Source organism: Actinophytocola sp., assembly GCF_036378875.1.
Classification (GTDB): domain Bacteria; phylum Actinomycetota; class Actinomycetes; order Mycobacteriales; family Pseudonocardiaceae; genus Actinophytocola.
Window position 1 is genome coordinate 115,050 of sequence record NZ_DASUVO010000003.1, and the last position, 56,781, is coordinate 171,830.

Annotated in this window: 52 protein-coding genes and 1 pseudogene (2 of these 53 running past the window's edge); 21 read left to right on the forward strand and 32 right to left on the reverse strand. The window is 69.0% G+C overall.

Going from position 1 to position 56,781, the window contains the following annotated elements; genetic code table 11:
* Positions 1-2,876, forward strand: the 3' portion of a protein-coding gene (locus VF106_RS01625; RefSeq protein ID WP_330837712.1) for a leucine-rich repeat domain-containing protein. Its footprint begins 2,632 nt before the window's first position; 2,876 of the gene's 5,508 nt are visible here — the last part of the coding sequence; the start codon falls outside the window, past its left edge; the stop codon is at positions 2,874-2,876.
* Here VF106_RS01625 and VF106_RS01630 read toward each other — a convergent pair.
* Complete coding sequence (locus tag VF106_RS01630) at positions 2,873-3,553, reverse strand: SRPBCC family protein (RefSeq protein WP_330837713.1); 681 nt, start codon at positions 3,551-3,553, stop codon at positions 2,873-2,875. The genes VF106_RS01625 and VF106_RS01630 overlap by 4 nt on opposite strands.
* Positions 3,550-4,113 (reverse strand): ArsR/SmtB family transcription factor, encoded by a 564-nt coding sequence (locus VF106_RS01635; RefSeq protein WP_330837714.1) that lies wholly within the window; start codon positions 4,111-4,113, stop codon positions 3,550-3,552. The genes VF106_RS01630 and VF106_RS01635 overlap by 4 nt, the downstream gene beginning before the upstream one ends.
* 153 nt (positions 4,114-4,266) lie before the next feature.
* On the opposite strand from VF106_RS01635, the gene VF106_RS01640 reads away from it, so the two are divergent.
* Both VF106_RS01640 and VF106_RS01645 read left to right on the forward strand, forming a co-directional pair.
* Positions 4,267-4,938 carry a YqeB family protein gene (locus VF106_RS01640; protein ID WP_330837715.1) on the forward strand — a complete coding sequence of 224 codons (672 nt, stop codon included), beginning with the start codon at positions 4,267-4,269 and terminating at the stop codon, positions 4,936-4,938.
* Complete coding sequence (locus tag VF106_RS01645) at positions 4,935-5,912, forward strand: hypothetical protein (RefSeq protein WP_330837716.1); 978 nt, start codon at positions 4,935-4,937, stop codon at positions 5,910-5,912. Before VF106_RS01640 ends, VF106_RS01645 begins: the two co-directional genes overlap by 4 nt.
* On the opposite strand, the gene VF106_RS01650 is transcribed toward VF106_RS01645, so the two are convergent.
* Complete coding sequence (locus VF106_RS01650) at positions 5,839-7,005, reverse strand: MFS transporter (RefSeq protein ID WP_330837717.1); 1,167 nt, start codon at positions 7,003-7,005, stop codon at positions 5,839-5,841. The two genes, VF106_RS01645 and VF106_RS01650, sit on opposite strands and share 74 nt — an antisense overlap.
* Positions 7,006-7,099: 94 nt before the next feature.
* On the opposite strand from VF106_RS01650, the gene VF106_RS01655 reads away from it, so the two are divergent.
* Together VF106_RS01655 and VF106_RS01660 are read left to right on the forward strand one after the other, a co-directional pair.
* A complete protein-coding gene (locus VF106_RS01655; protein ID WP_330837718.1) occupies positions 7,100-7,603 on the forward strand; it encodes an Lrp/AsnC family transcriptional regulator in 504 nt (167 codons plus the stop codon).
* A gap of 111 nt (positions 7,604-7,714) precedes the next feature.
* Positions 7,715-8,536 carry a hypothetical protein gene (locus tag VF106_RS01660; protein ID WP_330837719.1) on the forward strand — a complete coding sequence of 274 codons (822 nt, stop codon included), beginning with the start codon at positions 7,715-7,717 and terminating at the stop codon, positions 8,534-8,536.
* On the opposite strand, the gene VF106_RS01665 is transcribed toward VF106_RS01660, so the two are convergent.
* The 6 genes from VF106_RS01665 to VF106_RS01690 all read right to left on the reverse strand — a co-directional run bounded on the left by VF106_RS01665 (position 8,496) and on the right by VF106_RS01690 (position 15,334).
* Positions 8,496-9,908 carry a pyridoxal phosphate-dependent decarboxylase family protein gene (locus VF106_RS01665; RefSeq protein WP_330837775.1) on the reverse strand — a complete coding sequence of 471 codons (1,413 nt, stop codon included), beginning with the start codon at positions 9,906-9,908 and terminating at the stop codon, positions 8,496-8,498. The genes VF106_RS01660 and VF106_RS01665 overlap by 41 nt on opposite strands.
* Positions 9,909-9,961: 53 nt before the next feature.
* Positions 9,962-11,263, reverse strand: coding sequence for an MFS transporter (locus tag VF106_RS01670; RefSeq protein WP_414638831.1), 1,302 nt, complete (start codon positions 11,261-11,263; stop codon positions 9,962-9,964).
* Between the two features lie 68 nt (positions 11,264-11,331).
* On the reverse strand, positions 11,332-12,510 hold the full coding sequence (fxlM, locus tag VF106_RS01675; RefSeq protein WP_330837721.1) for a methyltransferase, FxLD system: 1,179 nt from the start codon (positions 12,508-12,510) through the stop codon (positions 11,332-11,334).
* A 9-nt stretch (positions 12,511-12,519) separates the two neighbouring features.
* Complete coding sequence (locus VF106_RS01680) at positions 12,520-13,296, reverse strand: ABC transporter permease (protein ID WP_330837722.1); 777 nt, start codon at positions 13,294-13,296, stop codon at positions 12,520-12,522.
* 169 nt (positions 13,297-13,465) lie between these two features.
* Positions 13,466-14,458 carry an ABC transporter ATP-binding protein gene (locus VF106_RS01685; protein ID WP_330837723.1) on the reverse strand — a complete coding sequence of 331 codons (993 nt, stop codon included), beginning with the start codon at positions 14,456-14,458 and terminating at the stop codon, positions 13,466-13,468.
* A gap of 210 nt (positions 14,459-14,668) precedes the next feature.
* Complete coding sequence (locus VF106_RS01690; protein WP_330837724.1) at positions 14,669-15,334, reverse strand: PadR family transcriptional regulator; 666 nt, start codon at positions 15,332-15,334, stop codon at positions 14,669-14,671.
* Positions 15,335-15,390: 56 nt separating this feature from the next.
* On the opposite strand from VF106_RS01690, the gene VF106_RS01695 reads away from it, so the two are divergent.
* A complete protein-coding gene (locus VF106_RS01695; RefSeq protein ID WP_330837725.1) occupies positions 15,391-16,086 on the forward strand; it encodes a histidine phosphatase family protein in 696 nt (231 codons plus the stop codon).
* A gap of 311 nt (positions 16,087-16,397) precedes the next feature.
* Positions 16,398-16,676 carry a hypothetical protein gene (locus tag VF106_RS01700; protein WP_330837726.1) on the forward strand — a complete coding sequence of 93 codons (279 nt, stop codon included), beginning with the start codon at positions 16,398-16,400 and terminating at the stop codon, positions 16,674-16,676.
* A 147-nt stretch (positions 16,677-16,823) separates the two neighbouring features.
* On the opposite strand, the gene VF106_RS01705 is transcribed toward VF106_RS01700, so the two are convergent.
* Both VF106_RS01705 and VF106_RS01710 read right to left on the reverse strand, forming a co-directional pair.
* The gene (locus VF106_RS01705) at positions 16,824-17,744 is read right to left on the reverse strand and encodes a LamG-like jellyroll fold domain-containing protein (protein WP_330837727.1); all 921 of its coding nucleotides are present in this window, start codon (positions 17,742-17,744) and stop codon (positions 16,824-16,826) included.
* A gap of 14 nt (positions 17,745-17,758) precedes the next feature.
* A complete protein-coding gene (locus VF106_RS01710; RefSeq protein ID WP_330837728.1) occupies positions 17,759-19,810 on the reverse strand; it encodes a PQQ-dependent sugar dehydrogenase in 2,052 nt (683 codons plus the stop codon).
* Positions 19,811-19,919: 109 nt separating this feature from the next.
* On the opposite strand from VF106_RS01710, the gene VF106_RS01715 reads away from it, so the two are divergent.
* The 8 genes from VF106_RS01715 to VF106_RS01750 all read left to right on the forward strand — a co-directional run bounded on the left by VF106_RS01715 (position 19,920) and on the right by VF106_RS01750 (position 27,682).
* The gene (locus VF106_RS01715) at positions 19,920-20,726 is read left to right on the forward strand and encodes a DeoR/GlpR family DNA-binding transcription regulator (RefSeq protein ID WP_330837729.1); all 807 of its coding nucleotides are present in this window, start codon (positions 19,920-19,922) and stop codon (positions 20,724-20,726) included.
* 112 nt (positions 20,727-20,838) lie between these two features.
* On the forward strand, positions 20,839-23,331 hold the full coding sequence (locus VF106_RS01720; RefSeq protein ID WP_330837730.1) for a LamG-like jellyroll fold domain-containing protein: 2,493 nt from the start codon (positions 20,839-20,841) through the stop codon (positions 23,329-23,331).
* A gap of 115 nt (positions 23,332-23,446) precedes the next feature.
* A complete protein-coding gene (locus tag VF106_RS01725) occupies positions 23,447-23,944 on the forward strand; it encodes a YbaB/EbfC family nucleoid-associated protein (protein WP_330837731.1) in 498 nt (165 codons plus the stop codon).
* 8 nt (positions 23,945-23,952) lie between these two features.
* Entirely contained in the window at positions 23,953-24,258 is a 306-nt protein-coding gene (locus VF106_RS01730; RefSeq protein ID WP_330837732.1) for a hypothetical protein, read from the forward strand.
* Positions 24,251-25,321: a hypothetical protein gene (locus tag VF106_RS01735; protein ID WP_330837733.1), complete on the forward strand. Its 1,071-nt coding sequence runs from the start codon at positions 24,251-24,253 to the stop codon at positions 25,319-25,321. The genes VF106_RS01730 and VF106_RS01735 overlap by 8 nt, the downstream gene beginning before the upstream one ends.
* A gap of 2 nt (positions 25,322-25,323) precedes the next feature.
* Complete coding sequence (locus VF106_RS01740) at positions 25,324-26,073, forward strand: hypothetical protein (RefSeq protein ID WP_330837734.1); 750 nt, start codon at positions 25,324-25,326, stop codon at positions 26,071-26,073.
* Between the two features lie 137 nt (positions 26,074-26,210).
* On the forward strand, positions 26,211-26,696 hold the full coding sequence (locus VF106_RS01745) for a gluconokinase (RefSeq protein ID WP_330837735.1): 486 nt from the start codon (positions 26,211-26,213) through the stop codon (positions 26,694-26,696).
* Positions 26,696-27,682 (forward strand): o-succinylbenzoate synthase, encoded by a 987-nt coding sequence (locus VF106_RS01750; RefSeq protein ID WP_330837736.1) that lies wholly within the window; start codon positions 26,696-26,698, stop codon positions 27,680-27,682. The genes VF106_RS01745 and VF106_RS01750 overlap by 1 nt, the downstream gene beginning before the upstream one ends.
* Here VF106_RS01750 and rbsK read toward each other — a convergent pair.
* Together rbsK and mgrA are read right to left on the reverse strand one after the other, a co-directional pair.
* Positions 27,675-28,550: a ribokinase gene (gene rbsK, locus VF106_RS01755; RefSeq protein WP_330837737.1), complete on the reverse strand. Its 876-nt coding sequence runs from the start codon at positions 28,548-28,550 to the stop codon at positions 27,675-27,677. The genes VF106_RS01750 and rbsK overlap by 8 nt on opposite strands.
* Positions 28,547-29,590 carry an L-glyceraldehyde 3-phosphate reductase gene (gene mgrA / locus VF106_RS01760; RefSeq protein WP_330837738.1) on the reverse strand — a complete coding sequence of 348 codons (1,044 nt, stop codon included), beginning with the start codon at positions 29,588-29,590 and terminating at the stop codon, positions 28,547-28,549. The genes rbsK and mgrA overlap by 4 nt, the downstream gene beginning before the upstream one ends.
* Before the next feature lie 40 nt (positions 29,591-29,630).
* Here mgrA and VF106_RS01765 point away from each other — a divergent pair, with 40 nt between their 5' ends.
* Entirely contained in the window at positions 29,631-30,215 is a 585-nt protein-coding gene (locus VF106_RS01765) for a DUF1361 domain-containing protein (protein WP_330837739.1), read from the forward strand.
* Here VF106_RS01765 and VF106_RS01770 read toward each other — a convergent pair.
* Positions 30,212-30,628 carry a DUF6319 family protein gene (locus VF106_RS01770; protein WP_330837740.1) on the reverse strand — a complete coding sequence of 139 codons (417 nt, stop codon included), beginning with the start codon at positions 30,626-30,628 and terminating at the stop codon, positions 30,212-30,214. The two genes, VF106_RS01765 and VF106_RS01770, sit on opposite strands and share 4 nt — an antisense overlap.
* 173 nt (positions 30,629-30,801) lie before the next feature.
* Between VF106_RS01770 and VF106_RS01775 the strand changes: the two genes are divergently transcribed.
* On the forward strand, positions 30,802-31,704 hold the full coding sequence (locus VF106_RS01775) for a hypothetical protein (protein WP_330837741.1): 903 nt from the start codon (positions 30,802-30,804) through the stop codon (positions 31,702-31,704).
* On the opposite strand, the gene VF106_RS01780 is transcribed toward VF106_RS01775, so the two are convergent.
* From VF106_RS01780 to VF106_RS01790, 3 genes are read right to left on the reverse strand one after another with little or no spacing between them, the layout of a single operon-like run.
* On the reverse strand, positions 31,701-32,342 hold the full coding sequence (locus VF106_RS01780; protein ID WP_330837742.1) for a LysE family translocator: 642 nt from the start codon (positions 32,340-32,342) through the stop codon (positions 31,701-31,703). The genes VF106_RS01775 and VF106_RS01780 overlap by 4 nt on opposite strands.
* Positions 32,339-33,001: a DUF998 domain-containing protein gene (locus VF106_RS01785; RefSeq protein ID WP_330837743.1), complete on the reverse strand. Its 663-nt coding sequence runs from the start codon at positions 32,999-33,001 to the stop codon at positions 32,339-32,341. The genes VF106_RS01780 and VF106_RS01785 overlap by 4 nt, the downstream gene beginning before the upstream one ends.
* A gap of 48 nt (positions 33,002-33,049) precedes the next feature.
* Positions 33,050-33,802, reverse strand: a complete 753-nt coding sequence (locus VF106_RS01790; protein WP_330837744.1) for a TetR/AcrR family transcriptional regulator — start codon at positions 33,800-33,802, stop codon at positions 33,050-33,052.
* A gap of 103 nt (positions 33,803-33,905) precedes the next feature.
* Between VF106_RS01790 and VF106_RS01795 the strand changes: the two genes are divergently transcribed.
* Entirely contained in the window at positions 33,906-34,856 is a 951-nt protein-coding gene (locus VF106_RS01795) for an efflux ABC transporter ATPase subunit, DrrA-related (protein WP_330837745.1), read from the forward strand.
* Complete coding sequence (locus VF106_RS01800) at positions 34,849-35,625, forward strand: ABC transporter permease (RefSeq protein ID WP_330837746.1); 777 nt, start codon at positions 34,849-34,851, stop codon at positions 35,623-35,625. The genes VF106_RS01795 and VF106_RS01800 overlap by 8 nt, the downstream gene beginning before the upstream one ends.
* 60 nt (positions 35,626-35,685) lie before the next feature.
* On the opposite strand, the gene VF106_RS01805 is transcribed toward VF106_RS01800, so the two are convergent.
* The 10 genes from VF106_RS01805 to VF106_RS01850 all read right to left on the reverse strand — a co-directional run bounded on the left by VF106_RS01805 (position 35,686) and on the right by VF106_RS01850 (position 48,743).
* Positions 35,686-36,408, reverse strand: a complete 723-nt coding sequence (locus VF106_RS01805; RefSeq protein ID WP_330837747.1) for an NPP1 family protein — start codon at positions 36,406-36,408, stop codon at positions 35,686-35,688.
* Positions 36,409-36,542: 134 nt separating this feature from the next.
* A complete protein-coding gene (locus VF106_RS01810; RefSeq protein WP_330837748.1) occupies positions 36,543-39,083 on the reverse strand; it encodes a glucosidase family protein in 2,541 nt (846 codons plus the stop codon).
* Between the two features lie 32 nt (positions 39,084-39,115).
* Positions 39,116-39,958, reverse strand: coding sequence for a carbohydrate ABC transporter permease (locus VF106_RS01815; protein ID WP_330837749.1), 843 nt, complete (start codon positions 39,956-39,958; stop codon positions 39,116-39,118).
* Positions 39,949-40,974, reverse strand: coding sequence for a carbohydrate ABC transporter permease (locus tag VF106_RS01820; RefSeq protein ID WP_330837750.1), 1,026 nt, complete (start codon positions 40,972-40,974; stop codon positions 39,949-39,951). The genes VF106_RS01815 and VF106_RS01820 overlap by 10 nt, the downstream gene beginning before the upstream one ends.
* Positions 40,975-41,051: 77 nt before the next feature.
* Positions 41,052-42,353, reverse strand: coding sequence for an ABC transporter substrate-binding protein (locus VF106_RS01825; RefSeq protein ID WP_330837751.1), 1,302 nt, complete (start codon positions 42,351-42,353; stop codon positions 41,052-41,054).
* Positions 42,354-42,829: 476 nt separating this feature from the next.
* Positions 42,830-43,807, reverse strand: a complete 978-nt coding sequence (locus VF106_RS01830) for an SMP-30/gluconolactonase/LRE family protein (protein ID WP_330837752.1) — start codon at positions 43,805-43,807, stop codon at positions 42,830-42,832.
* A gap of 9 nt (positions 43,808-43,816) precedes the next feature.
* The gene (locus VF106_RS01835; protein ID WP_330837753.1) at positions 43,817-44,467 is read right to left on the reverse strand and encodes a histidine phosphatase family protein; all 651 of its coding nucleotides are present in this window, start codon (positions 44,465-44,467) and stop codon (positions 43,817-43,819) included.
* Positions 44,464-45,519, reverse strand: coding sequence for a phosphotransferase family protein (locus VF106_RS01840; protein WP_330837754.1), 1,056 nt, complete (start codon positions 45,517-45,519; stop codon positions 44,464-44,466). Before VF106_RS01840 ends, VF106_RS01835 begins: the two co-directional genes overlap by 4 nt.
* A gap of 338 nt (positions 45,520-45,857) precedes the next feature.
* Entirely contained in the window at positions 45,858-47,018 is a 1,161-nt protein-coding gene (locus VF106_RS01845; protein WP_414638828.1) for a S8 family peptidase, read from the reverse strand.
* Positions 47,019-47,132: 114 nt separating this feature from the next.
* Positions 47,133-48,743: an acyl-CoA synthetase gene (locus tag VF106_RS01850; protein ID WP_330837755.1), complete on the reverse strand. Its 1,611-nt coding sequence runs from the start codon at positions 48,741-48,743 to the stop codon at positions 47,133-47,135.
* 157 nt (positions 48,744-48,900) lie between these two features.
* Here VF106_RS01850 and VF106_RS01855 point away from each other — a divergent pair, with 157 nt between their 5' ends.
* Positions 48,901-50,547, forward strand: coding sequence for a bifunctional 3'-5' exonuclease/DNA polymerase (locus tag VF106_RS01855; protein WP_330837756.1), 1,647 nt, complete (start codon positions 48,901-48,903; stop codon positions 50,545-50,547).
* A 295-nt stretch (positions 50,548-50,842) separates the two neighbouring features.
* On the opposite strand, the pseudogene VF106_RS01860 reads toward VF106_RS01855, so the two are convergent.
* From VF106_RS01860 to VF106_RS01875, 4 genes and pseudogenes are all read right to left on the reverse strand, one after another.
* Positions 50,843-52,033: pseudogene (locus VF106_RS01860) on the reverse strand (IS30 family transposase).
* Positions 52,034-52,200: 167 nt separating this feature from the next.
* Positions 52,201-53,364, reverse strand: coding sequence for a lactate 2-monooxygenase (locus tag VF106_RS01865; protein ID WP_330837757.1), 1,164 nt, complete (start codon positions 53,362-53,364; stop codon positions 52,201-52,203).
* A gap of 48 nt (positions 53,365-53,412) precedes the next feature.
* Positions 53,413-54,423 carry a tetratricopeptide repeat protein gene (locus VF106_RS01870; RefSeq protein WP_330837758.1) on the reverse strand — a complete coding sequence of 337 codons (1,011 nt, stop codon included), beginning with the start codon at positions 54,421-54,423 and terminating at the stop codon, positions 53,413-53,415.
* A 17-nt stretch (positions 54,424-54,440) separates the two neighbouring features.
* Positions 54,441-55,664: an NAD(P)/FAD-dependent oxidoreductase gene (locus VF106_RS01875; protein WP_330837759.1), complete on the reverse strand. Its 1,224-nt coding sequence runs from the start codon at positions 55,662-55,664 to the stop codon at positions 54,441-54,443.
* Positions 55,665-55,773: 109 nt separating this feature from the next.
* Here VF106_RS01875 and VF106_RS01880 point away from each other — a divergent pair, with 109 nt between their 5' ends.
* Complete coding sequence (locus VF106_RS01880) at positions 55,774-55,986, forward strand: hypothetical protein (RefSeq protein ID WP_414638829.1); 213 nt, start codon at positions 55,774-55,776, stop codon at positions 55,984-55,986.
* Between the two features lie 7 nt (positions 55,987-55,993).
* Here the strand turns inward: VF106_RS01880 and VF106_RS01885 are convergent, their stop codons facing one another.
* On the reverse strand, positions 55,994-56,781 hold the 3' portion of the coding sequence (locus VF106_RS01885; RefSeq protein WP_330837761.1) for a glutamate-cysteine ligase family protein. It continues 691 nt past the right edge of the window; 788 of the gene's 1,479 nt are visible here — the last part of the coding sequence; its start codon lies beyond the right edge, outside the window; its stop codon occupies positions 55,994-55,996.

Below are 56,781 nucleotides of genomic sequence, written 5' to 3' on the forward strand. Positions count from 1 at the left end.
CGCCGTGGTTACGCCGGCTCACCGGCCTCACCACCCTGTACCTGGACAACAACTCGTTGACAGATCTGCCGGACTGGATGTCCGAACTCACGAACCTCACCGCACTGTGGCTCAGCCGTAATCCACTTTCGACCATCCCCGTCCCGCTGGCGGCACTGACACAGGTCACCTCTCTGGCGCTGGCGCGGTGTCAGCTCACCGAGCTACCCGAGTGGTTGGGGAACCTCACCGGACTGACGTGGCTCTACCTCGAACACAACTCGCTGACCACGTTGCCGGACTGCATCGCCGATCTCGCGGGCCTGACGACGCTGTGGCTGGAAGGCAACGAGCTGACCACGTTGCCGGACAACGTGTGTGAGCTCACCGGCCTCGTCTCGTTGCGCCTCGGCGACAACCGACTGACGGCCTTGCCAGCCAACCTCGGCGCCCTGACCGGTCTCAAGGAACTGAGGGTCGAGGACAACCAGCTGACCACCCTGCCGAGCAGCGTCGCGGGACTGACCGGCCTGACCGGGGTGGTGATCAGCAACAACCGGCTCGTCGAGCTGCCCGAGTGCTTCGCCCGGCTCACCAGGCTGACTGACCTGCAGGCCAACAACAACCTGTTCACCACGCTCCCCGACTGGCTGACCGAACTGCCGAACCTGACCGAGATCTCCGTGAGCGCCAACCCGCTCGTCAGCCCTCCCCCGGAGATCGCGGCCGCCGGGTCGGCGTCGCTGATGGCGTTCCTCAGCGACCGTGGGAAGGGCAGCTCGAAACAGTGGGTGTCGAAGCTGCTGATCGTCGGGGAGGGCGGTGTCGGCAAGACCTCTCTCGTGCGTGCGCTCGCCGGCGAACCGCACGACCCCGAGGAGAAGTCCACACACGGGCTGATGATCAAGGAACTCCTCGTCACGCACCCGGAGGAGTCCGTCAACATGCGACTGTCCGCATGGGACTTCGGCGGGCAGCAGATCTACCACGCCACACACCAGTTCTTCCTCACCAACCGGTCGCTCTTCCTGCTGTTGTGGAACTCCCGGGCCGGTTGGGAGCAGGGCAAGCTGCGGTACTGGCTCGACATCATCACCGCCCGCGCGCCGGAGTCACCGATCGTGCTCGTGGCCACGCACGTCGGCGACCGGCCCGTCGACCTGCCGCTGTACGAGCTGCGGCAGGAGTACCCGAAGATCGTCGACAGCCTGGCCATGGACAACGCGACTCGTGAAGGGGTCACCGCCCTGCGCGAGCGGCTGGCCGGGGAGGCCGCGCGCCTGCCGCTCATGGGGTCGGAGTGGCCGACGTCCTGGCTCGCCGCGGCCGAGGCGGTACGCGGCGCGCGGGAGAACCACGTGACGCCAAGCCGGCTGTGGCGGATGATGGCCGCTGCCGGGGTCCGCGACAGGACACTCCAGCGCTACATCGCGGTCGCGTTGCACCAGCTCGGCGACATCCTGTACTACAGCGACGATCCCGAGCTCTCGGAAACCGTTGTGCTGCAACCGTCCTGGGTCAACGAGTACATCAGCATGGTGCTCGACAGCGACGAGGTCGCCCGCTCCCACGGTCTGCTGAAGCGCCCGCACCTCAACGAGCTGTGGGCGGACCTCGACCCGGGACTGCGGAACCACTTCCTCGGCATGATGGACCGCTACGACCTGTCCTACCGGATCCAGGGCGGCCAGGCCGGCGACGTCAGCCTCGTGGTCGAACGTCTGCAGTGGAACCCACCCGAGTTCCAGCCGGAGTGGGACGAGATCGGACAGCGACCGAACACCCGGGAGATCCGGGTCCTCTACCAGCTCAACACCATGCTGCCCGGCATCCCCACCTGGTTCATCGCGCGGTCGCACCGGTTCAGCAAGAAGATGCACTGGCGCACCGGCGCCCTGCTCGGCCACGGCGACGGGCGGCACCTCGCGCTCGTCCGAGCGGACACCCACCGCAACATCGTCGAGCTGGCCGTGCGTGGACCCGCGCCCGACGTGTTCTTCTCCATCCTCGACGACGGGCTCAACCTGACGCTGGAACGCTTCCCCGGCCTGCAGATCACCCGCCAGGTGCCGTGCCGGTGCGCACCGGGCTGCCAGGAGCTGTTCGACTACAGGGATCTCCGCGCCCGACTGGAACGCACACCGCCCAAGCACACGATCGAGTGCCGCAAGTCCGGGGACGACATGTCCGTGCCGGAACTGCTTCTCGGGCTCGCACCGTCCGAACGCGACACGAAGCGGATGAGCACGGAGCAGATCGCGACCGTCCTCACCGAACTCTCCGAGCGTGTCGAGGAACAGGGCGCGTTCGCGCAGCGGCAGTTCCTCAAGATGCAGCGGCAGCTCCAGGTGCAGCAGGAAGCACGGTGCCCCAGTGTCTTCGCGATCGTGCAGACCAGGAAGAAGCTGACCGGCAGCGCCTACGAGCTGCGGCTGTACTGCGAGGAACCCGGCGCGTGGCACCGCCTGCCGGAACCGGCGGGCTGCTACCCGATCACCCAACCAGCGGAGTGGTTCCGCAAGCTCGGCCCGTACGTGCAGCACCTCATCAAGGGCCTCAAGCACGTGGCCCCGCTGGTCGGGCCGGTGCTCGGCATCGCCGTCGAGAAGCTCGACTCGCAGGTGAAGGCCGACGCCGACCTGATGAAGGAACTCGTGAGCCAGCTGCCCGACGAGGTCAAGCACAAGGTGGAACCGACCAAACTGGACGATGCGGACACCGCCCCGGCGGCCCGGGCGGCGAACGACGCCGACTACCGCGCGCTCCAGTCCATGCTGGACAAGCTCGACCCCGCCCGTTCGTGGGGCGGCCTGTCCAGGACGGTGACACCGGAGGGCCTCACGCTGTACCTGTGCGCCGATCACCTCGCCGGCTACCGGCAGCCCGCCGCCGGTTAGAGCTGCGGGCCGTACCGTTCTGCCCACCACGTGCGCCAGCGCTCGGTGAGATCGGCCAGTTGTTCGTCGGTGAGGCCGTAGGTCGACAGCACGGCCATCGCGACACCGTCCGGTTTGGCTTCGGTCGGCTCGCAGCTCGCGACGACGAGAAGCCCGTCGCCCCACGCGTCCACGGTGACGCCCACCTGGTTGTCGGCTCGGTACCAGACCTCGGTCTTGACGTCCTCACCGACGAGGTGGCCGCCGCCCAACTCAAGGTCCTGCTCGAGATCCCGCCCGGACTTGTTGTGGCTGTGGAGGAAAACGGTCCGACGCGGTTTGCCGGGCTGCCGCTCGACGGCGAAGCGGAGCTGGTTGAGGAAGACGATCCAGCCCTCGGTGATGTCCTCGTAGTAGGCGTCCCAGTCGGGATTGACCCCCTTCGGCGCACGGGTGAGCGTGACGCGCGTGCCGTCACCGTGCGGTTCGAGGCGGATGAGCTCGCCCTCCTGCACGCCGAGCGTGTGTGCCTCGGGATCCTCCGAGTGGTGGTTGAAGTAGATGAGGTCGATCTCCTCGTCGAGACCCTCGAACTCCCAGCCGTGCCAGTGGCGGATGGTGTCCCTGTCCCGCAGCGCACGCCAGACGGTGTCGACCGGCGCGGCGATCGTGACCTCGATACGAGGTGGCTCGTTCATGTCTCTCCTCGGGGTTCCGGATGTCCGCCGACGACCACGCGATAAGGCCGTCCGCCAGCGGTGTCGAATCGGGCCACGACGGCCTTGAGTGCCTCGGCCAGCTCGTCGGTGAAGGCGTGCACGTCTTGTGGCGTCCCGAACCGGACGGTCGTCTCGACGGTGAACGTGAGCAGGCGCTTGCCGGTGTCGGCCGCCGCGGACTGCATGCGCGCGACGTCCCGCACGGTCCCGGCCGCGACGGCGACGAGGTGTTCCGCGGCGTACTGGTCGTGGATGTGGGTGAACTCGTCCTCGATGACGGTTGGATCCACGACGAGCGCGCCGGGCCGTGTGCGGAAGACCCGCTCGACGAAGCCCCGCCGCGGCCGCTCCTCGACGAGCTCGATGAGCCGGGCGTCCTCGAGCGCGCGGAGGTGGTAGTTGACCCGCTGCCGGGGCACGTCGAGCACGGCGGCGAGCCCGGTCGCCGACGCGGGCTCCCGAAGCAGGGAGAGCAGCCGCCGCCGGATCGGGGACAGCGCCCGCCGGACCTGCTCCGGCTCGTCGAGGTAGGTGGCCACGGTCACATCATCGCAATTGACAGATTTTTTTGTCAATATGCCCGTGTGGGCACGAAACCGCACTTCGGGGTGGCTGAACGCGTAACTCGCAGGGGCCGAACGCGCGACTCGCGGGGGCTGAAGGCGCGACTCGCGGCTGGCACACTGTCCGCCGTGGGGGAAGACGAGATCAACGAGAGCAAGGGCGTCCTGGTCGTGCGGTGGGCCGGGTTGCCGGTGGCCGGCGCACTGGTCGTCCTGCTGCTGAAACTCCTGGTGAGCTGGCTGTTGACGCTGCCATGGGCGCCGTACCGAGGGCTGCTGAAGCTGGTCGACTCGATCCCGGAGCCGTGGGCGACGCTCGGCGCGCTGGCCGTCGGGGCCGCTGGCGGGCTCGTCCTGTCGGTGATGGCGCACGGCGAGCGGCTGGCGGTGGCGGTGTCCGCGGAGCGGGTCGTGCTGGAGGGCGACGGGTACGCGGGGTCGTTCGACCGGGACGACGTCGCGGCGGTGTTCGTCGACAAGAAGCACCTGGTGCTGCTTGGCCATGACACCGGCGAACTGGTCCGCCGGCCGTCCGAACTGGACGTCGCCGGGCTCAAGACCGTGTTCACCAGACACGACTACCCGTGGCGGGACGGCGACCCGCATGCCGGCGAGTACCGTCGGTGGGTGCCGGACATGGAAGGCCTGCCTCCAGGCGCGAACGCGCTGCTGGCCGTGCGGGCGAAGAAGCTGGGCTCGCTCGACGACACCGAGGCCAAGGAACTGCGGGCGGAGCTGGTGAAGCTGGGCGTTGTGGTGCGGGACAGCAAGAGCAAGCAGTACTGGCGACTGGTCCGATGAGCGACTGGCATCGAGTCCGGGCTCATCTGCGCCAGCACCGGTACGAGCTGGCAACCGAGTTCCCCGCCGGGTTGGCCGACACGCCGCTGCTCACCCGGCCGTCATGGGTGCCGCGCGCCCCGATTCCGTTGTCCCGCCTGGACATCGAGTTCCGGCCGGCCCTCGACTGGGACCTGCCGGCCGCGTCCGGGCACCCCGAGTACCCGAGCTACTCGGCGGCCATGGCCGCACTCGACGCGCCGACCGTGTTCGAGAACCGGCCGACGTGGCGGCTGACCGACGCCGACCTGGCCGGGCCGACGCCGCGGCTCGTGTTCGGGGACGGCTGGTACTTCGACAGCATCGACACCGGGGAGGCGGCCGCGCACGAGTACGCGGCCGCCCGGCTCGACGGCACGCCGACCCCGCTGCGGGACGCCGTCGGCGACCCGACCGACCTGACCCGTCGCCCGGCCAACATGGCGATCAGCGCGCTCACCATCCGGCGTGGCCAGGAAGGTGACGTTTTCCTGCTGCACTGGCGCGACCCGGCGAAGGTCGGGCACGCGGGCGGGCTGTACCAGGTCGTGCCGGTCGGCGTGTTCCAGTCCTCCGGCCCCGACGACTTCGACCTGTGGCGCTTCCTGTTGCGCGAGTACGCCGAGGAACTGCTCGGCGAACCGGAGGTCGAGGCGCCGGACTACGAGACGTGGCCGTTCGCCGTGGCCATGACCGCCGCGCTGTCCTCCGGCGACATCAAGGCGGACGTGCTCGGCCTCGGCGTCGACCCGCTGACGTTCGCGACCGACCTGCTCGTGCGGGTGGTGATCGACGCACCGGTGTTCGACGAGCTGTTCGGCGCACACGTCGCGGTCAACGAGGAGGGCGCGGTCACGACGCACCCGTTCACCTCCGACGCGATCAGCGGCCGCCCGATGCAGGCAGCGGGTGCTGCGCTGGTTCGGCTGGCACTCCCCGACGCGCCAGGACGATGACCGGCAGCACCGCGATCACCCCGCCGACGACCGCCACGAGCGAGTAGCCGCCCAGCCCGAACAGCAGGCCGGCACCGAAGCTCGCGAACGCGGACGAGCCCCACACCACGGCGTCGACCGCGCCCTGCAGCTGGATGCGTTGGTCCTGGGGCAGTTCCCGGCTCAGCGTGGCGGACCCGCCGACGAAGACGAGGTTCCAGCCGTAGCCGAGGAGGAACATCGCGACCGACAGCCCACCCGGCTCCCCAGCACCGAACGCGGCGATCGCGGACACCAGGAGGAACCCGATGCCGAGGTAGGTCGTGACCCTGCCACCGAAGCGGTCGGCGAGCCGCCCGGACACGGGCGCCAGCGCGAACATGCCCACCATGTGCGCGGAGATCACCAGGCCGAGCACCTCGAGCCCGTGGCCGGCCATGTGCAATGGGGTCATGGTCATGACCGCGACCATCGTGAGCTGCGCGCAGACCATCGACACGAGTGGCGCCAGGACCACCGGCGTCCGCAACGTGGCGAAGGAGGTGCGCCGGGCAGGCGGTGCGGGTGTGCGGCGCAGGAGGGTCGACGCGAGCAGAGCCACGGCCGTCATGACCACCGCGACCAGGACCGGACCGGCCAGCGCGGGCAGCCCGAACGTGGTGGACAACCTGGCGCCTGGCGCGATCAGCGAGGGCCCGACGATGGCCCCGACCGTGCCGGCCCAGACGATCAGTGACAGCGCGAAACCCTTGCGGTGGGCGGGTGCCAGCTCCGCCGCGAGGTATCGGGACAGCTGCGCGCCGCCACTGCCCAGGCCCAGCAGGAACATGCCGAACAGGAGCAGGACGAGCGACGTGCTCGCGGCAGCGGCGAACGCGACCAGCGCACCGGCGATCGCCGCGCCATACAGGCCGAGCAGGACGGTCTTGCTTCCGTGGCGGGAGATCAGCTGCCCCGCCGTCAACGTGCCCACCGCGGTCCCCAGCACCCCGGCCGCGTTCGGCACCCCACTCCAGCCGGCGCCGGCGGCCCGGTCCGCGATGAGTGTCGCCGCCGTGCTGGCCCCCGCCATCGCCGTGTTCATCGCCGCCACCGCGGCGAACAAGGATCTCATTGATCCGAGCCTAGGCAGGGATCACCGCTGGTTGAACGGCTTTCGGCAGGCATATGGTCGACTCGACCAGCACTTCGGAAGGAATGATGGCGCGATGACCTTTCGTTCGGAAAAGGCCCTGGACGCCGTCGACTGGCGACTGCTGACCGAGCTGCAGTCCGACGGCCGCCTGTCGTTCAAGGAGCTGGGCCGGCGGGTGAACCTGTCCGCGCCCGCGGTCGCCGAACGGGTGCGCCGGCTCGAGGAGACCGGGGTGATCGCCGGCTACCGCGCCGACGTCGACGCCCGGCGCTCGGGCTACCCGATCCTCGCGTTCGTGCAGATGCAGTGCAGCCTGGGCAGCTGCCTACTCAAGACCAGCACGGCGGCCGACTACCCGGAGATCGTCGAGGTCCACAAACTGAGCGGCGACCACTGCACGATGATCAAAGTGCGAGCGGCCTCCCTCGCCCACCTGGAGGGCCTGTTCGAACGCCTGGGCAAACACGGCGAGATGCGCTCCTCGGTGGTGCTGTCCACCCAGTACGAAGGCCGCGCGGTCGAGCCCCCGGTGGAGAACTTCCTGCACGCCACCCAACCGGAGGGCTGGTCCCGCTAGCGCTGTGACCGACTAGGTCGCCCGGACGCCGGGCGGCCGCCAGTCATCCACTCTGACCTGCCGGTTATTTTCTATTGTGCCAAGTGGCAAAGTAGATATACAGTCCCTGCCGTGGACGAACCGCGGAAGCGGGGGCGGCCCAGGAAGGACCCCGCGGCCCTGGTCCGGTGGACACCGCCGGAGGGGTGGTCGCGGCTGGTCGCCTGGCTGTCCCCCGAGGAGAAGAAGGCGCTCAAGCACGTGGCGGTCGAGGCGGAGGTCTCGGTGGCCGACCTGGTGCGGGCGCTGGCGAGCGGGTTGGCGAACGGCGTCATCACGCACGAGGAACTGACCGGGCAGGTCGCGAAGGGGAGGGCGGTCATGGAGAAGATCCCGACACTGTTCGAGCGGGACGAGCGGTTCCACGTGGTCGACCGGCCGCGTGCCGAGTGCGCGTGGGTCTTCGAGGGCGCGGGGGTCGGCACCGAGAAGCTCGACGGCACCAACGTGCGCCTGACGATCCGTGGCGGCCAGCTCGTCCGGGTCGAGAAGCGGCGCAACCCCAGCAAGGCGCAGAAGGCCCAGGGCATCGTGGACGGCTGGTACGTCGACACCGTGGAGACAAGCGGCGAGGACAAGTGGATCCTCGCGGCCGCCGCCAATACGGACGTATCGGGTTGGCCGGACGGCGAGCACCCGTGCGAGGCGCTCGGTCCCCGCATCCAGGGCAACCCGCTCGCGCTGGACGACCACGTGTGCGTGCCGTTCGACCTCGCGGCGCCGACGATCACCGAGGTGCCGCGCGGCTACGACGACCTGCGGGAGTTCCTCGACGCGCTGGAGAGCCGGTACTCGCCGGGTCACCTCGCGGAGGGGATCGTGTTCCACCACCCGGACGGTCGGCGCGCCAAGATCAAGCGGAAGGATTTTCCTCGGAAGCGCGCGGTGGCGTGATCGTGTAGAGGGCGTTGAGGAACTCCACCAGCAGGCGTTCCCGCAGTTCCGGGGTCGCGGCGGCGAGCATGGTGTTGATCTCGGCCATGCGTTTCGGCGCCGCGACCTCCGTCAGGCCGGCTCCCGCCAACAGAGCCGCGAACTGGTCCGGGGTGAGTGCGTCCGGGTCGAGTTCCGCGATGGCCGCCGTCACCTCGGGGGCGACCGTCACCGCGCCTCTGCGTCTGGCCGCCGTCACCGCCGCGGCCAGGTCGGCCAGCAGCGGTTCCTCCGCGCCGTGGTTGGCCGCCGTCACGGTCAGGTGCAGGTTCGGCGGGGACGACTCGAAACCGAACTGCGGCTGCAGGTACCAGCCGCGCTCGGTCATCTCGTCGGCGACGGTGAACACGTCGAATTCCTCGGTGGACGCCGCGACGGACAGCAGTGTCGACTGTGGACTGCCCTGGATCGCCAGCCCGTCGATCGCGGCGATGCCCGTCGTCAGCGCGCGCATCGCCGCCAGCACACGGGAAGCCAGCTCCCGGTAGCCGTTGTCGCCGATGTGGTTCAGCACCGCCCACGCCGCCGCCAGCGGGCCGCCCGACCGGGTGGACTGGAGCGTCGAGTTCAGCATCGTGTAGCCCGGCCACGAGGCGCTCGCGAAGAACTGGCCGCGCCGCAGCTCCGCGTTCGCGTGCAGCAGGACCGACGTCCCCTTGGGACAGTAGGCGTACTTGTGCAGGTCCACGGACAGGCTGGTGACGCCCGGCACGGACAGGTCGAAGTCGGGCACGTCGACGCCGAGTGCACGGAAGTAGGGCAACACCCAGCCGCCGATGCACGCGTCCACATGGCACCGGACGCCGCGTGCGGCCGCCGCGGAAGCGATGGGTGCCACCGGGTCGATCACCCCGTGCGCGTAGGACGGCGCGCTCACGACCACGAGCACGGTCCGGTCGTCGATGGCGGCCGCCATCGCGTCCGGGTCGGCGGCGAAAGTCCCCGCCACCACCGGCACCGTGACCGCCTCGACGTCGAAGTAGTGCGCTGCCTTGTGGAACGCGGCGTGCGCGGTCGACGACAGCACGATGCGTGGCTCGGTGATGTCGGGTCGCGCCGCGCGCGCGGCGTGCACCGCCAGCATGCAGCTCTCGGTGCCGCCGGACGTCACGCTGCCCGCCGCCGACGTACCACCGCCGAGCAACGCGGCAGCCGCCGCCACGATCTCGTTCTCCATGCGCAGCAGGCTGGGGAAGGCCGTCGGGTCGAGGCCGTTCGCCGAACTCGCCAGCGCGTGCGCGCTCGCGGCCAGTGCGTCGAGGCCGGCGAGCCCGCTGTCGTACACGTAGGCGAGCGTGCGGCCGCCGTGTGTCGGCAGGTCGGTGGCCCGCATGGCACGCAACTCGTCGAGCACCCGGTCGGCAGGAACTCCTGATGCGGGGAGACTCACGACTGGAACTCCTTGCGGCGCAACAACGGCAGCGCCGCGAGCGTGAACACCGCGGGCACCAGCGCGACCCCGACGACCACCGCGGTGACCGCGCTCGCCGGTTGTGTGGCGACCTCGTCGGCCGACGACGACACGTACCCGCCGATGGCCAGGATCAGCCCGTACAGCCCGGGGCCGAGCGCGAGCCCGAGCGTCTCCCCCGCCGTCCACACGCCCGCGAACACGCCGGCGCGGACCTGCCCGGTTCGCCCTTCCTCCGCGCTGATCACGTCCGGCAGCAGCGACAGCGGGAACACCTGCAGCCCGGCGTACCCGATGCCGGCCACCGCGACGAACAGCACGATCACGACCGGCGGCAACACCCGGGCGAACAACACACCCAGCAGTCCCACCGCGAACACGAACGTCGCGACGATGTAGCCGAACAGCTTGCCGTGGCGGTCCGCGACCCGCTGGCACACCGGCATCACCAGCAGCGCCGGGCCCACGAAAGCGGCGAACAGCAGCGGCTGCCAGGCCTTGTCCTCCAGCGCGACGCGCGCGAGATAGTCGACCCCGGCGAGCAGCGTGCCGATGCCGACCGCCTGGATCACGAACGCGGTCAACAGCACTCGGAACGGCCGGCACGCACGCACGGCCGTGACGGTCTCCCGCCAGCTCGCGACGGACGGCAGCGGCGGCGCGACCCTGGTCCGCGCGGTGCCGAAGAACACCCCGACGGCACCGACGAGGATCAGCACGCCGACGGCGATGCCCATGACCCGGTAACCGGCGAGACCACCGACCGCGTCCCGCACGGCCGGGGCGCCGGCACCACTGATCAGGATCGCGATCGCCAGGACCGCGATCCGCCACGCGGTGAGGCGGGTCCGCTCGGTCGGGCTGGTGGTGAGCTCGGCCGGCAACGCGTTGTACGGCACCTGGAAGAACGCGAACGCGGTGGCACACACCAGGAACACGAACGCCACGTACAACGCGTCGACGGTCGCCGAGCCGGTGTCCGGCCCGGCGAACAACGCGGCGAACGTGATCGCGAGCCCGATACCGCCGAAGATCAGGTACGGCCGGCGCGCGCCCAGTCGGCCCTTGGTCCGGTCGCTGATCCGGCCCGCGACCGGGTTGAAGAAGACGTCCCAAGCCTTCGGCAGCAGCACGAGCAGCCCGGCGACCGACGCGGACACGGCCAGCGTGTCGGTGAGGTACGGCAGCAGCAGAAGCCCTGGCACTGTCCCGAACGCACCGGTCGACAGCGACCCGAGGGCATAGCCGAACCGAGTGCGGACCGGCAGCCGGTCCACGTCCGGAACGTGAGAGGTATTCGTCATTGCTCGCGGAGCCTACCCCAGCGGGGCCCCGGAGTGGACAGTCAGGAGCGCATCGAAAGGACGAGCGTGCACTCTCCCTTTTCGAGCACGATCTCTCCGCCGGGGCTGGGCACGTCGGCGGGGTAGGCGTCGATCCGCAGGCCGTCGGTGCCCGGCCGGCCGGCGTCCTCCCAGTCCCGCACGTGGGTCACCAGCTCGTCGGCGACCGTGTCGTTGCCGTAGCCGAGCACGGTCAGGTCATCGCCGTTCCGGCTGAGCAGCGCGACCCCGTCGTCCCCGAGAATCCCAATGGTGGCAACGGAATCCGGTGCCCGCAGCGGCGCGTCGCGAAGCACGTCGCCTTGGCCGGTCTCGGATATCGAGCAGCACCGTGGCTCACGGACCGCGAGCCACAGGCCGAGCCCGTCGAACACCTCCTCCTCCGACGGCGCCGAGCCCGTGCCCCGCACCACCGGCGTCTCCGCGAGCACGGCGGCCACCGCCTCGGTGTCGATCTCCTGAGCCGCCGGGAGTCCCAGGGTGAGCGTCTCGCTGAGCCCGTAGCTGCGCTCGGGACCAGCGAACGGGCCACGCATGCGCATGAAGCCGCAGGGCATGGCCGACTGGCTGGTCCAATGGTCACCGTCGCGAACGAACGCGACGGACCGCTGGACGCCGTGCAGGTCGAGTGGCACCACGAGCCGGCCGTCCGGCACGAGCTGCTCACCCCACGCGGGGGCGAGGTCCCAGACGCCGACCGTCGCGATGATCCGGTCGTACGGGGCGCGGTCCGGATGGCCGGCGGCGCCGTCGCCGGCCACCAGCACGACGTCGGCACAGCCGGCCGCGTCCAGGTTCTCCCTGGCCCGCTCGACCGTGTCGGCGTCGAGGTCGACGCTCGTGACGCTGCCCCGCCCGCCGACGATGTTGGCGAGCAGGGCAGCGTTGAACCCGGTGCCGGCGCCGATCTCCAGCACGCGGTGTCCCGGCCGCACGGCGAGCTGGTCGAGCATGATCGCCATGATCGTGGGCTGGGACGACGAGCTGATCGGCCGGCCGCCCGCGTCCCGCTTGGTCACGATCGCGTCGTCCTCGTACGCCTGGTTCGGCGGCAGGTCGGGCAGGAACAGGTGCCGGGGCACCTCCCCAAACGCGGTGGCGACGAACGGGTCCGTGGCAGCGCCGTGACGGCGCACCACATCGAGCAACTGCTGCCGTAGCGTGTTGAGCTCAACGGGCACGGGCCAAGGTTAGAGTGATCTCTGGTACGACCGGAATGCCCGAGTTGCGATGAATCCGGTGATGATCGCGACCCCGAACAGCCCACCGAGCCGCGCGAACACCCCGGACCAGTCCGGATCGGCCGACAGCGCCTCCCGCGCGGCGACGACCGCCCAGTCGACGGGGTTGTACGACGACACGGTCTGGATCCACTCGGGTGCCGCCTCGCGCGCCATCATCGCCGACGACAGGAACGACAGCGGCAACGTGAGCATCGTCGAGAACCCGATCAGCGCCTCGCCGGTCCGCACCAGCAACGCCATCCCGTTTGACAGACAGGAGAACGAGGCCGCGAGCAGCACGGCGGCGAGGAACATGACGAGCACGCCGGCGACCCCGCCCGCGAACTCGGCCCCGAGCGCCAACCCGACGAGCACGACGATGATCCCCTGCACGACGATCGTGACGGCCTGGTTCAGCACGGAGGCGAGCATCATCGCCCCTCGGCTGACCGGCGAGGACAGCATGCGGTCCATGACCCCGCGGTCCATGTCGTCGATGAACGCCATGCCCGCCCAACCACTGGTGAACAACACGGTCATCACGACAACGCCGGGGGTCAGGAAGTCGATGTAGGACCCTGAGGCGAACCCGGGCAACTCGACGATCCGCTTGAACAGCTGCCCGAACAGCAGCAGCCAGATCATCGGCTGTATCAGCATGATCACCACGAACGCGGGCTGGCGCAGGGTGGCCAGGAGCAGCCGGTTGGTGAGATAACCGCTGTGCGGCACGAGCGTGGTCACCTGGCCACCCCTGCGTTGTTGACTGCGACGGAGTTGTCCACAGCGACCGAGTTGTCCACAACCCGCCGGTAACAACCCGAGAATGTCAGCCCCCACCGGTAGACTGGCACGGCGGGACGCCCCCGGGACTGGGTGGGGGCTGGGTAACGCGCGCGCGAGCTTCGCGACATCATCGGGCCACCTCCAGCTGCTGGTTCGCGTCCGCGGAGGCGAACGTGCGGCCGGTGTGCCGGAGGTAGACGTCGTCCAGCGCGGGCCTCGCGACCGTCACCGCCGCCACCGTGACCGACGACCGTTCCAGTGCGGCGAGCGCGGCGGGCACCGCGCTCGCGCCGTGGTCGACCCTGGTGCGGATCGTGCGGCCCGAGACCGTGACCTCCCGCGCCCCCGCCAGGCCCTCGATGGCCGAACGGGCCGCGTCGACCGAGGCGTCCGGCGACAGGTCGATCACCACGGCGTCGCCCCGCAGTTCGCTCTTGAGCTCCTCCGGGCTGCCTTCCGCGACCAGCCGGCCGCGGTCCACGATGACGAGGTGGTCGGCCAGGTGGTCGGCCTCCTCCAAGTAGTGCGTGGTCAGCAGGATCGTCAGCCGGTCGTGGCGGGCCAGCCGCGCGATCTCCGCCCACATCTCGCTGCGGGCCTGCGGGTCCAGCCCGGTGGTGGGCTCGTCGAGGAACAGCACCGACGGCCGGTGCACCAGCCCCATCGCGACGTCCAGCTTGCGCTGCATGCCGCCGGAGTAGTGCTTGACCAGCCGCTTCGCCGCGTCCGTCAGGCCGAACAGCTCGAGCAGCTCGTCGACCCGCGTCCTGGCCGTGCGCCCACGCATGCCGTGGACGTGCGCGACGAGCAGCAGGTTCTCCCGGCCGGTGGCCTGCGGGTCGGTGCCGGACCGCTGGGTGACCACGCCGATCGTGCGCCGCACGTCGTTCGGCCTGCTCCGCACGTCGATGCCGGCCACGGTGGCGGAGCCGGCGGTCGCCGTGGACAGCGTGGTCAGGATCTTGATGGTGGTGGACTTGCCGGCGCCGTTCGGGCCGAGCAGGCCGAAGACGGTCCCCAGCGGGACGGAGAAGCTCAGCCCGTCGAGGGCCGTGACGTCCCTGTACTTCTTGACGAGGTCGACGGCCTGGATGGCCGGCGCCTCCTTCGCGTGCGTCATCGACGCGTTCCTCCTGGTTGGTCAACCAGGCCGGTCGGCGCGCACGGCTATTCTGGAAAGTGCGCCTGGTGCCGTCACGCCGACGAGCCTGGGTTTCTGGTCACTGGCCGGGTGTTGCCGCACCCGGCCAGTGCTGTTCCTAGGACCCCTCCCCTTCGTATATCCGATGTCGAGTATCGCGCTGACGTCACGATGACGTCAATAGTGGTGTCACTCCGGCGTCCAGCTGAGGCCGGCCTCCCCGAGGGCCTGCTCCCACTCGCCCTCACCCGGCACCCCGTCCGCCAGTTCGTGCGCACGCCGCCACGCGGCGACCTCCAGCAGTTCACCCTTCCTGATCTTCTCGATCAGCCTGAGGACGAACTCACGTTCGGCGCGTGCCAGGACGAGCTTGTAGTCCGCCTCGACCAACCACAGGTAGGGCATGTTCCGCTCGGCCGCGGCGGCGAAGAACCCGTCGCCCGCGCCGATCTCCCCGTTGAGCCGGGTCACCCGGTTCTCGAGCAGCCGCAACACGTCGTCCGGCGAGAGCGCCGGCATCAGGGACAACGCCGCCTCGAACTGGAGGTACTCCTTGACCGGCATCGCGAGCAGTTCGGAAAGCCAGTCGACCATCTCGATCCGCCCGAGATCGGTGATCGCGTACACCGTCCGCTCGGGCCGCCGGCCCTCGCGGACGGTCTCCAGCACCTCGATCAGCTTGTGCCGCACGAGCGCGTCGACGACCGAGTAGAGCGAGCCGTAGTTGAGCTTGATGCTCTCCTCCTTGACCCGCTCCCGCAGCGTGCTCGACATCTCGTACGGATGCATCGGCTTCTCCGCGAGGAGGCTGAGCACCGCGAGCGCGAGTGGATTGCTGACCTTCCGCTTGCCCATGGAGTCAGAATACTCGATGTCGAGTATTCGATGTGATCCATGTGTTCAATGGACGCGTGACCAACACAGCCGAGTACCGACAGCACCGTTTCACCCTCCCGCAGGGTGCCACCGAGATCCTGCTGGTCAGGCACGGCGAGTCAGCGCCGGCACGCGAGGATCGGCCGTTCCCGCTCGTCGACGGGCAGGGCGACCCACCGCTCGCGGAAATCGGTGAGCAGCAGGCGGAGCTCGCCGCGAACCGGCTCGCGGTCGAGCACCTCGACGGCATCTACGTGACGACGCTGCGGCGGACACACCAGACCGCCGAGCCGCTGGCCAAACGCCTCGGCATCGCGCCGGTGGTCGAGCCGGGCCTGCGCGAGATCATGCTCGGCGAGTGGGAGGGCGGGCTGTTCCGCATCCACGTCGCCGAGCGGCACCCGACCGCGATCCAGATGTTCGAGCAGGAACGCTGGGACGTGATCCCCGGCGCGGAGTCGACGGAGGCGTTCACCGGCCGGATCCGCGAGGCCGTCGAGCGCCTCGCCGCCGCGCACAGGGACCAGCGGATCGCGGTGTTCACGCACGGCGGCACGATCGGCCAGATCGTCGCCATTGCCACCGGTTGCCGGCCGTTCGCGTTCATCGACGCCGACAACGCGTCGATCACGCAGCTCGTGGTGTGGGGTGAGCGCTGGCTGATCAGGCGGTTCAACGACACGGCCCACCTGGACGCACGTTTCACCCTGCAGGCCCAGCCGCTGGAGTAAGGCAGCGCGACGCTCCGACAAGGCACGGGCCGCCTAACCGATGAATGCCCTCGCATCCGCTCCGGATGCGAGGGCATTCACGCATTTTTCCGAAAGTTACACCGCTCGCCCGATCAGGTAATCTTGCATTCTGCACGCGAGTCGAGTTGCGACCGCTTGGCAATTCCGGGCAATCTTGGCGCCGCAACCCGCCCGGTCGTAGACCCCGCTCCGCGGACCGGGCACATCCGGCGGGCGGCACGTCGTCGAGCGGTCCTCCCCGTGCGCTCCGGCGTGCCGTCCGCCACCAGAACATGTTGAGGAGCAACCGAATGACGGCCGAGCACGAGCGGCTCCTGGCACTGGTGAAGCCGCTGCGCGCCATCGGCTGGGTGTTCCTCCCCACCACCCTCGCCGCCCCGACGAGCCGTCGAACCGTGGACGCCCTTTTCGGCCTCCACACCCACGACGACGTGGAGGACAACATCCAGGTGTGGGAGCACTGGGCCACCGCGTCCCGCCTACGAAAAACCGGCGGCCACGAAATCCAGCTCTGGCACAGCGCGGGCCGCGCCGAACGAATCGTCGAGGAATTACTAACCCTGACATAGGCCCGCGAGTCCAACCAACACGACCCGCGTGTCCAACAGTCCAGACCGCTGAGTTCAACAAACCTGCTTACCGCTCGGTCAGCGGATTTGTTGAACTCGCGGGTCCACAGCGTTGGACACGCGGGTCGTGAATGTTGGACTCGCGAGTTACCGGCGGGCCCACTGGTACTGGCGCCAGACCTCCTTCGCGGTCACGACGCGGTCGTAGAACATCAGCTCGTCCATGCGGCAGTTACACGGGTTTCGCTCCTGCGTGTTCTGCGGGAAGCTGCCGCCGATCTTGATGCCGCGCGGGTTGTTGGCCGTCGTCAGGTCCGGCTCGGGGTCGCCGGCGAGCTGCCACGGGTCGCCCGCGGTCGCGTAGAAGCCTTCCAGGGGCTTCCCGTTGCGGTACAACGCCATCTCGCCGGTGTCGAAGTTGAACGTCGCGGCAAGGAACACCCACTCGTTCTGCGGCAGGACCTCCTGCCACGGCATGTTCGCCGCGAACGTCTGCGACGCGCTGCCGTCGACCCGCCGGCCCAGCGCGACCACGCGCATCTCGCCGTTCACGATGAACACCTCGAGCAGCGCACGCACCGCGTGCCCGTCCGAGTCACCCGTGAGCACCCCGGCAAGCCCCATCGCGCCGAACTTGTCGTCGGGGTTGGCGGTCTGCGTGTTCGGACTTGGGTTGACCCCCGTCAGCTTGAACCAACCCATGACCGTGGCCTCACGCGCGGCGTTGAACGCGTGCAGCGACGGAACCCCGGTCGTCGAGTAGACACCGGCCTTCCAGTCGTCGTTGCTCAACACGTTCGAGACCTGCCCGGTCTGCAACGCACGCCCGAACCGGTCCCGGACGCGTGGCGCGCCGTTGATCATGTCGAGGTTCGTGCGCGACTTGCCCTGGTCACGTTCGACCGCACCCGAGGAAGCGGGGTGGTCGAAGTCGTAATACACGACCAGGTCCCGCTTGAGCGGCGGGAACACGCCGCCCGGCCCGTGGTTGCCCGTCCCCGCCGAAGCGGAGGCGGGCACCACGCCGGACAGCGCCGCGAGGGACACACAGAAGAGTGCGATCACCATTCGACGCATCGGACTCAACCCCGCACGGCCGTGCCGGTGGCGCGGAAGTTCTTGGTCCGTCCGATGTTGTCGAACGAGCCGAACCCGGTGCGCCCGGCACCCAGGGTCTTGTCGACGGCGGTCATCAGCAGCTTGCCGTCGACACGGACCGCGATCTCACCGGAGTCCGCGCAGCGGGTGACGCTCACGTCGTGCCACGCGGTGTCGGTGATGGCAGGCGGCGCGCCACGTGACATCACGGCGCTCCACTGGTCGTCGAGCCGCAGCCGGTCCGCGTTGTTCACCACGAAGATCCCGTTGTGCGGGTAGATCGTGTTGTCCGTGGACACGTGCGCGTAGTAGAACTCCGTGTCCGACTTGTACCCGAACACGATGATCACGTCACGGTTGGTCACCTCGACGGGTGTGTCGAGCCGGACCTTGGCGTTCACGCGGACGTTCGACAGCTCGGGGCCCTTGTCCAGTACCGCGTACTCGAACGGCCGCCGCGGACCCGGACGCGCCGCGCCGGCCTCGGCCAGGATGGCCTGGTTGCCTTGGAACTGCCACTTGGCCGGGGTCACCGGCGCCCACGAGCTCGCGCCGGTGGCGTTGACCGTGGTGTGGCCGGTGCGGCAGCTCGCGAAGCGCTGGGTGCCGGTCACCTTCCAGACCTTGCCGTTGGCCTTCGCGATCAGGTACAGCTCACCGCGCGCGTCCTGGCCGAACCGCAGGTCGACCCGGGCGTGGCCCACCAACTGCTGGAACGTGGTGCGCTGACCGGCCGCGTCGTAGACCTGGAACTGGTGGATCTGCGCCATCGGCTGACCGCGACGCATCTCGTTCGCCTCGGTGTAGAAGATCCGGCCGTCCACGAGGTCGGTGAACACGTACTTGCCCCGCAGCTCGGGGATCGAGCCGCGGTAGACGAAGCCACCGTCGATCGCGTGCCCCGAGTCGGAGCACAGGTTCGACCCCGGCGGGGGGTTGTGGTCGAACGCGGCCACCGGGTAGGTGTAGCCGTTCTGGGCGTCGTCGGCGGGCAGCGGGTACACGCCGCACACCGGGTCGCCACGCTTGTACACGAACGGTCCCTCGCGCTCGCTCCAGCCGTAGTTGTCGCCGGGCTTCACCTCGTAGACCGCCTCGATGCGGTGCTCACCGATGACGCCGATGTACAGCCGTCCCGTGGCGGGGTCCCAGCTGAACCGGTGCGGGTCACGCATGCCGATCGCGTAGTTCTCGCCCAGCGCGCCCGCCTGGCCGACCCACGGGTTGTCCGGCGGGATGCCGAACTGGCCGCCCGTCCCGTTGGTCCCCAGCGGGTTGATCCGCAGGAGCTTGCCGTACGGGTTGCCCAGCTCCTGGGGCTGCGTATTGCGCGCACCCTGCCCGCCGTCACCCGAGGCGACGTAGAGGATGCCGTAGTCCCGGCTGCCCCGACGGGCGTACGGGTTGAAGTCGATCTGCTGGATCGCGTGGATCTGGCCACCCTCGCCGATGCGCATGATCTCGCGGCGGGTGCCGCTGAAGGTGTCCGCGCTCGGGTCGGTGGCGGTCCACTCCGTGATGATCGAGTGGAGGATCGGGTTCGGCTGCGTCGGCCAGGTCGTCGGCTTGGTCAGGCCGGCGCCGTTCTCGCTGTGCACCGTGTAGAACTTGCCGTTGCGCCGGAAGTCCGGGTGGAAGGCGATGAACCCGGCGCCGGTGCCGAGGCCACGCCCAGAGAAGAAGTCCGGGAACTGCGCCTTGACGTCGAGGAATACGCTCTGGACGCCGTGGTCGACCAGGTAGATGTTGCCGTTGAGGTCCGGCACGTACAGCCTGCCGGAGCCGTCCGGCACCTCACCGAGGAAGTTGATGCGGTTGTGGCGCATGAGCCTCGGGTCGACCGGCGGCGGAGTCGTCTCGGTCTTGGGGAACTGCGCGAACTCCTGGACCGTGAGCCCGAGGCTCGACGGCACGGGATCCGGTAACGGGTCTTGGAGAGGTGTGTCGGCCTGCGCCGCCGCACTCGGCGGCACGGCAAGGCCGGCCGCGACCACCGCACCGGCGATCGCTACCAGCCACCGTCTGGGGTTTGACATATCCGCCCACTTCCGTGTGGGTATGACGTGGTCAGGAAAGCGCTTTCCGGCAAGCGCTTTCCTGACCCTACAGACGGCCTCGCACCGGACGCAAGAGCACTTGTCCCTTATGCCCGCAAGTTATCGTCGTCGCGTGTTCGCAGCGGAGCGTCGTCAACGAATCCTAGAACTGGTGCGGTCCAGTGGCGCGATCTCGCTGCGTGAGCTCGCACGCCAGGTGGAGACCTCGGAGGTCACCGTCCGTCGCGATCTGCGCGCCTTGGCAGCACAGGGTTTGCTCGACCGCCACCACGGCGGCGCCGCCCTGCCCGGCGGGTTGTCGCACGAGCCGACGTACTCGGAGAAGACGCACGTCGCGTCCTACGCGAAGGCCGCGATCGCCGAGCTGGCGGCCGGACTCGTCGCCGACGGCGACGCGATCGTCGTCGGCGCCGGCACCACCACGCAAGCGTTTGCCAGCAGGCTGACCAGGCATAGCGAGTTGACCGTGGTGACGAACTCGCTCCTGGTCGCGACCGGGCTGGCCGGTGCGCGCGGCGTGGACGTCGTGATGACCGGCGGGACGCTGCGCGGCGCCATTCACGCGCTCGTCGGAGGCACCACGGAGCACACCCTTTCCTCTGTCCGGGGCACGCGGGCCTTCATCTCCGGCAACGGGTTGACGGCGGCACGCGGACTGTCCACTCCGAACCTGACGGTGGCCGGCGTCGACCGCGCGCTCGCCTGCGCGGCCCGCGAGGTGGTCGTGCTCGCCGACCACACGAAGATCGGCGCCGAGGCGCTGCTCCAAACGGTCGCGCCGGAGCACATCCACCACGTGGTCACCGACGACGCCTCCGACCCGGCGGAGCTGAACGCCTTGCGTGAACTGGGAATCACGGTGCACGTGGCAGCCACGGCGGAGTACGTTTCGTAAAACCGGTGAACGAAACTGTTGAGTCTTGACAGATAAGTTTCGGACGTGACTGAATTTGATCGGCGAGGTCGCCGGCGAGGGCGCGACCTCTCACGATTCGGCGGGAGTGCCAATGACGGCATCACGTTCGCTTCGCCCCCTGTCCCGAAGAGTTCTCGCCGTCACGACGTTGCTCGTGGCGGCCTTCGCACCAGCACTGCCGGCCGCGGCGGATCCGGTGTGGCAGCCGAAGACACCACCACTCACCACCCCCTGGACGGGCCTCGTCGGCCCGGACAACGCGTTGCCCGACTACCCGCGACCACAGCTGACCAGGCCGGACTGGCAGAACCTCAACGGAGTCTGGGAGTTCGCCGGCGCGACGGCCGGTGAGGAACCACCGCTCGGCGAGTCGTTGCCTGAGCGGATCCTCGTGCCGTACCCGGTCGAGTCGGCGCTGTCCGGCGTCATGCGCAGCGAGGAACGCATGTGGTACCGGCGCACGTTCGAGGTGCCGACCAAATGGCGCAAGGACCGGCTGGTCCTGAACTTCGGCGCCGTCGACTACGACACGCGGGTGTGGGTCAACGGCCGGTTGGTCACCACGCACCGCGGCGGGTACGACTCGTTCTCGGTCGACATCACGTCCGCCCTCACGCCACGGGGGGCGCAGGAGATCGTGGTCGGCGTCGAGGACCTGACCGACGCGACCTGGCAGCCGGTCGGCAAGCAGCGCCAGATACCCGACCGCGGCATCTTCTACACGGCCAGCTCCGGCATCTGGCAGACGGTGTGGCTGGAACCGGTGCAGGCCAGGCACATCACGAAGCTGGACATGACGCCCCGGTTGGCGGACAGCACGTTGCGGCTGACCTCGCGGTCGACGATCGAGGGCACGGTCGAGGCGGTGGCGTACGACAACGGGCGGGTGGTCGGCCGCGTCCGCGGCCCGGCGAACCAGGAGCTGGCGCTGCCGGTGCCGAACGCGAAGCTGTGGTCGCCGGACTCGCCGTTCCTCTACGACCTGCGTGTCACGTTGCTGGACCGCAACAAGACGGTCGACCGCGTTGGCTCGTACTTCGGCATGCGGGAGATCGGTACCGCCCCGGGCGCCGACGGCAAGCTACGCATGACGTTGAACGGCGAGATCCTGTTCCACATGTCCACCTTGGACCAGGGGTTCTGGCCGGACGGCATCCACACCGCGCCGACCGACGCCGCGCTGCGGTTCGACCTGGAGCAGCACAAGGAGCTGGGCTTCAACACGGTCCGCAAGCACATCAAGGTGGAGCCCGACCGCTGGTACTACCACGCGGACAAGCTGGGTTTGCTGGTGTGGCAGGACATGCCGTCGATGAAGACGTCGAACGAACTGCCGCCACCTGACGCGCGAACCGAGTTCGAGCGGCAGCTGAACCGGTTGGTGGAGCAGCACAAGAGCTGGACGTCGATCGTCGTGTGGGTGCCGTTCAACGAGGGCTGGGGTGAGTGGGCGCGAGCGGACACCGGCCGCATCGCCGACGCCGTGAAGGCGCAGGACCCGAGCCGCCTGGTGAACGCGCACAGCGGCGTGAACTGCTGCGCCTCCAAGGGTGATTCGGGTCGAGGCGACATGATCGACCACCACGCCTACGTCGGCCCGGCCTCCCCGGTGCCCACCGGTTCGCGGGTCTCGGCGGACGGCGAGCACGGCGGCTTCGGCCTCGAGGTCGAAGACCACATGTGGTTCGGCGAAGGCCACGCGTACGAGATGACCCCGGACTCGGCCACGCTGACCAGGCGATACGTCGAGAACCAGCGGGACGTGCTGAAATCGGCGCGGCGGTGTGGCATCTCCGGTGCCATCTACACCCAGATCACCGACGTCGAGCACGAGGTCAACGGCTTCTTCACCTACGACCGCCAGGTGAAGAAGATGGACTTCGCACAGGTTCGCGCGGTGAACCAGGAGATCATCGCGGGCGCGGACGGCACCGGCGACGGCGTGCAGCCACCGCCGGGCACCCCTGGCCCGCTCGGCATCGCGTACTACCCGTTCAGCGAGGGCTTCGGCACCACGACGTCGGACGACGTGGGCAACCACGACGGCACGCTCGTCAACGAGCCGGCGTGGACGACGGGCTACACCGGAAACGGCCTGCAGTTCAACGGAAACTCCTATGTGGACACGGGTGCGTCGCTGGTCGACACGGAGATCGGCAACTACACCGTGACGGCGTGGGTCCGCATGGACAGCCTGGGCGGCTTCCAGACGGCGGTCAGCCAGGACGGCGACGTCCACAGTGGATACTTCCTGCAGTATTCCGGTGCGGACAACCGTTTCGCGTTCAGCTTCGTCGGCGGCCGGGCACTGGCCCCCACGCCGCCGATACTCGGCGAGTGGTACCACCTGGTCGGCGTCCGCGACGTCACGACGGGCTCGCTGAAGCTGTACGTGAACGGCACACTGGCGGGCTCGACGTCCGCGTGCATCGCCGACCCGGCCACGGGCCACACGGTGATCGGCCGCGCGAAGTTCAACGGCGGCCAGGTCGACTTCTGGCGTGGTGCCATCGACCAGGTCCACGTGTTCGACCGGGCCCTGACCGACACGGAGGTGGCGGCCCTGCACGCGTCAGGCCGCTGACTCTTCGAGGTCGGGCAGCGGTGCCGCGCTGCCCGACCTCACCCGTCCGAGTGGTTGGTCACGGAGCCTGCCGAACCCAACACCGAGCGTGATGCGGTGCGTTAGCCTGCTGACCATGGCAAACCCGTTCGAGGGCCTGGACCCGGACACCATGCTGCGTCAACTGCGCGAGCAGGCGGAGGCCCTGGAAAGCAAGGCCACCCAACTGCGGGCGGAACTGGCCGCCGCAGCCGCGACGGCCACGTCCGCTGATGGCGCCGTGACGGTGACCCTCTCCCCCACCGGCGCACTGCAGAACATCTCGTTCTCCGCGAAGGCGGCATCCCACGCCCCGGAGGCCCTGGGCCCCTTGGTGATGAGGACGGTGGCCGCCGCCCAACGCGAGGTCTCGAACCGCGTCACGGAGTCCCTGACCCAACAGTTCGGCGACCCGGAAACCATGGACTTCATCACCCAGTTCATGCCAGAACCGGAGCAGGAACCCCAACGCGGAGACCGCGACCCAGACGACTTCGACGGCGCCGTACTGCGCAAACGCCAGGGCCGAGGCCTTCAGGACGCCACGCCCAAACGCCGCCGCCCCGACGACGGCAGCGGCTCGCTGCTGCGCTGAGGAGCACGATGGATACCGACGTCAATCTCGACGAAATGAACAAGTTCGCTTCCGCCGTGTTCGGGTTCGCCGCCGACATCAAATCTGTGGCCGAGCGGGCAAGCACTGTCGATTATAATGTCAACACTTTTGGCCTGATCGGCGCGGCGTGCACCGGCCGTGTTCGAAGCACAGCTGACCGAACCGCAGCCGGGTTGTTGGCCCTCTACCGGAACGTTTACTCGGACGCAACGTCCATATCCGACACGGCCCTCGATTTCAAGAACAACGAGGACACCCAGACAAACAGGTTCCGAGGGGCCATCGATGATTGACCTTGCTGGGGGAGGAATCGCCGAGTCCATCGCGGAAACAATCCAGTCAGCGCAAAACGCGGACGAATGGATCGACCTGGGTGACGTCGTTGTCAACTCGGCCGCCGTCGGCCTCGACGCGCTCGGCTTCATTGCCAATCCGGTCGATTCGCTGGCCACGACCGCGATCTCGTTCATCATCGAGCACCTGGCGCCACTTCGGGCAGTACTCGACTGGACGACCTGCGACCCAGACTCTGTACAGGGTGCCATCACGACCTGGAACGACCTCGCGACCGCACTCGACAAGATCGGCAACGACCACCGGCCGGCACCAGGGCGTTACGCGCCGACCTGGATCGACGGCGGCTCCGACTCCGCGGCGAGCTGTGCGGATGTCATGTCCTTCCGGTCAGACCAGATCTACGGCGCCAGTATGGCCTGCGTGGGGCTGGCACAGTCAACGGCCACCGCGGGGCAGTGGCTTGCCGCCGGCCGGACCGTCATCCGCGACCTCATCGCCGAGTTCATATGGAAACTGCTGCGGAAAGCAGCAGCGAAACTCGCATTCGCGCCGTTCACTTTTGGTGCTACCGCCGCTGAATTCGTCATGAACGCCGTGATCGAGATGAGCAGGCTGCTGCAGAAGATCACTCGCGTGCTCGGCAAGGTGGTCGACAAGCTCGCTGAGATCTCCCGTCGGCTGACGGACCTGGCACATGTCGTCGACAAGTACCTCGGCCTGACCCGGCTCACCAGTACGACTGCTGTGTTCCGACAGGGCTTGCTGGTACCCAACCTGACCGGCGCCGCCCTCAAATACGGCGTGGAAGCCGGGAAAGAAGCCGTGAAGGTCGACTCGACAGCGCGGCAGTCGAGCCCAGCCGGCCCGAACGCGACTGAGGCAGAGCAGCAAGAGGCGGAACGAGACGCGGCGCGGGTCCACGAGATGCACCAGCAACACGATGCCGGGGACAACCCTCGCCTCACGACCGAGGAGGCAAAGGATCCCGCGAGAATCGAGAACACTCCGCAGGGTCGGTATGAGACCGACGACTGGTGGACCAGGAAGGGAACGCTGTAGCCATGGCCGAGGGCTCCTTGATACGCCGCGCTCGGCGACTGGTGGCTATCAGCGCCTTCGCGCCGCCGATCGTGTTCGACATCTACTACGCGTGTTGGGCGGTCGTGGATGACCGCTTCGGCTCCGAGGATCTCCTCATGGTCGGCGGGGTCACGCTCCTGCTGTGGCTGTTCGGGTTGTGGCCGTTCCTGGCCACAAGGAAGGCGCCGAACTCCTGGCCAAGCGTGGCTACGCCGGGCGTGCTCATGACATTGATGATGTTCAGCCAGTTCGCCGCGGACTCACGTGGGAGCGCGGGCACGGCCAGCGTGATCGCGACCATGATCGTTGGGGCGGCGGTCGCCTCGCTCTCCCTCAACGCAAGACGGATGGTGCTCGACGACCTGTCACCGGATGTCGTCGAAAGTGATCTCACGATCACGTTCAAACCGCGTCGCGGCAGCAAGGCGATCCTGGTCGTCGGGCCGGAAGCGATCGCGGTCGCCGAGGATTCGCAGCGGCCCGACAGGTTCCACACCGCAGCGTCCTACGACGAGATCTCGACGGTCACCACGTGGACCGAGGTCGAGGACACAGAGTGGAAGCTTCCCGGTGACGAAGAAGAACGAACCGTATCCATGCCAGCCGGGGAGTTGCTGAGTATCGACATTCCGGCTGGACAGTTGGTCGTCGCTGTCCACGACACGGCGAAGGTGAAGCGGTTCGTCGAGGCCCGACTCGCCCTGCGACAAGTCGGCGTCGAAGAACAATAGGGCCCGGTGACGTCGTCGTCATCGAGCTGCCCGGCGGGCCCTTGGTGTTCCCCGCCAAAGAGGACGCCCAGTGGATCAAGCGGTTCATCGAGGAGCGCGGTCGCGCCGTTGTCGCTGGTGGATGACAGCATGGGGGCATGACACTCGTCGTAGTCATGGGGGTTACCGGGTCGGGGAAGTCCACTGTGGGCAAGTTACTGGCGCAGCGGATGGGGGTGCCGTTCGCCGATGCGGACGATTTCCACAGTCCCGAGAGCGTCGCCAAGATGCGGGCCGGGGTGCCGTTGGACGACGCCGACCGCTTGCCCTGGTTGCGGACCATCGGGTCGTGGCTGGCCGAGCACGAGGGCGCCGGGGCCGTGGTCACCTGTTCCGCGCTCAAGCGGGTCTACCGGGACATGCTGCGGCACGCGACGCCCGACGTGACCTTCCTGCACCTCGACGGGGACAAGGACGTCGCACGTCAGCGGGTTGCCGGGCGGGCCGGGCACTTCATGCCCGAGTCGCTTGTCGACTCGCAGTACGCCGCACTCGAACCGCTCCAGGAGGACGAGCGGGGCGTTGTGGTGGACTTCGCTCGGCCGGTCCCGGACATCGTCGATGAGGTAGTTTCGAAGTTCTGATGAAGACCATGATCGATTTCGACCAGGCGCGGGTGTACGCGATCCCTCTCACCACTCGGTTTCGGGGGATCGACGTCCGCGAGGGCATGCTCATCGAAGGGCCTGCAGGGTGGGGTGACTTCTGCGCCTTCCCCGAGTACGACGACCGCGAAGCGGCTTCCTGGTTGACCACCGCCATCGAGGCCTGCACCGTCGGCTGGCCCGATCCGGTGCGGGGGCGGATTCCGGTCAACGCGATCGTGCCCGCCGTCGAACCAGCAAAGGCCCACGACATCGTCCGCGCCTCCGGGTGTGGGACGGTCAAGGTCAAGGTCGCCGATCATGCCGACTCCCAGAACGAGGACATCGCGCGGCTCGAAGCCGTGCGGGATGCCCTACCAACAGGGCAGATCCGGGTCGACGCCAACGGGGCCTGGGATGTCGACGCGGCGCTCGACGCCATTCCCAAGCTCGACCGCGCGGCCGGCGGCCTCGAGTACGTCGAGCAGCCCTGCGCCACCATCGACGAGCTGGCCCAGGTTCGGCGCAAGACCGACGTGCGGATCGCGGCCGACGAGTCCATTCGGCGGGCCGAGGATCCCATGAAGGTCGCCGTTGCCGAGGCCGCCGACGTGGCCGTGATCAAGTGCACGCCCCTCGGTGGGGTGCGGCGGGCACTGCGGGTCGCCGAGGCGTGCGGGCTGCCGGTCGTCGTGTCGTCCGCCCTGGAGACCTCCGTCGGGCTCAGTGCCGGGCTCGCGCTCGCCGGAGCACTGCCCGAACTGGACTTCGCCTGTGGGCTCGGCACCTTGTCGCTGCTCGACGGCGACGTGGTTGGCCCAGCCCGCGCGCTCAGGCCCGTCGGCGGGTACCTGCCGGTCGCGCCCGTCACCCCCACGCCTGACCCCGCGCTCCTCGAACAGCACGAGCTGAAGGACCCCGCGCGCGTTCAGTGGTGGCGGGACCGGCTCGCCCGGCTCGTGGCGCAGGGCCGCGTGCTCACGTGACCTGCTCGCGCAGCGGCATCCCCGTCTGCGCGCCTCGCTGAGTCGTCGAGATTCCCGCTACCCGCACCGCCCACTCCGCCGCTTCCACCAGCGACGAACCACGGGCCAGTCCGTCGGCCAGCGCACCGCAGAACGCGTCGCCCGCGCCAGTCGCGTCGACGGCGTCGACCTGGACCGCCGGCACGTGCTCGGTCTGGCCGGCGGCCACCACCAGCGCGCCGTCCGCGCCGAGGGTGACCACGACCGCGGACGGGCCCGACAGTGACTTCGCCAGGGCCGCTGCGTCGTCGATCGTGGTGGGCTCCTCGGCGCCCGCCAGGACAGCCAGTTCCGAGCGGTTCGGGATGAGCACATCCACCGCCGCCAGCAGCGATGCCGGCAGCGAACGGGCAGGCGCCGGGTTCAGCAGCACCTTCCCGCGGGCTACCTCGACCGCCGCCGTCACGGTCTCCAGCGGGATCTCCAGCTGCACCAGCAGCACATCCGACGCCGCCAGCAGCGATGTGTCCACATGGGACGGGCTCAGGTGGGCGTTGGCGCCGGGGCTCACCGCGATCGTGTTCTCCCCGCCGTCCGCCACCGTGATCAGCGCGATGCCACTGGGCACGTCGGCGACCGTGCTCAGGCCGGCCAGGTCCACGCCGGCGCCGGTCAGCGCGTCGCGGATGGTCGTGGCCAGCTCGTCCTCGCCGACACAGCCGACGAACGTCACCGCCGAGCCGAGGCGGGCCGCCGCGACCGCCTGGTTCGCGCCCTTGCCGCCGGGCGCGCGCAGGTGGTCGCGGCCCAGCACGGTCTCCCCCGGCCCCGGCAGCGTGGCCACCGGCACGATGAAGTCGACGTTGCAGCTCCCGACGACCGTGATCATTCCGCGCTCGATCGGGCCCACAGGTTGATGCCGCTCTCGACCGCGTGCTTGTCGATCTCCGCCAGCTCGGAGTCGGTGAACTCGAGGTTCTCGCACGCACCGAGGTTGTCGTCCAGCTGACGCACGCTCGACGCGCCGATCAGCGTCGACGTCATGCGGGCGTCCCGCAGCGTCCATGCCAGCGCCAGCTGCGCGAGTGACTGGCCGCGCGACGCGGCGATCTCGTTCAGCGCGCGGATGCGGCCCAGGTTCTCGTCCGTGAGCATCGACTTCGACAGCGAACCGTCGCGGGCGGCCCGCGAGTCCGACGGGACGCCGTTCAGGTAGCGGTCGGTCAGCATGCCCTGTGCCAGCGGGGAGAAGCCGATGCAGCCGATGCCCAGCTCGCCGAGCGTGTCCACCAGGTCCGGCTCGATCCAGCGGTTCAGCATCGAGTACGACGGCTGGTGGATCAGCAGTCGCACCCCCATGCCGGCCAGCAGCGCGTGCGCCTCCCGCGTCTTGGTCGGCGAGTACGACGAGATGCCGACGTACAGCGCCTTGCCCTGCCGCACCGCGGACGCCAGCGCGCCCATGGTCTCCTCGAGCGGGGTCTCTGGGTCGAAGCGGTGCGAGTAGAAGATGTCGACGTGGTCGAGGCCCATCCGGGACAGGCTCTGGTCGAGGCTGGCCAGCACGTACTTGCGCGACCCGCCGCCCTGGCCGTACGGGCCGGGCCACATGTCGTAGCCGGCCTTCGTCGAGATGATCAGCTCGTCCCGGTACGGCCGGAAGTCCTGCGCGTACAGCGCGCCGAAGTTGGCCTCGGCCGACCCGTACGGCGGGCCGTAGTTGTTGGCGAGGTCGAAGTGGGTGACGCCACGGTCGAACGCGCGGCGCAGGATCGCGCGGCACTGTTCGAGCGGCACCTCGGTGCCGAAGTTCTGCCACAGCCCGAGCGAGACCGCCGGCAGCCGCAGACCGCTGTCGCCGGTCTTCCGATAGGACATCGTGGTGTCGTAGCGGTCCGATGCGGCTTGGTATGCCGGCGGGATGCTCATCGAGATCTCCTGGGGTCGCCGTCGCGGGTACCGTGATGTTATGTCCGCGCTGGTGGGCAACGTCGGCTGGATGGGCTGGAACACCTTCCTCGCCCTGGTGCCGCTGGCGCTGGCCCGGTACCTGTTCGGTCACCGCGAACGGCCGCGGTGGCTGCTGGTGACCGGCGGCGCGGCGTTCGTCGCGTTCCTGCCCAATGCCCCGTACGTGCTGACCGACGTCCTGCACCTGCCGCGCGAGCTGTCGACGGCGCACGGTGACCACTGGCTCGCGGCGGCACTGGTCGGCCAGTACCTGTGCCTGTTCGCGGCCGGGTTCACCGCATACGTGCTGTCACTCGTGCGGCTGGAGCGCTGGCTCGCCGACCACGGCGTGTCACGCCGGACCGTGCTGGTCGTGGACCTGTCGCTGCACGCCCTGTGCGCCGTCGGGATCGTCCTCGGCCGGGTGTTCCGGTTCAACTCGTGGGACCTGCTGACCAACCCGGGAGGGCTGCTCGACCTGGTCCGGATACCCGAGCCGAGGACGTTCGCCGTGCTGTTCGTGCTGTTCGCGATACTCGCCGGCGGAGCGACGCTCGCGCGTGCCCTGCCGGCGATCATGAACCGCGCAGCGAAGCTGGGTTAACCATCCTGGAGTTCGGCCAGCGCCGCCTTGACCTTGCTCAGCTCGGCCTCCAGTTCGGCGAGCCGCTCCTGGTGCTGCTTGCGGGCAACGTCCAGCACGGACTCAATCGCCTTGGAGATGTCCTCGTGTAGTTCGGCGGCCGCGCGGGAGACGGCGGCGGCCGGGATCTTCAGCCCCTGCACGACCCGGCTGCCGGAGTGCGACAGGTCGGCCTGCCACTCGCCGTCCAGGGTGCCGGTGACCGTCAGCGTCAGCTCGACCGTGCGGGTCTTGCGTGCCGTGCTGCCCGGCTTGCGGCCGCGCTTGGCGGGCGCGTCGGCCGGGGGTGCTTCAGCCGGCGCGGCCTCGGCCGGGGCAGCTGCCTCGGTGGCCTGCTCCTCGGCCGGCTTGTCCTCGCTCGTAGGGGACACCATCACGCTCCTTCGTCAGGCTAACGCCGCAGGGTGGCGATATTAGAACATGCGTTCACAACCCGCATCCGCGGGCGGGTCGGGAACCGCCGGTCGCATCATCGCGTCTGCCCGTCATGGGGAATCCGCGGGTCGGTCTGTGTATGGTGGCGACGGCCCTGGTATTGGCGGGTTGTGTGGCACGGACCGGTGGCGCTCCGGAGCGGACGCCGGTCACCGGGAACCCGGTGACGATGCCGTTCGACACGCGGGCGGAGATCGACCCGTGCAGCCTGACCGGGCCGGCAGCGTTCGAACCGCACGGCACGGCCACCATGCCGGGACGGCCGGACATGGACAACTGCCGCGTCTCGGTGGCCACCGACGCGGGCCGGGCCTTCGTCTGGCTCGGCGAGCAGATGTCGACCAGCATGCTTCCCCGCGACCGCACCCAGCTGGCGGACCTGGGCCGGGGCGCGACGATCGTGCTGCTGGAGGACGGCTGCGACATGGCACTGGTGTTGGCCGAGGGTTTCGCGGTCACCGCCTTCTCGACGTCGGCCGACGACGGCGACCTGCCGGAGGTGCTGCTGTGCTCGCTCAACCGCGGCGCGCTGACGGGCGTGTTCAACGTGCTCGCGGGTGAGCGGGCGAAGCTCTGGCGGCCAGCGCCGAACTCGCTGGCCACCCTCTCCCCGTGCGACGTGATGTCCAGGGGCCTGGTGGCCGAACAGCTCGACATCCCGTCGGACGTCGAACCCGTGTTTCCCATCACCGGCCACTGGTGCCGGTGGGGCGAGGACGACGGCAACCAGGCGACACTGCGTTACCCCGTCGCCGAGTCCGCCAGCGAGCTCGGCGTGCCGGACGGCCACCCGACCGAGGTCATCGCGGACCGCGAGTCGTGGGTGGTCGCCGGCCGGATCTCCTGCACCGTGTACGCCAAGCACATCGACTTCGCGATCGGTGTTGGCACGTTCGAGTTCGCCGAACTGGGCGTGACGATGCCCGACGTGGGCAAGCCCGGCGCCGGCGACCCGTGTGCCGCCGCACGCACACTGGCCGACGCGGCATGGCGGCACCTGCCGCCGGTCACCTAATCCTTGCGGCCGTTCACCGCGATGGTCGCGCCGAGGCCGATCATCATCAGCCCGCCCGCGCCGCCGACCAGCTCCAGCCTGCGCGGGGAGCGGGAGAACCACGTGCGGGCGGTGGACGCGAGCAGTGCCCACATGCTGTCGAGCACGAGTGCGATCACCGGGAACAGCACGCCGAGCGCGAGCATCTGCAGTGACGCGTTGCCGGCGCCCGGGTCGGTGAACTGTGGCAGCGCCACCACGAGGAAGACGATCACCTTCGGGTTGGTGACGCCGACGACGAAGCCGTCCCACACGGCACGCCGGGACGGGAGCACGGTCGGGATGCCAGCGGCCAGCGCCTCGGTCACCTTGCGGCGACGGCGGATCGCCTGCACGCCAAGGTAAACCAGATAGGCGGCGCCGAGGAGCTTGATCACCGTCAGCACCACGATGGACCGTTCGACGATCACGCCGATCCCCACCGCCACGGCGACGGCCTGCAGATACGCGCCGACAGCGTTGCCCACGACGGTGAGCAGCGCCTCCTTGCGGCCGACGGTCAGCGCGCGACCGACCGTGAACAGCACGCTGGGCCCCGGCACGGCGATGATCACCACGCAGAGCAGCGCGAACGCGAGAACCTGGCTGAGCGAAGTCACACTGCCGAGACTAAACGCGCCCCCACCAGCTCGTCGCGTGGTTTACGCACCAGCCCCAGCGAGAGCGTGGTCAACGCCGCCACCGCCGCGAGCGCCATCACCCGTTCCACCAGCCCGAGCGGCACGAACTGCCACCACGGCCCGTAGCCGATGAGCATCCGCACGAACCCGAAGACGATCAACCCGAACCACGCGAGGGACACCGCGCTGAACCCGCGTGCCGCCATGCGCCAGCCCGGCTGCTCCGGGAACACCCTGCGCGCGCTCATGATCACCGCGAGCGGCAGCGAGACGAAGGCCACCACGCTGGCCCACCGGTGGACGACCCCACCGATGCTCGGGCCGACGGACCAGTTCGTCTTGGTGAACGCGACGATCACCAGCAGGCTGACCGTCCACAGTGCACCGAGCAGCACGGCGCCCGAGTACGGCGCGACGCCCCGGTGGCGCACCATCGCGGCGAAGCCGAGTGCCGAACCGAGCGCGATCAGCAGTATCGCGCCGTCGAACAGCCACTTGTTCGACGTGAGGGCGTACTGGCTGAGCGTGCGGCGGACGGGGCTGATCTCGTCGGTCGGGGGGATCACGTGCAGCGACAACATCAACAGGGTGCCGAGCACGAGGGTGACGACGCTCGCCAGTGCGGTTCTGGAGGGCATGTCATCGAGGCTAGCCACGAAACCTATGAGAAATCTAAGACAAACCTGTCATTCCCGGCGTCGCACGAGGGCCTCGATGCCATCGAGGATGCGGTCGAGTCCGAACCGGAAGTCCTGCTCGAACGCCTCGATGGGGTCGTCCTCACCCTCGAAGACGCCCGAGTCCACCACCGCGTGGAGCGCCGGGTACTCCCCGGCGGTGGTCAACCGCTTGATCAGCTCGCCGTAGTCGTTCGCCACCCGCGCCATCGGGTTGCCCGCCTGGTACGCCGCCGCGATGTCGCCGGACAGCAACGCGTAGCTGCGCGTGAAGCTCGTGACCAACAGCGCCACCGACAGCTTCTCGTGCTCCTGGAGGCTGGTCTCCCCGAGCGTGCGCAGGCCCCACTCCAGGTACCGCAGCTGGTGGGGCATCATCGGCGCCCCGCTCACCGGGATGCGCAGGATCCACGGGAACTGGCGGAAGGCGGTCAGCCCGATCCTCGCCCACTGATCCAGCCGCGCTCGCCACGTGCCCTCGACCGGCTCGGCCTTGTCGACCTGGCCGAACGCCCCGTCGATCATCAGCATGAGCAGTTCGTCCTTGGACGCGACGTACCGGTAGAGCGACATGGCGGACGTGCCGAGCTCACCGGCCACCCGGCTCATCGACACCCCGCCGATTCCCTCGGCGTTCGCGACCCTGATGCCCGCGTCGACGACCTGTTCCAGGGACAGCCCGCGCTTGGGCCCCTTGGTCGGCCGGTCGCGCACGCCCCAGACCATCTCGAAGCTGGCCGGCAGGCCGGTGTCCTCGGTCATCACCCTGACCTCTCAATCAGGGACATCCCTGATTTACTGTTTATGCCCTACGCAGTACAGTTTACGTCGTACGCAGAAGCTCCGCGAGTCTTGAGGGGATCTCATGGAACCAGCGATCGAGGCTACCGGCCTCACGAAGTCGTACGGGGAGGTGCGGGTGCTGGCCGGTGTCGACCTGCGCGTGCCCCGGGGCAGTGTGTTCTCGCTGCTCGGCCCGAACGGCGCGGGCAAGACCACCACCGTCCGCATCCTGACCACGTTGACCACGCCGGACGCCGGCGCGGCACGCGTCGCCGGCCACGACATCGTGCGGGAGCGGGCGCTGGTCCGCCGCAGCATCAGCCTCACCGGTCAGTCCACCGCCGTCGACGAGCTGCAGACCGGCGCGGAGAACCTGCGGATGTTCGGCCGGCTGTGCCGGCTGTCCGGCAGGGCGGCCGCGGCGCGGGCGAACGAGCTGCTCGAACGGTTCGACCTGGTCGAGGCGGGGGGTCGCAAGGTCAGCACGTACTCCGGCGGCATGCGCAGGCGGCTGGACCTGGCCGCGAGCCTGATCGTCGCGCCGGCGGTGATCTTCCTCGACGAGCCGACCACCGGCCTCGACCCACGCAGCCGCGCTGAGATGTGGACGGTGATCACCGAGCTGACCCGTTCCGGCGTGACGATCTTCCTCACCACGCAGTACCTCGAGGAGGCCGACAAGCTCGCCGACCGGATCGCGCTCGTCGACGGCGGGCGGATCGTCGCGGAGGGCACCTCCGCGCAGCTCAAGCAACGCGTGTCCGGGCACCGCCTCGACCTCACGCTGGCCGATCCCGTCGCGTTCGACGCCATGACCAGCTACCTCGGCGAGCGCGCGCTGCTGCCGGACCAGAGCCGTCTCACCCTGTCGGTCAGCACCGACGGCAGCGCGGGACACGTGCGTGCGCTGCTGGACGAGCTGGACCCGGCCCGTCGCGCGGTCAGCCGGTTCACCGTGCACTCCGCGACCCTCGACGAGGTCTTCCTCGCCATGACCGGCAACGCCACCACGAAGGAGACCGCCGGTGTCTGACCTCGCCATCCGCCCCGCCTCGCCGGTCGGCGACCTTTTGGTGATGGTCCGCCGCGCCACCCGGCTGACCATGCGCAACGGCGACGCGCTTATTTCCTCCCTCGCGCTGCCGATCATGCTGATGCTGCTGTTCGTCTACCTGTTCGGCGGCGCCATCAACACCGGCACGGAGTACGTGACCTACGTGGTGCCCGGCGTGATCACGCTGTGCGCGTCGTTCGGCGCCTCGCTCACCGCCCCGATCGTCACGAACGACATGACCAACGGGATCGTGGACCGCTTCCGCTCGATGGACGTGCGTGGCACCGCCGTGCTCGGCGGGCACGTGTTCGCGAGCGCCGGCCGGAACCTGGTGGCGACCACGCTCGTGCTCGGCGTCGGGTTCCTCATCGGCTTCCGCCCGTCGGCGTCCCTGCTGGACTGGTTGGCCGTGGCCGGGATCCTGCTGGTGGCGATCGTGGCGCTGTCGTGGGCCGCCGCGGCGGTCGGCCTGCTGGCGAAGACCCCGGAGGCGGCGAACGGGTTCACGTTCTTCGTGATGTTCCTGCCGTACCCGAGCAGCGCGTTCGTGCCGGTGGAGACCATGCCGTCGTGGATCCACGGGTTCGCGGACAACCAGCCGTTCACCCCGCTCATCGAGGCGCTGCGCGGACTTCTCCTCGACAAGCCGGTCGGCAACAGCCCGTGGATCGCACTCGCCTGGTACGGCGGGATCCTCGCGGTCGCGGTACTGGCGACCGGCCGCCTGTTCAAGCGCCGGACCGCCTGACCTTGCGATGAAGGGACGCCTTCCTCACGAACCCGGTGAGGAAGGCGTCCTTTATCTCTCTCAGGCGTACGGGTTGAACGGGATGCCCGACGGCTTGGCCTTGTTCAGGTTGTCGGCGAAGGCGCCGTCCTTGATGGCCAGGCTCGCGCTGCCGAAGTTGGCGGCGACGAGCCGGTCCCGGATGCCAGCCGGGAAGTTGTCCCAGCTCACCAGGTCCGGGTACTGCCAGGTGCCGTAGTGGTTCTCCGGCGTCTCGGTCATGCCGGCGATGCGGAAGCAGTGCGTGGACGCGCCGTCCTTGTGGTAGACGACGTGCGCGTGGGTGCCGTCCCACGCCACCTGCGACCGAGGGTAGGTGTCGTAGTTCCCGTGGCGGGACACGGAAACGTACTGCGCCACGTCGTTCTGCACCCAGATGACCACATGCTCGATGTCGTGGCGGTGACCGCAGCAGTCCCACACGGGCACCGCCTGGTCCTTCTCGAAGTACAGGTCATACAGGTAGGCACACCAGCCGCTGTCGCACTTCGACCGTGAGTAGGAGTTGGTGTTGTCCAGATCGGACTGGTCGTGGCAGCTTCCGTTCAGAGCGCCGGAGTTGTTGAGGCCCGGCGCGATCGTGCCGTCCGGGCCGATGGCGGGTGTCGGGTAGCACCCGTCACCGTCGTAGTCGAAGGCGGGCTGCCACTTACCGTCCGCGGCGGCATAGCTCGCGGGCAAGGCTCGTGGCGGGTCCGCCCAGGCAACGCCGGGTATCAGGACCGTGAGCAGGGTGGCGGTCATGACGACGACAGCGGTTCTTCTTCCCACACGCATCGCAGGGCCCTCTCCATTGGCTGCGGGAAATGACGCAGTCAACGTAAGGCGCGATGATCAGGTCAGGTCAACCGCCGAACGTCGGAACAGTGACCATCCGCTTACGTTCTGTCGAGCGTGATCACCAGGCTTCCCGATCCGGCGACCGCGGCACGGACCTCCGTGCCGCGCGTGGTGTGGACGGCCGTGTAGCGGACCGGCTTTCCGTTGTAGGCCACCGTGACCGGCCGCTTGTCTGATGGTAGGACCGCGCCGACGGTCAGCGTCGCGTCGACCCGGTCCAGCCGGACCGACGTCGTGAGGCGGTCACCACGCACGGACGCCGACACGTCCACCGAACCACGCGTGCTGAGTCGGATGTTCTTGCCCGCCACGGAGGTCTGGCCCGGCGGCAGCTGTGGCACGACCGACAGAGTCCCGGTACCCAGCGACGGCGCGACGCCCAGCCACTGGTGCACGACCGGCCACAGCGTCCCGTACGTGCCCCACGCCTGAAGCGACATCGAGCGGTCGTAGAACGGGCGGTCGATGTTCGCCACGAAGTCCGGGGACGGGGCCACCTCCGGCATCGCACCCGGGGTCTCCCACACGGACGGGTCGAGCTGGATGCGTGCGTTGCCCGTCGTGTATGTCCGTTGTGGACCGAGGCGGCCGAACTCGCCCTCCGCCACCGCCATCACCGCGGTGTTGAGCGAGAACGTGGACCGTTCGCTCTTCACGGTCGACACGACGCTGTCGCACGACGGCCCCGGGTTGCCCTCCGGCGCGGAGGTGGGACCGGAACCCGTGTGGTACAGGCCGAACTCGCCCGTGTAGCAGTCCTTCTCGCGCTGTGCCAACGCGACCGGGCCGTGTGCCGGTGACGCGAGCGGCTCACCGGACGGCAGCTCGATCTCCATCGGCGTCACGCCCGTCCAGTGTCGCTGGAACACGGGCCGGTTGTCGTTCGCGGGGTCGGCCGGGTCGTCGATCGACTCGGCGTACGCGCTCGCGGCATCCACCCACCACGTGCCCTCGAACCGGGCACGCAGGTCCGCCGCCCGCGAGGTGGCCCACGACGCCGTCGCCGTGTCGCCCTTGGACGTGGCCATCTCCGCGAGGTCCAGCAGTCCGCGGACGTAGTAGGCGGTGCTGTCGAGCTTCTCCACGCCCATGCCGGCGCGCTCGACGTTGCCGAGGCCCTCCAGCCAGCCGTCACCGTCGACGTCCAGAGTGGAGTCGACGTACCGCAGGTTGCGAACCGTGAAGTCGTAGAGGTCGTCCCGGAACGCGTTGTCGCCCGTCCACCGCCACACCAGCGCGACGGCGCTCGGGAACTTCACCGTCTCGTCGGTGTTGCCGGCGTCGTCGTTCGCGCCGAAGTAGACGTCCCCAGTGGACACGACCTCGTGCACGACCTTGCCGCTCCGGGCGTTCAGCACCTCGCTGATGTCCCGCAACGCCTTCAGGTGGGCCTTGATCGGCTCGAACTGTCCGGCGGCCACCGCGGCGAACGCCGTGTACTCGCCGTCGGTGCCGAACAGCCATGGATAGTCCGGGAAGCCGGCGCCGAACCACCGGGCCTTCGGCAGGGTGCCCACCGGGTCCGGGTACTGACGACCCTCGTCGGTGTCCCTCAGTTGGAGGTCGTGGGCTTCCTGCACCGAGTCGGCGAGGTTCTGCTTGCTCCACTGGATGCTCTGTTGCAGCAGCCGGTCGCCCGGCAGGTCCACGACCGTGTTGCGGGCCAGCGCGTGCCGGGTGTCCACCTTGGACCGCAGAGCCGCGACCGGGTTCTTCGCCGCCCGTTGGTACTCCGCGCGGGCCGCGGTGAGCCCCTGGTCGGAGCCGGCGATCGTGAACCACACGGTCGTCGCCCGGCCGGCTGCCAGGTCAAGGGAGTAGTTCAGTCGCCCGCCGGTCCCCCGGCCGAACGCCGAGTCGTCACAACGGGGTGGGGCGGTGCCGTCTGCCGGACACACCACGGCCGGGTCCTGCGGGCCGCGGTGGTTCGGGCCGAGCGCATGGCTCACCGGCTTCGCCGACGAGCCGACCAGTGCCGCGAAGTCGTTGTCCCGGAACGTCAACACGCCGTTGCCGTAGGCCCCGGTGTCCGGCTGGTTCACCCCGGCGTTCGGGGTGGTCCAGCCCCACGGGTACGCGGGCATCAGCTCGGAGTGCGCGTCCATCGCGAGGGAGACAGTGCGCGGGGAGGCGCTGCGGAGCGTCAGCCCGATCACGGTAGCGCCGACGCCGTCCGGGGCGAAGTCGACGCGGTCGACGCTCACCCCGGACGGCTGGTAGGCGAACCGCTGGTAGCCCCAGCCGGCGGTGTACCGCGCGGCCGGGGCGTCGGCGCCGAGCCACGCGCCGTCCACGGCGAACCAGATGCCGTCGAGCAGTTTGACGGGCGGCGCCCACACGCCGCCCATCTCACCGCGAATGTGCCAGCCACTCGCCGGGTACAGGCCTGCACCATCGCCCATGGCGATGGTGCGGTCACTCGTGACCAGCGCTCGCCGGTCGGCCAGTCTCGTCGTCTCGGACAGCTCGACCGGGGAGCGCCCGGCGAAGGCGCCCCCGGCGAGATCGCTATCGATGTCTCTGTCCTGTCTGCCCTCCGCGCCGGCCGGTACCGCCAGCGCGGTCGTGACGAGTGCCAACGCGGAGCACAGTAAGACTGGCCGTATCCTCATTACTTGACGCCTCCTGCGGTCAGGCCGGCGATGATGCGTCGTTGGAAGATCAGCACCACGATCACGAGTGGCACCGTGACGATCACGCCGGCGGCCATCTTCGTTCCGAACGGACTGTCGAACTGGGAAGCACCGGTGAACTGGGCGATGACGACGTTGGCCGTCTGGATGTCCTTGTCGTTCACCATGGACAGGGCGATGATGAACTCGTTCCACGCCGCGATGAACGTGATGATCGCGGTGGTGAACATGCCGGGCGCGGCCAGCGGGAGGATCACCTGGCGGAACGCCTGCCCCCGCGTGAGCCCGTCCACCATCGCGGCCTCCTCCAGCTCCTTCGGCATCTGCCGGAAGAACGTGGCGAGCGTCCACACCGCGAGCGGCAGCGCGAACGAGAGGCTCGGCACGATCATCGCCTGGTAGGTGTTGATCCAGCCGATGTCGGTGAACAGCTTCAGCAGCGGCACGATCAGCGCCACCCCGGGGAACATCGAGGTCGCGATGATGACCCCGGCAACGATGTTCTTGAACCGGAAGTCCAGCCGCGCGATGGTGTACGCGGCGAACGTGCCGACGATCAGGGTCAGGATCGTGGTGGCGCCCGCGACGATGAGACTGTTGAGCAGCGCCCGCCAGAACCCGACACCCGGACCGAACACCGCCTCGAAGTTCCCGAGCGACCACGGGCTCGGCAGCGGTGAGTTGTCACCAACGTCGTTGGGCCGGCGGAACGCCGACACGACCATCCAGTAGAACGGCACGAGACAGTAGATGACGATGATCCCGACGCCGATGTTCAGCAACCACTTGCGCCCGGTCGGCGCCTTCGTGCTCATGTCCATGACGCCAACTCCGTCGTCGTGGCCGCCTGGGCCATTCGCTGCTTGTCCTCCTTGCGCCGGACCCGCGCCTCGCCGAGGACGTCGGCGCCGAGCAGCTTGACGAACGCGTAGGCCACCACCGCCACGTAGAGGAACAGGACGACCGCGTACGCGGCGGCCGGCCCGATCCTCGCGTTCGAGGCCTCCTCCTGGGCGAGCATCGACAACGTCTCGACGGACTCCTTGCGCCGTCCGATCATGATGTAGGGCAGGTCGAACATGCGCAGCGCGTCCAGCCCGCGGAACAGGATCGCCACCAGCAGCGCGGGTTTGACGAGCGGCAGTGTGATCCGCCAGAACTGCTTCCAACCCGAGGCGCCGTCCACTCTGGCCGCCTCGTAGACGTCGTTCGGGATGATCTGCAACCCGGCGAGGACGAGCAGTCCGACGAACGGCGCGGTTTTCCACACGTCCGCGATGATGACCGCGACCTTGGCGTGGAAACCCTCCGTGGTCCACAGGACCTGCGAGTTGAGCACCTCGTTGGCGACACCGTCCGCCTGGAAGATGAACTGCCACATGATTGCGGACACGGCCGTCGGGATGGCCCACGGCACGAGGATGCTCGCACGAACGAGTCCCTTGCCCCGCAACGCGTGGTGCATCACCAGTGCCATCGCCACGCCGATCACGACCTCGAGGACGACGGTGGTGACGGTGAGAAAACTGGTGTTGAAGAACGCGTTCCAGAACCGCTCGCCGGTCTCGCCGCGGAACATGTCCGTGTAGTTCTCGACACCGACGAACTGGTCGCCCTCGACGACGAACCCGTTCGGGTCGAGTCCGTCCTGCCTCTTGTACAGGGACTCGCGGATCGCCGCGATCAGCGGGTAGATGATCACGATCGCCAGCACGATGAAGGTGGGGGCGAGCAGCAGCGCGGCGAGGCGGCCGTGCTTCTGCGGGTCCGCTTTCGCGGACGGTTGTTTCGGTGCGCCGCCGGTCGTGGTGGGCGGCGGCGCGGTAGTTGCTGTCACGGCAGAACTCCCAGGTGTGAATAGCCCGATGCCGGCCAGTGAGTCCACGCTGGACTCACTGGCCGGCATGCACGGAGCTACTGCGCGGTCAGCGACTCCAGCTTGGACTGGAGGTCCTTCAGCGCGTCGTCGGTGCTCGTCTCACCGTTCATCGCGCCGTACACGGCTTCCTGGATGGCCGCCGTGACGTCGCCGTACTTGACGGCCTGCGGCCGCGGCACCGCGGCGCCGATGGCCTCCTTCAGCGTGGTCAGGTACGGGAACTGCTTCACCAGCTCGGGGTCGTCGTACAGCTTGGTGCGCGTCCCCGCCTGCGAGGTGGCGAGCAGGTTGGACCGCTGCGTCTCCTCACTGGTGAAGAACTTGATGAAGTCGAGCGCCGTGGCCTTGTTGTCGGCGAACGCGGAGATCGCGAAGTTGTGACCGCCCAGAGTGGACGCACCGGGACCGTCCTTGCCCGGAATGGGCGCGATGTCGAACTTGCCGGCGACCTGCGACGAGCCGTCGGTCGCGTTCGCCTTCGCGTACTGGTACGGCCACTGGCGGTGGAAGATCAGCTGGCCGTCCTGGAACGCACGACGCCCCTCCTCCTCCTTGTAGGTGACCGCGGCCGGCGGGATCATGCCGTCCTTGACGCCGTTCACCAGGAAGTTCAGGCCTTCCTTCGCCTCCGGCGTGTCCACGGTCGGCTTGCCGGAGTCGTCGAGGATCGAACCACCCGCGGACTGGACAGCCTCGGAGAAGTTGACCGTCAGGCCCTCGTACTTCTCGAACTGGCCCGCGTAGCAGCCGAGGCTCGCGTTGGCCGGATTGGCCTTCACCTTGGCGCAGGCCTCCTGCATCTCCGCCCACGTCTTCGGCGCCGACGTCACGCCGGCGGCCTCGAGGAGGTCCTTGCGGTAGTACAGCAGGCCGCCGTCGGAGTACACGGGCACCGCGTAGAGCTTGTCGCGGTACTTCGCGGTGTTCACGGCCGGCTCGAGGAAGTTCTCGAGGTCGAACTGGTCCTGCGGCAGCTCCATCACCCAGCGGTTGGCCGCGAACTCCGCGGTCCAGACCACGTCCAGGTTCAGGATGGTGAACTCGTTGGACTTGGCCTGGGCGTTCCGGACCATCGCGTCACGCTGGTCGTCGGCCGACTCGGGGAGCTCGGTGATCGTCACCTTTTCGTCGGGGTGCTCGGAGTTCCACTGGTCGACCAGCTTCTGCATGTTGCCCGACGTGTCCTTGCCGGTCGCGAACTTGATCGGGCCGCGACCCTCCAACGCGGTGGACCCGCCACCGCCGGAATTGTCGGATCCGCTATCACCGCAGCCGGCCAGCGCCAACGCCGCGACGGCAAGCAAGGCGGCACCGCGCACGCTTGCTTTACCAATCATCTTGTTCTCTCCTGTCGATCAAAATGGAACAAACCCGCACCCACGGGGCCTGCGGAATGCGCGGGTAAACACTGAAGGTGATGGGAAGGATACCGAGAGGAGCCATCGGGGCACTGTGGCGAAGCGCCGCGTGACCATTCGGTCGCGGCGCGTGTCCCGAGTCATCCTCGACTCCTCTTCGTCAGTCCTTTTCGGACCAAACCTAGCCGTGACCAGGTATTGGCCGACACCGATCCGACAACTTGATCGGTTAACGGCGGCCAAGGGTGGACCAGCGCCAGTAGAGGTGTCAACAGCAGAATTGTTATAGAGCAATCGAAAGAATGTGTGTCCGAACCGTTGTCCTGACACGCCCGAATGCCGGCAGTGACACGACCGAATGGCGGTATGTCGGATCGTGCGATCGTCGGCGTCGGAGTCAGTTGATCAACACATGGGCAAAATGGTTGCTGTTTGGCAACAATGACCGGATCAGGTCATTTCGGTGGATTTGAGAAGTGCGCCACGGCCCGTTCCTCCAGGCTGCCCAGGTACACCACGCCGTCTTCCTCACGAACACCCGTCACGAGGTGGAAGTCGGGCCGGACACCGCGGTAGTCGTGGACCACCCGACCCGTCGCGCCGTCGACGGCACGAACCCACACCACCGGCTTGTCCTTCATCTGCATGGACTCCGGCAACATCCAGGCCGCCTTGCGGATCACCGGGGGCAGCCGTAGGGCGAGGTCGAGCGCCGGCACGCGGGCGGCGGCCATGGCGATCCAGACGAGGCCGTCGGAGCCGGTGGCGATGTTGTCGGGGAGGCCCGGCATGTTCTCCGCGAGCGTGGTGTGCCGGCCGGAGGGCAGTTCCACCTTGTCGAGCCGGTACGACCCGGTGCTCGCGACGACGACGTACGACTCGTCCGGTGCCAGCGCGACGCCGTTCGCGAAGTACAGACCGGAGAGCAGCACGTCGACCGAACCGTCCGGGGAACGGCGCAGCAGCCTTCCGGTGCCGCTGTGCTCCAGCAGGTCGGCCTTCCAGTACTCGAGGTCGAACCGGGACGTCGAGTCGGTGAAGTACACCGTGCCGTCCTCGGCCACGGCGGCGTTGTTGCACACCCGCAGGTCCGGTCCGCCGCGCACCAGCACCTCGATCTCGCCGGTCTGCCGCGACACGAGGAGCAGCCCGCGTTTCGCGTCGCACACGAGCAGCCGGCCATCCGGGTACCACTCCAGGCCGAGCGGTCGACCTCCGGTGTCGGCGATGAGGTCGAGCCGCCGCCCGTCCGGGGTGAGCCGCAGGATTCGGCCGTCGTCGACGCCGGTGAACACGTGCCCCTTGTCCACGAGCACGTCCTCGGGCCCCACGCCGTTGACCGGCACGACCGTCAGCGGCGGCAGCGGGTCCGGCGACGCCGGTGACGCGGCCGGTGCGCGCCACACCTGTGGCTCGATCCTGGGGCGGCGCATGGGATTCTCCTACCGGTAGGTGAGCAGCCCTCGGTGTGGGCCCTCGAAGTGGCCGTGCTCGTTGAGCGACACCAGGCTCGTCCCCGACCGCCCGCGGACCACCTTGGTGATGCTGGCGTTGGCCATCGTGCGGTTGAGAGCCACATAACCCGCCGCCGGCGCGGACAGCAGCACGGCACAGACCGCGCTGATCACCCCGGCCGAGGTGAAGACCAACGCGGCCGTGCCCTTCGGCAGCCCGTCGAACACGTCGTCCATGGCGGCGTGCACCCCGTCCGTGAACTCGGTCCAGGTGCCGGACGTGCCGGCCGCGTGCGTGCCGGAGATCCAGGCCGTCACCGCCTCTTCGAGCATGCGCTGGAACTCCCTGGCCTTGTCCTCGCCAGGTTGACCGGACGGCACCAGCCCGAGGTGGTCGTACTCGTTCCACCGGGCGTCCTCGGTGACGGGCAGGTCGATGCTGGCCTCGGTGAGGCACGCCGTCGCGGTCTGGAGCTGGCGGCGCAGGGTGCCGCTCCACACCGCGTGCACGTCGACCTCGCGGCGCCGCAGCTCGGCACCCAGCACCATCGCCTGCTGCTTGCCGACCGGGGACAGCACGTCGTAGTCGGCGGCGCCGAACGACGCCTGTCCGTGCCGCAGCAGGTAGACGGCGGTCATTTGATCTTCCTCGCACAGCGGTCCAGCAGGTACGAAACGAACGTCGCCAGGTTCGCGAACGCCGGGTTGTGTGTTTGTCCACTGTGGAATCGATAGTAGATCTGCTGCATGATCACCGCGAGCCGGAAGGCGCCGAACACGTCGTAGAACAACCAGTTCTCGGCCGAGATCCCCATCCGGTCGCAGTAGTAGGCGACGAGCTCGTGGCGCTTGGGCATGCCGGGCACGTGCGACGGCTGACGGCGCGCCGCCATGGCGGTCTCGTCGTCGTCGGCCTGGATCCAGTACGCCAGGCTGCCGGCGAGGTCCATCAGCGGGTCACCCAGCGTGGCCATCTCCCAGTCGAGCACGCCGACGACCGTCAGATCGTCGTCGAGCACCACGTTGTCGAAGCGGAAGTCGTTGTGGATGACGCAGGTGCGCACGTCGTCCGGCTGGTTCTCGCGCAACCAGGCCATGACCGCCTCGGCGTCCGGCGAGTCGGGGGTCCTGGCCTTGCGGTAGCGGTCGGACCAGCCACGGACCTGCCGCTCGACGTAGCCGGCGCCCTTGCCGAGGCCGGTCAGCCCGGCGGCCTCCGGGTCCACCTCGTGCAGCTCGATCAGCCGGTCGAACACGCGGTACGCGAGCGAGGACGCCTCGTTCGGCGACAGCGTCATGTCCTCGGGCAGGTCACCACGCAGGATGATGCCGTCGATCCGGTCCATGACGTAGAAGTCGGAGCCGATGACATCCGGGTCGGTGCACAGCGCCAGCACGGTCGGCACGTACGGGTACACCGGCTTCAGCTGCTTCTGCACGGTGTACTCGCGACGCATGTCGTGCGCGGAGGCGGCCTTGTGACCCTTCGGCGGCCGGCGCAGGATCAGCTCGCGGTCCGGATAGGACAGCAGGTAGGTCAGGTTCGACGCGCCACCGGGATACTGCTTCACCGTCGGCGGTCCGGCCAGTCCATCCACAGTGGACGTGAGCCATTCGTGCACGGCGTCGGTGTCGAAAGCGTCCTCGTCACGCAACGCGGCCGGTTCGTCCCGCTGAGAAGCTCCGCTCATCCCCGCCGACCTCCCGTCACGAAGAGGCACCGCAGTCCCAGGGCCATGTAGTCGGCCGCCGTGGCCGAACGCGAGAAGTCCACGAAAAGCCACCCTAACCCCGGAAAAGCCGCTTCCGGGAGCACCAAACCCTCCCGAAAGCGGCCTTACCCCCGGTGACCTCGGTCACCACGGAAAACCCAAACCCCTCAACCCACCAAGATCATCCGCGCCTAGCGGTAACCCAACCCCCACCCGTTCCCGGGGGCGTCCCGCCTTGCCAGCGTACCGGGTGGGGGTGACGGAACGGCGGTTGTCGATCTTGCCTGTGGACAACCGGGTGGGCTGTGGACAACTGCTCAGGCACCCACGTAGAGCAGCTTGTTCGGCGTGCCCGGGCTGGCGCCGGTGATCTTGTCCGGGGTCGCGGCCTCGGTCAGCGCGGTCGCCACCTCCGCCGGCGTCGCGTCCGGGTTCGCCGACAGGTACAGCGCCGCCGCGCCAGCCACGTGCGGGGTCGCCATCGAGGTGCCACTGATCGTGTTCGTGCCACCGTCGTTCCAGGACGACGTGATGTCCACGCCCGGCGCGTACAGGTCGACGACCGACCCGAAGTTCGAGAAGGAGGCCTGCGCGTCGGACTCGTCGGACGCGGCGACCGTGATCGCCTCGGTCACGCGTGCCGGCGAGAACCCGGACGCGTCGGCCGAGGAGTTGCCGGCCGCGATCGCGAACGTCACGCCGGACTCGATCGCCCCGCGCACGGCGTCGTCGAGCGCCTCGTCCACGGTGCCGCCCAGGCTCATGTTCGCCACCGACGGTCCACTGTGGTTCTGCGCCACCCAGTCGATACCGGCGACGACCTGCTCCGTCGTGCCCGAGCCGCTGTCGTCCAGCACCCGGACGCCGACGATGTCGACACCCTTGGCCACGCCGTACTCCGCGCCACCGATCGTGCCGGCCACGTGCGTGCCGTGCCCGTGCCCGTCGGCCGGGTCGTTGTCGCCGTCGATCGCGTCGAAGCCGCCGGTCGCCCGCCCCTCGAACGTGGGGTGGTCGACCTGAACACCGGTGTCGATCACGTACGCGGTGACGCCGTCGCCCTTGTCGGCGACGTCGTACGTGTCGTCCAACGGCAGGTCACGCTGGTCGAGGCGGTCGATTCCCCACGACGCCGTCTCGTTGATCGTGAACTTCTGGTTCTGCTGCACGTACGCCACCGCGTCGTCCGCGGCGAGCCGCTTGGCCTCCGCCTCGCTCGCGTGCACGGAGAAACCGTGCAGCGCGGACCTGTAGCTGCGGCCCACCTCCGCGCCGTACTCGCCGGCAAGACTCGACGCCACCGACGCACTGTCCTTGAGCACCACGATGTAGCTGTCCGCCACCGAGTTCTCGGTGTTGGCCAACAGGATCTGCCCTTCCGCCGCCTGTGCCGGCATCGCGACGACCGCGGTGGCGACCGCCACCACGCCCGCGAGTCCTGCGCCGGCGATGAGCCTGCCCCGACCCGTGAACTTCATTGCGTAGCCCTTCCAGTCCCCGACTGACATGCACACCGCATGTTCACTCGACAGTGTGATCAACCGGGGTGAAAGGCACATCCCTTCTTTCGTCGGGAAATGCGTTAACGCCGGTTAATTAACGGGAAGTTGGTTTCGCAACACCTTGCCGGTGGCGTTACGGGGCAGCTCATCGAGGAAGATCACGTCACGCGGCACCTTGAACCTGGCGAGGTTCGCCCGCACGTACTCCTTGAGCTCATCGCCGTCCACGGTGACACCCGGTCGGGTGACGACGTACGCGGCCAGTCGCTGGCCGAACTCGTCGTCGGGCACCCCCGCCACCGCCGCCTCGGCCACGGCGGCATGCTCCAGCAGGAGGTTCTCGACCTCACCGGGGAACACGTTCTCCCCACCGGAGACGATCATGTCGTCGGCGCGGCCGTCGATGAACAGTAGGCCATCGGCGTCGAAGTGGCCGACATCGCCGCTGCTCAGAAGGCCGTCGATGATCTCCTTGTGGCGCCCGTCGGTGTACCCCTCGAACGCCAGGATGCTGCCGACGAACACCCGCCCGACCACGTGGGGCGCGGTGACGCGGTTGCCCTCGTCGTCGTAGAGCGCGACCCGGCAGCCGACCGGCGCACGGCCGACCGTGCCGGGCGCCCGCCGCCAGTCCTCGGGCGTCGCGACCGTGGCGACCGCGACCTCGGTCGACCCGTACAGGTTGTGGATCACGTCGCCGAACGCCGCCGTCGCGCGGTTGCCCAGTTCGGGCGGCAACGCGGAACCGGCGCAGAAAATGATGCGAAGCGAGGACGTGTCGTACTTGTCGAGAATTTCCTGACCGACGTCGACGATTCGCCGCAGCATGGTCGGCACCAGCACGAGCGCGGTGGCACGGTTGTCCTGGATCGCCCGCAGGGTGGCCTCGGGATCGAACCGGCGACGCAACACCACGGTCGAACCGAGCGCGAACGACAGCAGGAACTGCGACAGCCCGGTTCCGTGGAAGAGCGGCGCGGCCATGACCGTGCATTCCCCGGTACGCAAGGGAATGCGGTCGAGGAACTGGGCGGCGGCGAGCGGGGACCGAACCGTGCGTGGCGCGCCCTTCGGGGTGCCCGTGGTGCCACTGGTGAGAAGCACCATGCCGCCCTGCGACGACGGCGCCGGCAGCGGCTGGTCGTCGCTGCCGGCGATCAGCTCGTCGAGCGTGGGCACGTCGTGCTCGCCATCGTCGACCCAGGCCAGGAACCGCGGCAGATCTGCGTCGAGCGCGGCGGCCAGCGGCGCGAACTCCTGGTCGTGGACCAGCGCGTCGACCTTCTCCCGCTTCGCCACGTCCACGAGCTGCGGCTGGGCGAAGCCGGTGTTCATGAGGAGGATGCGCGCGCCGAGCTTGCCGGCCGCGACCATGGCGTCGACAGCCCCACGATGGTCGCGGGCAAGCAGCGCGATCACCGAGCCGGCGCCGAGCCCGTTGACGGCGAATGCCCTGGCCAGCGCGTTCGACCGGGTGTCGAGCTCGTGGTAGGTGAGCGGACCGCGCTCGTCGACCAGCCCGACCGCCTGCTGATCGCGCCGAGCGGCGACCTGCGCGGCCCCGGCGATCGGTCCGAGCTTGCGCATGGCGAGCAGGGAACGAAGCGACTGGTCGGGGCGCGTGACCGGGACGAGCCCGGCGCGTCTGAGCACATCCAACCCGCGGATCGCGGTGGGTATCTGGCTCAGCGCCCTCAACACTGTCTGACCTCCTCGTCGACTCCTGCACCTGAAGCTACTGGAGAGTTAACTAACGGTCCACACCCGTCGAACCTTTCGCTCACCCGTTCGAGTGATCTCACCTCCCCAACTCTCCATTCGCCCGGATTTGTCGGTCCCCCCGCGCACAATTGGCCCCATGCGATTCGTGGTCGTGCCGGAAGGAGACGGAGCCGGGCGGGTGCTCGGTCCCTCCGGCGTCCCCGAAAACGTCCCTGACCTGGCTCGCTGGATGGCCGGTCGGGACGCGCGCTGGGTCGTGCCTTCGGTCGAGGCGCTGTACCCGGAGCTGTTGCGCGCGGGTGTGCGACTCGACCGGTGCCACGACCTGGCGCTGACCGAGGCCATCCTGCTGGCGTCCGAGGAACGGCCGGGCCGGCCACGCAACCTGGCCGCGGCATGGGCGCGCATGCGTGACCTGCCCGAACCCGACGACCCGCGCCCGGCCGCGCGGGTCGAGCAGCCGGCGCTGTTCGAGGCCGAGCGGGAACCGGTACCCGCCGGAACGGACATGCTGTCGGCCGCGGCCGCGGTGTACGACGACCAGCAGCGGCGCATCGCGGCGACCGCGCAGCCCGACCGATTACGCCTGCTCGTGGCTGCGGAGTCCGCGGGAGCGCTGGCGGCCGCGGAGATGTCGCACCACGGGCTGCCGTGGCGGGCGGACGTGCATCTGGCGCTGTTGACCGAGTTACTCGGTCCTCGGCCGTCGCTGGGTGCCCGACCGAAGGTGCTCGCCGAGCTGGCCGAGGAGATCACCGCCGCGTTCGGGCTGGTCGGCGCACCCGAGTCGCGGCAGGTCAACCCGGACAACCCGGCGAGCGTGGTCCGGGCGTTCGGGCGCGCCGGCATCGAGGTGCCGTCGAGCCGGGCGCATGTGCTGAAGGAGGTGGACCACCCGGCCGTGGCCCCTCTCCTCCGGTACAAGGAGCTGGCCCGGCTGTGGGTGGCGCACGGCTGGTCCTGGCTGGACACGTGGGTGTCCGATGGCCGGTTCCGCCCGGAGTACGTCGTGGGTGGCGTGGTGTCGGGCCGCTGGGCGACCCGTGGCGGCGCGGCACTCCAACTGCCGAAGCAGCTGCGCACGGCCGTGCGCGCGGACGAGGGCTGGGCGCTCGTGGTGGCCGACGCGGCGCAGCTGGAACCGCGGGTGCTGGCCGCACTGGCGGGCGACCGCAGGCTGGCGGACGTGTCGAGAGGCGTGGACCTGTACGCGGGACTGGCGGAGGAGGTGTTCGACGGCGACCGAGGACACGCGAAGATCGCGATGCTGTCCGCCATGTACGGCGGCACCAGCGGCGGCGCCGGTCCACTGCTGGCCAAACTACGGAAACGCTTTCCGCAGGCGGTGGAGTACGTGGAGGCAGCGGCGAGGGCGGGCGAGGAAGGCCAGGTGGTGCGTTCCCGGCTGGGCAGGACGTCACCGCCGCCGTCGGAGAAGTGGCGTGCGCTGATGGGCTCCCCGGACGCGGACGAGCGGCGATCCCGTCAGGCCGCGCGCGACTGGGGCCGCTTCACCCGCAACTTCGTGGTACAGGCGAGCGCGGCCGACTGGGCACTCACACTGCTCGCCACGCTCCGCCAACGCATAGCCGACACAGAAGCCCAACTGGTCTTCTTCCAACACGACGAGGTGATGATCCACTGTCCACAGGAGATAACTGAACAAACCGCCGACGCGGTACGCACCGCGGCAACGGAGGCATCCCGCCTGGTCTTCGGCAACACCCCGGTCCACTTCCCACTGGAAGCATCCATAGTGGACTGCTACGCCGACGCGAAGTGAGGTTGAATTCCGTGCTCGCGCGGCACGGCAAAGCGCATGCATTCACAAATAGTGCCGCGACCGCGAAGGTTCGCCGGGGCTCACTGTTCGCGCCGCAGGGTGCTTTCGAGACGTGGCCGATGTCTCGAACGGCGCTGGGGGACCTTCAACCCGCTGATGATCATGCCGAGGAAGCCGGGGGCTGCGAACGACGTGCTTGTGCCACCGGGCGATGCCCCGAAAGACGCTTTCGGGTCGTTGAACGTCATCAGCGCGTCTTTCGAGACATCGGCGATGCCCCGAGCGCGTGGCGATTTCAACCCGTCGTTGCGACGGGGGACTTTCCGGAGAGTGCTCGCTTGTAGGACTGGGCGGGGGTGAGCCAGCCCAGTGTCTGGCGGGGTCGTCCGTTGAGTTCGGCGCTGACCGCGGCGAGGTGTTCGCCGGTGTGGACGGACAGGTCGGTGCCTTTGGGGAAGTACTTGCGGAGCAGTCCGTTGGTGTTCTCGTTGCTGCCGCGTTGCCAGGGCGAGTGCGGGTCGCAGAAGTAGATGGCCATGTCGGTGGCCAGGGTGATCTCGGCGTGTCGGGCCATCTCGTTGCCCCGGTCCCAGGTCATCGAGCGCCTCAACTCGATGGGCAGGGTTTGGATGACTTCGACCATCTTGTCTCTGACTTGTCTCTGACCTGGAGGGCGTCGTGCCCGTCTGGCAGGTGCGGCAGCATCACGAAGCGGGTGACGCGTTCGACCAGAGTCCCGATCGCGGACTTGTTGCCCTGTCCCATGATCAGATCGCCTTCCCAGTGTCCAAGCACCGCCCGATCCTCGGCCCCGGCCGGCCGTTCGCTGATCGCAACCATGTTCGGGATCCGCGGTTCGCGAGCCTGGGCTTGGCCACAAGGGCGGCGCAACCCTCGCCCAGTGCGCGGACACGCGGCCAACTCTCGGCGCAGCACAGCCCGGCCTTGCACATAGATCGCCTGATAGATCGTTTCGTGCGACACCCACATCTCCGGCTGGCTCGGGAACTCCCGCTTGCGGGCGATCGCGATCTGCGTCGGCGACCACCGCTTCACCAGCCGAGTCCGCACCCACCCCCGCAACTCGGCGTCGACGGCCAGCTTCGCCGCCCTCGCCAGCTTCGCCCGCCGCGCCCGCTCACGAGCTGCCATGTCGGCAGCGACAGCCCGACAGGCCTCTCGCCCCCGTTGCGGCCCACTTCCCGACTGACCGTCGACCTATGGGCGGCCCCAGGGCCGCCGCGATCTGACCGTAGCAATCCCCAGCGATCAGACCACGGAAGATCTCCTCCCGCTCAACCAACAACAGATAGCGCGCGCCCAGCTGGCCAGGTGCGTTCCCGATCACCCCGCCAGCCACACGAAACCACCACCGCCCGGTCTCGTGCGACACACCCACCAACCCAGCGGCAGGCTTGGCCGCATACCCCGACCGCACCAACCCCCAAAACCGCACCCGCACCACCCGACACAACAGACCTGCCATCACGAACTCCCAGCTCACACAGGGTGTCGCAACGACCACTTGAAACCGCCCGTCTTTCAGGACACCCAGCGCAGGCACGCCGGGCGCCTGTGGGCCCCGGAATCGATATCGAGCAGTAACCGGGTTATATGTCAACTAATGTCACAGACAATCCGGCAGAAATCCGCTCACATTCGGCGCAGAGTGTCGGCTGACAAGTCCGCCGGTGTGCGGTTGCCGGACAGGCCCAACGTCAGGTCGAGGTCGGCGAGAATGCCGCGCAGCACATGGCGAACGCCCGCCTCACCGCCGAGTGCCAAGCCGTACACAAAGGGCCGGCCGAGCAGCACGGCTTTCGCGCCGAGGGCGAGTGCCTTGATGACGTCTCCTCCGGTGCGGACGCCCGAGTCGAACAGGACGTCCAGTTGGTCGCCGACCGCGGCGGCGATTTCCGGGAGCGCGTCGAGAGCGCCGATGGCGCCGTCGACCTGGCGGCCGCCATGGTTGGAGACGATGATGCCGTCCATGCCGGCGTCGCTGGCGCGGCGGGCGTCGTCGACGTGCTGGATGCCCTTCAGCACGATGGGGCCGTCCCAGTGCTCGCGGAGGAACGGCAGTTGGTCCCAGCGGTGGTCGGTGCCGGTGAACATCGGGATCCACTGCAGGATCGCCGCGTTCAGGTCCTCCTCCGGCGGCTTCGCCAGCCGAGCACGGAAAGCGGGATCGGAGAACGGGATGGCGTTGCCGATACCGCGGATGAACGGCAGGTAGGCCTGGTCGAGGTCGTTGGGCCGCCAGGCGAGGGTCCACGTGTCGAGCGTGACGACGAGCGCCGTGAAGCCGGCGGCCTTGGCCCGCTGCAGGAGGCTGATCGCGACCTCGTTGTCGTTGGGCCAGTACAGCTGGTACCAGCGCGGCCCGTCCCCGCTCGCCTCGGCGACGTCCTCCATGGTGTGAGACGACGCGGTCGACAGCACCATCGTGAGCCCCAACTCCGCGGCGGCACGTGCGGTGGCCAACTCCCCGTCGGGATGGACGATCGACTGCACCCCGACCGGCGCGAGCATGACCGGCGCCGGCATGTCCTGCCCCAGCACGGAAACCGCCAGATCCCGGTTGTTGGCACCGGTGAGCATCCTCGGCACGATCCGCCACCGCCCGAACGCCTCCCGGTTGGCGGCAACGGTCGCCCCTGCACCGGCACCGCCGACCACGTAGCCGAACGGCCCCGGTTCGAGCTTCTCGCGCGCCGCCGCCTCCAGCCGGGTGGGATCGTTGGTGAACGGCGGCAGCTGGTCAGCGAGCCCCTGCAGATAGATCTCGTTCTGGAAAGAACCGAACTGACCAGCCACGCCGCCGCTCCTAGCTCGTGATCGTGAACCCCGCACCATTCAACACGATCACGTCCACATCCGGCGGAGTCCGAGCCACGTGCTCGCGACCGCGACCAGCGCGCAGACGAGCGCCGCCACCAGGAACGGCTTGACCACGGCGCCGATGGCCAGTACGGCGGTCCAGCCGAGCAGGGCCACCAGCGACATCCCGAGGGCCGCCACACCGATCACCGCCAGTGGGACCTTCGAGAACAGGACTCCCACGGGCACGCGTGCCTCGTCGGGCAGCCGGGTCCACCCCCGCCAGGCGAGTACGCCGACGAACACCACCACGCCCAGGCCGTACCAGGCCAGCGGCGTCGCCGACGACGCGACCAGTAGCACGAACACGCCGACCGCCTGCCATGCCGCGGCGCGACGAACCGCCAGGTACCAGGAAACGCGATGCACCCGTTCGAAACGGGAGACGCTTCGTCGCGTCCGCACCGGCCGGCGGCGCCGGCGTGGGTCGTCGCCGCGGCGGTGGACGACGCGGTCCAGCTTCGTGGTCACGTCGTGGTTCGTCGGGTCCAGTTGGGCGGCGTCGCGGTAGGCGGTCTCGGCGAGCATCCAGTCGTGGGCGAGCATCGCGGCGTCGCCGAGGACCTCGTGGGTTCTCGGCTCGTCCGGGGCGCGGGCCACGGCGGCCCTCGCGGCCCGGACCGCCTGTTCCGGCTCGTCGTGGGCGAGGGCTTCGGACAGCGTCACCAGCCCGCGCCAGTCGTCCGGGTCGCGGCGGACCGCCTCGCCGGCCGAGATCACGGCCTCGTCGTGGCGCCCGAGCTCGACCAGCGCGAGGCTCGCGAGGCGGTGCGCCCACGCCGCCTCGCCCAACGTGATAGCCCGTTTGGCCGCATCCAGCGACTCGCGGGGCTCGCCGATATCGAGGTATGCCGCCGACAACCGGCACCACGCCACCGGGTGGTCCGGGGCCGCCGCCAGTGCCGACTCCAGCACGGCGATGGCGGCGCGCGGTTTGCCCTCGTCGGACAATTGCGCCGCCGCCATCAGGACCGCGTCGATCGAGCCGTCCGCCATACGCCCTCCCGCGAGCCCTACCCCATCAGGCTCGCCAGATCGGCGTCAACCAGCTTCGCCGGCTCGACCCTGGTCCGAGCGTCCACAAGCGCCTGCAGAGTGTCACCGTCATCCCACATGTTGACGTTCATCGCAGCCTGGACGGCACCGTCCCGCAGCCAGAACGCGATGAACTCGCGGGACGCCAGGTCACCGCGGACCACCAGCTCGTCGCTGAACGGCTCGGCCAGGCCCCGGAACTCCATGCCAAGGTCGTACTGGTCGGAGAAGAAGTACGGGCTCGCGATGTACGGCTCTCCCCCGCCGAGCAGGTTCTTCGCCACATGCGCGCCCTGGTCCTTGGCGTTGGCCCAGTGCTCGACGCGGATCCGCCGGCCGTAGCGCGGGTGGGCGTGCGCGGCGATGTCACCGACGGCGAACACGTCGGGCGCCGAGGTGCGCAGGCTCGTGTCGACCTGCACGCCGCCGTCGTCGGACAGCGCGAGCCCGGCTGCCTGGGCCAGGTCCGTCCTCGGCTCGGCGCCGACCGCGACCAGCACCAGGTCGGCCGGCACCTCGCTGCCGTCGTCGAGCCGCACGCCAGTGGCCGCACCGTCCGTGCCGAGGTACTCGACGACGCCCACATCCAGCCGGAACGTGACGCCGTGGGACTCGTGCAGCGTGCGGAACACCCCAGCCACCGTGTCGCCGAGCACGCGGTGCAGCGGCGCCGGGAGCGGGTCGATCACCGTGACGTTGGCGCCGTGCTTGCGGGCGGCGGCCGCCACCTCACAGCCGATCCAGCCGGCGCCCACGATCACCAGGTTCTTGCCCTCGGTCAGCTCCTGCCGCAGAGAGCGCGCGTCGTCGAGGCGCCGCAGGCGGCGCACGTTGTCGAAGTCGGCCCCGGGCACCCGCAGGCGCCGGGGCGTCGAGCCGGTCGCGAGCAGCAGCCGGTCCCACGGCTCCGTCGTGCCGTCCAGCTCGACGGTCCGGTCGTTCACGTGCACGGCACCGACACGGGTGCCGAGCCGCAGGTCGATGTTCTTCTCGGCGTAGAACGACTCCTCGTGCACCCAGTCGGGGTCGTCGGTGTCGCCGAGCATGATGCCCTTGGACAGCGCGGGCAGCTCATAGGGGCGGTGTCGCTGTTCACCGATCAGCAACAGCTCGCCGTCGTAGCCCTGCTCACGCAGCGCACCGGCGGCCGAGGCACCTCCGAGTCCAGTGCCAACGATCACGATGCGGCGCGGGTCAGCCATGGTAGGTCATGCCTTCCTTTCAAGACGGACAGAGCGCGTCACAGCCAGGTAGGCGTGGCGTCTGACTTCTTAAACGACAATCCCGGGTGGGCGGATCAACTGCCGGAGGATGAGCGATGTGACGAGTCACAAGGAATGGGCGATCGTGTGTCGGGACGTGGCGGGCCGGCGCCGCGACCTGACCGTCTTCGTGCGGCAGGGGCGCGTCGTGCTGGTCGCGCCGCCGGGCGAGACAGCCGTGCTCACCCCGCTCGACGTGGGACGCCTGCGGGCCGCGCTCCGTGACGCCGTGGTGGACGCGTCCCAGGGGCCGGCGGACTGACACCTCCCTATGCCCCCGGCCAGGTGTGCACCGGCTCGTTCGTGTGCATGTGCGCCGCGTAGCGACGAGTCATCTCCCGTAGCGCCTGTTCACGCGCCACCCCGCGGCTCTCCTCCAGGGAGCGGACGGTGTCGACCTGCCACGTCGCGCCGTTGCGGCCGGAGATGCAGCGCTTCTCGATGATGCCGAGCAGCCGGTCCCGCTGGGCCGGGGCGACGCCCCACGCGTCCAGACCGGAGTGCGCGAGCGGCAGCAACCGGCGCAGGACCAGCTCGGTGACAGGCACGTCGCCGATACCCGGCCAGTACACCCGAGAACCGATCCCGCCCCGCGCCGCCGAGTGGAAGTTCTCCTCGGCCGCCGAGAAGCTCATCTGCGTCCACAGCGGACGCTCCTGGTCGGCGAGCGCCCGGACCAGGCCGAAGTACAGCGCCGCGTTGGCCATCACGTCCACGCACGTCGGCCCGGCCGGCAGCACCCGGTTCTCCACCCGCAAGTGCGGACGGCCGTCGACCACGTCGTAGATCGGCCGGTTCCAGCGGTAGATCGTGCCGTTGTGCAGCCGCAGCTCGGACAGCTGCGGCGTCCCGCCGGCCGCGAGCACCGCGGCCGGGTCCTCGTCGTCACACAGCGGCAGCAGCGCCGAGTAGTAGCGCACGTTCTCCTCGAACAGGTCGAAGATCGACGTGATCCACCGGTCGCCGAACCACACCCGGGGGCGCACACCCTGCGCCTTCAGCTCGTCCGGCCGCGTGTCGGTGGACTGCTCGAACAACGCGATCCGGCTCTCCGCCC

Excerpts from the sequence above, each read along its gene's own strand:
- VF106_RS01840 (WP_330837754.1), bottom strand. The coding sequence starts at position 45,519 with ATGAGCGGAGCTTCTCAGCGGGACGAACCGGCCGCGTTGCGTGACGAG.
- VF106_RS01690 (WP_330837724.1), bottom strand. The coding sequence starts at position 15,334 with ATGGGCAAGCGGAAGGTCAGCAATCCACTCGCGCTCGCGGTGCTCAGC.
- VF106_RS01665 (WP_330837775.1), bottom strand. The coding sequence starts at position 9,908 with ATGCGGGCCACCGACCTGCCGACACACGGCGGCCGCACGCTCGCCTAC.
- VF106_RS01725 (WP_330837731.1), top strand. The coding sequence starts at position 23,447 with ATGGCAAACCCGTTCGAGGGCCTGGACCCGGACACCATGCTGCGTCAA.
- VF106_RS01705 (WP_330837727.1), bottom strand. The coding sequence starts at position 17,744 with ATGGTGATCGCACTCTTCTGTGTGTCCCTCGCGGCGCTGTCCGGCGTG.
- VF106_RS01770 (WP_330837740.1), bottom strand. The coding sequence starts at position 30,628 with ATGGTGTCCCCTACGAGCGAGGACAAGCCGGCCGAGGAGCAGGCCACC.
- VF106_RS01815 (WP_330837749.1), bottom strand. The coding sequence starts at position 39,958 with ATGGACATGAGCACGAAGGCGCCGACCGGGCGCAAGTGGTTGCTGAAC.
- VF106_RS01645 (WP_330837716.1), top strand. The coding sequence starts at position 4,935 with ATGAGCGACTGGCATCGAGTCCGGGCTCATCTGCGCCAGCACCGGTAC.
- VF106_RS01870 (WP_330837758.1), bottom strand. The coding sequence starts at position 54,423 with ATGGCGGACGGCTCGATCGACGCGGTCCTGATGGCGGCGGCGCAATTG.
- VF106_RS01825 (WP_330837751.1), bottom strand. The coding sequence starts at position 42,353 with ATGATTGGTAAAGCAAGCGTGCGCGGTGCCGCCTTGCTTGCCGTCGCG.
- VF106_RS01880 (WP_414638829.1), top strand. The coding sequence starts at position 55,774 with ATGAGCGATGTGACGAGTCACAAGGAATGGGCGATCGTGTGTCGGGAC.
- VF106_RS01835 (WP_330837753.1), bottom strand. The coding sequence starts at position 44,467 with ATGACCGCCGTCTACCTGCTGCGGCACGGACAGGCGTCGTTCGGCGCC.
- VF106_RS01790 (WP_330837744.1), bottom strand. The coding sequence starts at position 33,802 with ATGACCGAGGACACCGGCCTGCCGGCCAGCTTCGAGATGGTCTGGGGC.
- VF106_RS01745 (WP_330837735.1), top strand. The coding sequence starts at position 26,211 with ATGACACTCGTCGTAGTCATGGGGGTTACCGGGTCGGGGAAGTCCACT.
- VF106_RS01765 (WP_330837739.1), top strand. The coding sequence starts at position 29,631 with ATGTCCGCGCTGGTGGGCAACGTCGGCTGGATGGGCTGGAACACCTTC.
- rbsK (WP_330837737.1), bottom strand. The coding sequence starts at position 28,550 with ATGATCACGGTCGTCGGGAGCTGCAACGTCGACTTCATCGTGCCGGTG.
- VF106_RS01845 (WP_414638828.1), bottom strand. The coding sequence starts at position 47,018 with ATGAAGTTCACGGGTCGGGGCAGGCTCATCGCCGGCGCAGGACTCGCG.
- VF106_RS01720 (WP_330837730.1), top strand. The coding sequence starts at position 20,839 with ATGACGGCATCACGTTCGCTTCGCCCCCTGTCCCGAAGAGTTCTCGCC.
- mgrA (WP_330837738.1), bottom strand. The coding sequence starts at position 29,590 with ATGAGCATCCCGCCGGCATACCAAGCCGCATCGGACCGCTACGACACC.
- VF106_RS01650 (WP_330837717.1), bottom strand. The coding sequence starts at position 7,005 with ATGAGATCCTTGTTCGCCGCGGTGGCGGCGATGAACACGGCGATGGCG.
- VF106_RS01735 (WP_330837733.1), top strand. The coding sequence starts at position 24,251 with ATGATTGACCTTGCTGGGGGAGGAATCGCCGAGTCCATCGCGGAAACA.
- VF106_RS01685 (WP_330837723.1), bottom strand. The coding sequence starts at position 14,458 with ATGACGCACGCGAAGGAGGCGCCGGCCATCCAGGCCGTCGACCTCGTC.
- VF106_RS01740 (WP_330837734.1), top strand. The coding sequence starts at position 25,324 with ATGGCCGAGGGCTCCTTGATACGCCGCGCTCGGCGACTGGTGGCTATC.
- VF106_RS01715 (WP_330837729.1), top strand. The coding sequence starts at position 19,920 with ATGCCCGCAAGTTATCGTCGTCGCGTGTTCGCAGCGGAGCGTCGTCAA.
- VF106_RS01655 (WP_330837718.1), top strand. The coding sequence starts at position 7,100 with ATGACCTTTCGTTCGGAAAAGGCCCTGGACGCCGTCGACTGGCGACTG.
- VF106_RS01710 (WP_330837728.1), bottom strand. The coding sequence starts at position 19,810 with ATGTCAAACCCCAGACGGTGGCTGGTAGCGATCGCCGGTGCGGTGGTC.
- VF106_RS01700 (WP_330837726.1), top strand. The coding sequence starts at position 16,398 with ATGACGGCCGAGCACGAGCGGCTCCTGGCACTGGTGAAGCCGCTGCGC.
- VF106_RS01875 (WP_330837759.1), bottom strand. The coding sequence starts at position 55,664 with ATGGCTGACCCGCGCCGCATCGTGATCGTTGGCACTGGACTCGGAGGT.
- VF106_RS01730 (WP_330837732.1), top strand. The coding sequence starts at position 23,953 with ATGGATACCGACGTCAATCTCGACGAAATGAACAAGTTCGCTTCCGCC.
- VF106_RS01795 (WP_330837745.1), top strand. The coding sequence starts at position 33,906 with ATGGAACCAGCGATCGAGGCTACCGGCCTCACGAAGTCGTACGGGGAG.
- VF106_RS01750 (WP_330837736.1), top strand. The coding sequence starts at position 26,696 with ATGAAGACCATGATCGATTTCGACCAGGCGCGGGTGTACGCGATCCCT.
- VF106_RS01830 (WP_330837752.1), bottom strand. The coding sequence starts at position 43,807 with ATGCGCCGCCCCAGGATCGAGCCACAGGTGTGGCGCGCACCGGCCGCG.
- VF106_RS01785 (WP_330837743.1), bottom strand. The coding sequence starts at position 33,001 with ATGCCCTCCAGAACCGCACTGGCGAGCGTCGTCACCCTCGTGCTCGGC.
- VF106_RS01855 (WP_330837756.1), top strand. The coding sequence starts at position 48,901 with ATGCGATTCGTGGTCGTGCCGGAAGGAGACGGAGCCGGGCGGGTGCTC.
- VF106_RS01805 (WP_330837747.1), bottom strand. The coding sequence starts at position 36,408 with ATGACCGCCACCCTGCTCACGGTCCTGATACCCGGCGTTGCCTGGGCG.
- VF106_RS01630 (WP_330837713.1), bottom strand. The coding sequence starts at position 3,553 with ATGAACGAGCCACCTCGTATCGAGGTCACGATCGCCGCGCCGGTCGAC.